Genomic DNA, 57,460 nt, shown 5'->3' on the forward strand with positions numbered 1-57,460 from the left:
GAGGCTTAACCTTACAACACCGAAGGTGTTTTGTGGGTGACTCATAGAAAACAATAATCAGCTTGTTCAGAGATTGGTTCTGATGGTTGTGCGAGCGCGTAAGCAACGTATAACGGTTGGAATGAAATAGAATTTGCCTGGCGGCGATAGCGCGGTGGTCCCACCTGACCCCATGCCGAACTCAGAAGTGAAACGCCGTAGCGCCGATGGTAGTGTGGGGCTTCCCCATGTGAGAGTAGGGAACTGCCAGGCATCAAATAAAACAAGAAGCCCAGTCGAAAGACTGGGCTTCTTGTTTTGTCTGCTGTGTGTCGGTGAGGGCTCTCTGGAGCAGGACAAATCCGCCGGGAGCGGATTTGCACGTTGCGACGCAACGGCCCGAGGGGGGCGGGCAGGACGCCTGCCATAAACTGCCGGGCATCAAACAAGTGGACAGTCGCTGTCGAAAGACAGGGGCTTTTTGCTATGCGTGTTTGGGAGCGACTGTTTATCAGTATCCGGAAGGCGGCTAACAGCCCGCATGATGGATACAGGTATAGGACGGCTTTTGGAGATGCGAAAGCTCATTTTCTACCCGTTATTATTCAATGGGTTAGTGTGAGAACTACCTACATTATGTTGATCGCGTTAGTTGAACTCGATAACGTGAGTCGCGAGAGCCACTATCATACTGGCGCGTTAGGGAAGGCCTGCGTAGACACGCAGGCAGAGTACTTCAGATTAGTGCAGAATCTGCGAGAGAAATGACTGCGTGCGTTCTGAGCGAGGGCTGGAGAAGAAGATATCCGGTGGCGCTTGTTCCACGATCTCACCCTGATCCATAAAGATCACTCGGTCAGCGACAGTTTTTGCGAACCCCATTTCGTGCGTTACGCAGAGCATCGTCATCCCGTCCTGAGCCAGCCCAAGCATGGTATCGAGAACCTCTTTTACCATTTCAGGATCCAATGCGGACGTCGGTTCGTCAAATAGCATAATCTTGGGCTTCATGCACAGCGAGCGCGCGATGGCCACACGCTGCTGCTGCCCTCCGGATAGCTGCCCTGGAAATTTATGCGCATGTGCGGCGATACGCACACGTTCCAGATAGTGCATTGCCAGTTCTTCCGCTTCTTTCTTCGGCATGTTGCGTACCCAGCATGGCGCCAGTGTGCAGTTTTGTAACACGGTTAAGTGGGGGAAAAGATTGAAGTGCTGGAAAACCATACCGACTTCCGTACGAATTTTCTCGATGTTGCGCAAGTCATTATTTAATTCAATCCCATCAACAACAATTCGCCCTTGCTGATGCTCTTCGAGATGATTAATACAGCGTATGGTGGTTGATTTCCCCGAGCCGGAAGGGCCACACAGCACAATGCGTTCCCCTTGTCTGACCTGCAAATTAATATCTTTAAGCACGTGAAATTGCCCGTACCACTTATTCACATTCTCTAAGGTAATCATGTGATCGGTTGATTGAGTGAATGCAGTCTGATTCATGGATGGCCTCAGTGTGACTTGTGTCCGGTGTTAAAACGATTTTCCAGATGTTGGCTATAGCGCGACATGCTGAAACAAAAAATCCAATAGACCATGGCAGCGAAGACATAGCCTTCTGTCGACATACCCAGCCAGGTGGGATCGACCGTTGCCTGTTGGATGCTGCTGAAGAGATCGAAAAGGCCGATGATGATCACCAGACTGGTGTCTTTAAAGAGAGAAATAATGGTATTCACCAGACCTGGGATAACCATTTTCAGCGCTTGCGGAAGGATGACCAGCCCCTGCATACGCCAGTAGCCTAAGCCCAGAGATTCAGCGGCTTCATACTGTCCTTTAGGTAGCGCCTGCAAGCCACCGCGGACTACCTCGGCGACATAGGCGGATTGGAATAAAATAACGCCGACTAGCGCCCTTAGCAGTTTGTCGATAGTCGTGCCTTCTGTTAAAAACAGCGGCAGCATTACGGAGGACATAAAAAGCACGGTGATGAGCGGTACGCCGCGCCAGAATTCGATGAACACGACGGAAAGCATGCGGACAATCGGTAGTGTGGAACGGCGGCCTAATGCGAGCAAGATACCAAGCGGTAACGCACCAGCGATACCCACGGCAGCGATGATCAGCGTTAACGTTAAGCCGCCCCACTGGTAGGTTTCCACTCGGCTGAGCCCGCCGAAACCGCCATAAAGCAACCACCAGGCGATGAGCGGATACACCACCGCCCAGACCGCAATATAGCGTCCGCGATAGGGGATACTTTTCAGGAACATCGGCAGAATGCTGAGTAACCCGATGGCGAGCGCAAAGTTGATGCGCCAGACTTCTGCCGCTGGATACAGGCCATACATGAAATGACCAAATCTGGCGTGAATGAAGACCCAGCAGGCCCCCTCACGCGTACAGTCATTGCGGGTTGTACCAATCCAGTTCGCCTGAAAGATCGCCCAGTTGAGCAGCGGCGGTATGGCAACCCACAAGAGCCAGAGGCAAAACAGCGTTAACAGGCTATTGCTGATACTTGAGAAGAGATTACGTCGTGCCCACTGCATCGCTTTGAACAGAGAAGACTGACGGCCTTGCGGATAATGGTTCATCGTCATGATGTCCTCTTAGCGTTCGACTAGCGCGATCTTGCGGTTATACAGATTCATCAGCAGCGAGATCAGCAGACTGATAATGAGGTAGACCGACATGGTAATGGCGATGGTCTCAATGGCCTGGCCGGTCTGGTTGAGCACCGTTCCTGCGAACAGCGACACCATATCGGGATAGCCAATCGCGGCAGCCAGCGAAGAGTTCTTCACAATATTCAGATACTGGCTGGTCAGTGGCGGAATTATGACGCGCAGCGCCTGTGGGAGGATGACTTTGCGCAGCGTAACGGGATTCGGTAATCCGAGAGAGCGTGCCGCCTCGTGCTGGCCGTGAGAAACCGATTGGATGCCTGAACGAATGATCTCGGCGATAAACGATGAGGTGTAGACCGACAGGGCGACGGTTAATGCCGCCAGTTCAGGGATAAGCACCATACCGCCACGGAAATTAAACCCTTTTAATTCCGGCATGTCCCAGTGAAAGGCTGCGCCAAAAATCAGATGGCTGAGCGCACACAGCCCAAGCAACAGGCCTAGCGCCAGCGGCCAGGTTCTGCGTGGCTGACCGGTTAACGCGTGATAGCGTTGGTTACGCCGGAAAACGCCCCATGTCACGACCAACGTAATAATGAGAGAAAGAAAAAACGCTGCTGCACCGGGTCCCAATTCAGGAGAAGGCAGGTAAAAGCCTCGGTTGCTGAGGAACGCGACATCAAACGCGCTGATTGACTGGCGCGGCCCCGGCAGATTCCGCAATACGGCAAAGTACCAGAAGAAGATCTGCAATAACGGCGGGATATTACGGAATATCTCAATATAAACGTTAGATATTTTCCGTAATAGCCAGTTATCGGACAACCGGGCAAGGCCAACGGTAAAGCCGAGAATCGACGCAAACACGATACACAATGCCGAAACCAGTAGCGTGTTGAATAGCCCAACAAGGAAAACACGGGCGTAGGTATCGCCTTGTTGATAGTCAATCAGGTGTTGGACGATACCAAAGCCAGCGCTTTTATTCAGGAAATCGAAGCCAGAGGTGATGCCCCTCTGTGCCAGATTGGTCACGGTGTTGTGCAACAGGTAGGTTGCGACAGCCAATACAGCGATAACAACGACAATTTGATACAGCCAGGCGCGCACCGCTGGATTAGTCAGTGATAAATCACCTTTTACGGTTGGGCGTTGTAGCATGCTGGAACCTCGATACGGGGTACTGAGGGGCGCAGCAATACACTGCGCCCGGTTTTTTCTGATAATTAACGTACCGCTGGCGCGTACTGGATCCCGCCTTTGTTCCACAGTTCGTTCAGGCCACGCTTAATTTTCAACTCGCTGCCCATACCGACATTACGTTCAAAGATTTCGCCGTAGTTACCGACCTGTTTGATGATTTTGAATGCCCAGTCGTTCGGTAATTTGAGATCTTTACCGTAGCTGCCTTCGTGACCAAGCAGGTGAGACATATCTGGCGTGGTGGGTTTTGCTGCCAGCTGGTCGACGTTTTTGGAGGTCACACCCATCTCTTCGGCATTCAGCATAGCGAACAGCGTCCAGCGTACGATCGAGAACCACTCTTCATCACCACGGCGTACCACTGGGCCCAGCGGCTCCTTGGAAATCACTTCTGGCAGAACGATGAATTCAGCGGGTTTGCTCAGCTTGATGCGCAGTGCATACAGCTGTGACTGGTCTGATGCCAGCGTATCGCAGCGGCCAGATTCCAGTGCTTTGGCACTTTCATCAGAGCGGTCGAACGTGACAGGGGTGTACTGCATTTTATGGGTCTTGAAGTAGTCTGCGACGTTCAGCTCGGTATCGGTGCCAGCCTGAATACAAACGGTTGCGCCATCCAGCTCTTTTGCACTGGTTAAGCCCGCTTTGTTGTGTGTCAGGAAGCCGATACCGTCGTAGTAGGTCACGCCGGTAAAGAGCATACCCATGCCGCCGTCGCGTGAGGAGGTCCAGGTCGTGTTGCGCGACAGCACGTCAACCTCGCCGGATTGCAGCGCAGTGAAGCGCTCTTTCGCCGTCAGCGGCGTATATTTAACTTTATTGGCATCGCCGAATACGGCGGCGGCAAGGCCGCGGCACACGTCAACATCAATGCCGGAGTATTTGCCGCTGGCGTCTGCATAAGAAAAACCGGGCAAGCCATCGCTGATACCGCATTGCACAAATCCTTTCTTCTGAATGGCGTCCAGCGTTGCACCAGCATGGGCTTGATTGATTGCGGCAAAGAGTGACGCGCCAGCAACCAGAGTAGAAATCACTATTCTTTTCATAATCATCCTAGCGTCTAAAGTTATTTGCTGTTTTTGAAGTACACAATTGTTTTTGACGTACACAATAAGGTGCACCATACCTGTCTGTCGGGATGCCGACGTGAGCAGAGCGAAGCAAATAAAATGCCAACTCTCTATTCGATTGATAATCAAGACGAAAAGGAATGGTTATTGATCTAAATGGGTAATTCTAAATAGGTATATCCGCACCGTGATAAATGCAAAGCGGACAATGCGCCCTTTTTTGGTGCGTCAAAATGGAGAGCGTGAGATGCCTTCAGCCACTCTGCGCGTTTATCAGGGGTGGAGTACAGCGAACAAGGCTGAATGTTAAGTCGGGGGGAGTGTCATCAGCCCAGCGGATGGCGTGGGCTGATGGGGGAGGTGTTAGTGCGTGATGTGGCGCTGATAATACTTTTCGAGCTTCACCTGTAGCTGGCTCAGCACGGTGCTGAACATCAGATAAATCAGCGCCGCTTCGACATACAGAATCAGAGGCTCATAGGTCACGGAAACGATGCGCTGAGCGGATAAAAACATCTCTGGCACGGTGATCACGGCAGCCAGCGACGTATCCTTGATTAAGGAAATAAACGTATTGGAAAGCGGCGGCAGCGACACGAAAACGGATTGCGGGAAGATAACCCAGCGAATCGCCTGCCTGCCATTCATGCCGAGAGAATAGGCGGCATTCCATTGGCCTTTCGGGACAGACAAAATTGCCCCGCGGACGATCTCTGAGCTGTAGGCACCCACGCTGATGGTGAAACCAATGAGCGCAGCGGGGAAAGCATCCAGGGTAATACCCGCGCTAGGCAGCCCATAAAAAATCAGGAAAAGCTGCACCAGTAACGGTGTTCCACGAATAACCCAAACGTAGAAATCACCCAGCCATTTCAGCGGCTTTGGGCCATAAAGGCGAACCAGCGCGATGAGAATGCCGAGGGCTAAGCCAAAGATGAAAGACAGAATCGCCAGAGGGACAGTAAATTTAAGTCCCGCAGAAAGCAGACTCCAAAAGGAGTCTGCCATGAGTTGTAGCCAAGGCGGCATGAAAACGAGCTCCGATAACGGTATGCGCTGATAACAGTGCGATTATTGAGAAACATCCTCCCCGAAGTATCGCACAGATATCGTTTTATAGGTGCCGTCTGCTTTGATTTCATCCAGAGCTTTATTCAATGCTTCCACCAGTGGTGCCTGATTTTTACGTACCAGAATCGCGGAAGGTTCGCCGTCTTTTGAGGTCGCGGCAATCTTCACGTTGGCATCTGGTTTCTGCTTTTTGAAATCCAGGAATGACAGATTATCGTTTAACGTGGCGTCAGCACGACCGCTGAGAACCAGATCCAGCGACTGGTTAAAACCGTCCGTCGGCACAATGTCCGCACCGTAGCTGGTGGCTTGCTTAGAGTAATTACTGGTCAGGCTCTGAGCTGCTTTTTTGCCTTTCAGATCGCTGAAATCTTTGAGGGTGGTGTTATCGCCACGGACAACCAGCACCGCCTTGGAATCGATATACGGCTTGGAGAAATCATACTTGGCCTGACGCTCTTTGGTAACGCCAACCTGATTGATGACCGCATCGTAGCGCTTGGCATCGATACCGGCGATTAACCCGTCCCAACGCCCTTCAATAAACTGGGCTTTCACGCCGAGTTTTTCTGCCACCGCGCGGCCAATATCCACATCGAAGCCAACCAACTGGCCTGATTTATCATGATAGGTGTAAGGCGCGTAGGTGCCTTCTGTGCCGATCTTGAGAACGCCTGCGGACTTGATGTCGCTAAGGTCATCGGCATGAGCGAATACGCTGGTAGCAAGCAGGGCGCTGGTCAGTAAAGCAAAACGTATTTTTTTCATTATGAATTCCTGTGAATAGAGTGCGGTCATGCGCTTATAACTTTTGTTAATAACGAATCTACGCGACAAAACATCTGTTTATAAATCACGTTGTGTGATTATTTATATCAGAAGTGAATATAGTACTTATGGTGTGCGTACTGTTGTCGCGAGTCTTACTTTTGTAGTGAATATAGTGCGTCTAACACGTTTTAACCATGCTGAGTTAAAGAACGATAGAAAAAGTCTATCGCTGCCGGGAATGCTGCCCAACTGTCACAATATGCTTCTATTCTCAAAAGGACATCATTGCTTTTGCCACTACCCAGCAGGAGACAACAATGAAGATCCGTATCGCCAGCTATAACGTTGAGAACCTGTTCCACCGCACTGCGATTCTCAATCTCCCCGATTCCAAGCAGATTGACGCCTTGTTGCAGCAGGTCAGGCAGCTTCAGCATCTTCTTGAACAGCCGCAATACGATGATGCCCTGAAAGATCAGGTGTTCCGCCTTTCTATCGCACTGCGCCCTTATATTGATATTCGTACCGATGCGGGATCGCTGGGGAGATGGAAAAAAGAGGAGGCCGGCACCGGATTTAGGATCAATAAAAGCTGCCGTGGTCGTGGGGATTGGATCGGCGAAATCGTGTTTAAGGCGCAAGAATTTAGCAGTCAGCAGCGTAAGAATACGGGCAAGATTATTACCCTGCTTAACGCCGACATTCTGTGCGCGGTTGAGGTCGAAAACATGGATGTCCTGCGTGATTTCAACAATCAGGTGCTGGGGGACGATAAATTCAGCCAGTTCGTGATGATCGACAGCCCGAATGATCCACGCGGCATTGATGTTGCCTGCCTGACGCGTTACCGGATTGCCCAGCTTCGCACGCATATTTTTGATGCTGGAAAACGCTTCGATCCGGTCTTTAGTCGTGACTGCCTCGAAGTGACGCTGGATGCCGGCCTCAAGCAGCCGATTTATATCCTGTGTAACCATTTCAAAAGCCAGAGCGGTCAAACGGAAGAAGAGCGGCAGCGCGGGGCGGAGAAGCGCCGAGATCAGGCCGAACGTGTCGCGGAGATTGTTCAACAGACTTACGATCTCAAGAAGGACTACGTGGTCATCCTCGGCGATTTGAACGAAGATTCATCAAACCCCTGGCACAGTTTGGCTCCGCTGTTTTCTCTGTCGGACTTACACCCGGTTATCGACCCTGAACGCCCAGAAAAAGAGCGCTACACCTACTATTTCTCTGGGGGAAAGAAGGGGGCGCGGTTAAATCAGCTGGACTATATTTTCCTGTCTGCTCCGCTGCATCAGGCGGTGGTGGAGTGGGGAATCGAGCGTCGGGGGATTTATAATATCGATAAGATTGCCGCCAAAGAGGGCGCTGAACCTGTTACGCCGCTACCCGAAGTCACATCATGGGACACGGCGGCGTCCGACCATGCCGCGCTCTGGGTGGACGTGGATATTACCTGATGGTCGCTTTAAGGCTATGATTGCGTAATAAAAGAGAGCAATCATAGCCGTATAAACCGAGGAAGATGATGAGTCATAAACAAGGATTGGAAAAGTATCCAGACGCGCTGCGCTGGTCATTTGGTGACAACCCCGCGCTGGCGGATGAATTGCTGCAACTGGTACTGGAAGGGCATAAAACGGCAACCTGTAGCTCGTATCACGCGTTCAAAAATGAGGAAACGCCGCAGGTCGGTGATTACAACATCGTTCTGGACGGTGCCGGACAGCCTTCCTGCGTGATTCGGACACGATCGTTAACGCTGGTGCGCTACTGCGATGTGACTGCCGAGATGGCGGCGAAAGAGGGCGAAGGAGACAAGAGCCTGGCTTTCTGGCGTGAAGGCCATCAGACATTCTTCGAACGAGAAGGCACCTTCGCCCCAGATATGCTGCTGGTGTTTGAAGAGTTTGAGCTGATTGAGGTGTTTTGATTCTGGATTAGCCACTGCTCAACCCGACAGTGTTTTTTCATGCTCAATGAGCCATTTTTTGCGCGCGATACCGCCGCCATAGCCTGTCATCGTGCCATCCTTGCCGATAATTCTGTGGCAGGGAATGACGACCGCTACCCGGTTTGCACCGTTCGCCGCAGCTACCGCTCGTACCGCATTAGGTTTCCCTATCAGCCCGGAAAGCGCCTGATAGTGCGAGGTTTTGCCATAAGGAACAGCACGTAGTTCCTGCCAAACGGTACGCTGAAAGTCACTGCCTGGAGTATCGAGCAAAAGAGTAAACTGTTGGCGTGTGCCTGAAAAATACTCGCTAATCTCTTTTTCTGTTTGCCGGGTATGATTATTTTCACCTGACATTATTCGAGCATTGAGCAAGCGCTGCAGATCGCGAAATTCGGTCTCCAGCATGCGGCGGTCAGTAAATTCCAGCAGGCAAACACCACGTTCGGTGGCACAAACAAACATCGGGCCGAGCGGCGTGGTAAAACGGTGAATCATAATCACCTGGCTTTGTTCGGTTGGGCTCACGCCAGTGAGACGTTTATAGGTGTAGCCAAAACCGCTTAATGATTCGTAGCCGCTATCAAATGCCACCTCGGTCGCATTACGCCCACCTTTTAGTTCCTGAAGTGCGACATTGACCCGCTGCATGCGTTGAAAAGCCTGAAAGGTAATACCGTGATTTTGCAGAAACCATCGCCGAACGCGCTCTGGACTGATGTCGTGTTTACGAAGCTCCGTGTCGCTGATACGTGTTTTAGGATTGGCGCGCACGAGTTCAAGCGCTTGTTCAATTAAAAGCGGTGCGCTATGCGCGTTTTCCGTTGGTCTGCACACTTTGCAAGGGCGAAACCCTGCATCCAGAGCAGATTTAACATCCTTATAAAACTCGACATTTTCACGTTTCGGTTTTCGTGCCCGACAGATAGAAATGCAAAATACACCTGTCGTTATCACACCAACAAAAAATACCCCCGTATAGCCTGAATCGCGCTCAAGTAGTGCCTGATACCAGACATCGCACTGGTCATTATCGAGAACTTTCATCAACAAAAACTCCTGCAAATGACTGTTGCGACTGGATCGTGAGCATTACGTTTTTAAACGTTGATTGAATGGCGGAATGAACAAAATTACCCATAGAGAGGCGATTAACACCGAGCGTCTTCAGCCTGTCGAAAGCCGGGAGGTCTGGCATGCACATGACGTTGAGTGGCAAATTAATCTCCCGAGAAATGATCGCAATATCATTTTCAGATGTTAGGCATGGAACAAAAAGGCCGTCTGCACCTGCCTCTTCATATAAGCGACCGCGTAATAGTGTTTCCTGTAGCGCCTGCCCATGACCAAGAAGAAAAGTATCAGTACGAATATTAAAGAACAATTGGTCATTCTCTATGGTTAACGCATGACGAATCTCTTTTAACGTTCTGGTAAATGCTACGGCATCATCAAGTTGTCTGACACCATTAACCACTCTGCTATCCTCAAGGTTTACGCCAACCACGCCGAGTGAGGCGAGACGCTTAAGATTAGCGGTGATCTCATTTGCTGTTCTACCAAACCCTGCTTCAATATCAACGCTTAATGGTAGGTGACTAACGGATTTGATACGCGTGACGATGTATAGCAATTCATCAAATGACATCGCTTCTCCGTCCTCGTAACCTAACATAGCGGCAATGGCTGCGCTTGAGGTTCCCAGGGCTTGATAGCCTGCATGCTGAGCGGCAATAGCACTGCTCGCATCCCAGACATTGGCGATGAGTAAGGGGGGGCTTTGATGATGAAGTTCAGTGAAGTTCATGATTATCTCCTTTACGATATATAGGACTCATCTTGAACACCCGACGACACTCTCACAACCGAAAATCAGACGACCATTTTTTGCAAATTAATCATGGCTGAATCATCTGCACCGACGCTTTCATGCGTCAACCCGCTCAGTGCGTCCACGCTAAGGCTGTTGCTACCCTGAAAAATGGCAAAGAAAAAGGCGCTTGACCCAAGAGGTAAAGCGCCTTTTTTCAAATGCTTAACTGATTAGTATCAGTTCATGCCGTATTTTTTCAATTTCTTACGCAGAGTACCGCGGTTGATGCCCATCATCAGGGCGGCGCGGGTTTGGTTACCGCGGGTGTATTGCATCACCATGTCCAACAGTGGCTGTTCAACTTCAGCCAATACCAGCTCATACAGGTCACTTACATCCTGACCGTTCAATTGAGCAAAATAGTTCTTCAGTGCCTGTTTAACCGAGTCGCGCAGGGGTTTTTGGGTTACCTGAGCCTGAGAGTTTACAGTGGAAACGGTCAGTACGTCAGAATTCACGCGTTGTTCGAACATAGTTCTGTCAGCTCTTTTTCTGTTTACGCAAGATTTTCAAAATATGCCTTCAACGCCTCCAGCTGCTCGCTGGCATCCTCAATGGCGTTGAATGTGCGCCTAAACTGGTCGTTTGGGGCATGCTCCTGGAGATACCAGGATACGTGCTTACGAGCGATACGAAATCCCTTGCCTGGACCATAAAAGTCGTGCAATTCCCGTATGTGCTCGATCAACAAGCGCTTAACCTCTGCCAACGGCATTGGTGCCAGCAACTCCCCTGTGTCCAGATAATGCTGGATTTCCCGAAAGATCCAGGGTCTTCCCTGAGCGGCTCGTCCTATCATCAGGGCGTCAGCCCCGGTGTAGTCCAGAACCGCTCTGGCTTTATGCGGGTCTGTAATGTCGCCATTCGCAACAATAGGAATGGTAACGGCCTGCTTAACTGCCCGAATGCTGTCGTACTCGGCGAAACCATTGAACAGGCACGCACGGGTGCGTCCGTGAATGGTTAACGCCTGAATGCCACAGTCTTCAGCCAGTTTGGCAATTTCTACACAGTTGCGGTGCTCTGGTGCCCAACCGGTACGGATCTTCAGTGTCACCGGCACGTCTACCGCTTTCACTACCGTAGAGAGGATCTGTTTGACCAAATCCGGATACTGCAATAACGCAGATCCTGCCATCTTGCGGTTCACCTTCTTCGCCGGGCAGCCCATATTGATGTCAATGATCTGCGCGCCGGAATCAGCGTTGATTCTCGCTGCCGCCGCCATCTCATCGGGGTCACAACCGGCAATCTGCACGGCTCTGATACCCGGTTCATCGCTATGAACCATTCGCAAACGCGACTTGTCTGAACGCCACACTTCCGGGTTGGAAGAAAGCATTTCAGACACGGTCATTCCAGCGCCCATCGCGTGACAGAGTGCTCTAAATGGGCGATCACTAATACCAGCCATTGGGGCTGCTATCAAACGATTGGTAAGCTGAAATTGTCCAATGTGCATAGACAAAAATTGACCATACTGTGCCTGCAAGGGCGCGTATATTACGCATTTTTTACGTCAGATGAAAGGCCAAACTTTGACCAATTTACGGCTATCGATCAATGAAAATGCAGTTCGTAGAAGCATATGAAAATATTATTCATATTTAACAGTATGTTATGTTTTTGCGCCGGTTTTTTGAACGATAAAATATTCATCTGCTTACAGAATTTTATCTGTAAGCGCGGTCATTTTTAGTGGAGATACAGCAGGCTATCAATGCTTTATCAGTGAAATACGTTGGTTAATGCGGGAAAAAAGGGCGCTGATTCATCAGAGGCTGGCCGACAGACGGTCTGACCAGCCTCGCGACGTGGCTTAATGGATGATGACGCGGCCATTAAGCGGCTGTATAGGGCGATTATTGGCGTGATGCATGACCGAGCGGAACTGGTTGATTTGTTCAGTAGAGGCGGTGACGGGGTGATCCAGTACAAGCCAGCGAATGCCTTCTGAGCAAGGTGGCGTGGTGAGCGACCCACTAAACCGATAGTAGTTTAATGACGTCGGTAACAGGCTCTGAATCGCGATTGGCGTGCGCACGTCCTCCGCCTGATTAACCTGAGCCGGAATCTGCTGCCATGTCGTGGCTAACGGGAGATTGGCCTCTCCTTCCTGAAACATCAACGCGATAACGGTAAGCGCGCCAGACGCGTCTTTATAGACAAAATGGCCTTCCAGCGGAAACTGCTTACCATCGATTTCATTCTCGCTCGGTGCGTGAAAGTGAAACTGTTGTAAGGTGAATGTCTCGTTATCCAGCAACAGCGTATTCCCTGCACTGACGTTAACCTGAACAGTATGCCCGTTGTTGATAATGTGCTGCGTCCCTGGCAGGAAAGCCAACTGTAAAGGGTCGTGCTGAGCGTTCAGCGCCTGACGGATATTGATGGGAGATTGGTTTTTACCGGTTTCACACAGCGAGAAATCTGGAGACAGCTTTCCCCAGTGTGCGGGATCGCCGTTGCCTTCGTAGCCCCAGTGCACCGGATCGGCCGCCAAGGTGGAAAAGCTGGCGGACAGCATCAATACGATAGAGAGTTTACCTTTCATTTTTCATCCCTTGAAAATAATGATACAGCATCGTTGAGCGCGGGGCGCAGGTGCGTCCGGTCACTTGCCGAGCCGAATAATACGCCAGTTTATGGTGAGCAATCGTGAGATATAACAAGAAGAAGGGTGCCCACCGTTGCATACGGTGGGCGGGACTCGCGGGATGGCGTTATTACGATGCGCGGCGTTGGCCGGTAATGCGGCACCATTCTTCGCGTTCAGCGACCGGATCGAGCGTGAACTTGTCTGCATACGCTTCTGCGACGCCTTCGGCCTGCGTCGCCAGCACGCCGGACAGGCCGAGGTGGCCGCCTGCTTTTGGCAAATCGCTAATCAGCGGTGCCAGTTCGCGCAGCGGGCCAGCAAGGATGTTGGCAACGACGACATCGGCAGACAGGTCGGCAGGCTGCTCTTTCGGCAGATAAAGCTCAAGACGCTCGGAAACGCCGTTGCGCTGTGCGTTATCCCGGCTGGCCTGAATCGCCTGCGGATCGATATCAATCCCGATGGCGCGTGCCGCACCCAGTTTCAGGGCGGCAATCGCCAAAATGCCGGAACCGCAGCCGAAATCGATAATGGTTTTCCCTTCCAGATCCAGCCCGTCGAGCCATTGCAGGCACAGCGCGGTCGTCGGGTGGGTGCCAGTGCCAAAGGCCAGGCCCGGATCGAGCATGACGTTGACGGCAGTCGGGTCAGGAATGTCACGCCAGCTTGGGCAAATCCACAGACGTTTGCCGAACTGCATTGGGTGGAAGTTATCCATCCACTCGCGTTCCCAGTCTTTGTCTTCCAACTGCTCGATTTTGTGTTTAAAACCCACGCCCAGCAGCGGCTCTTGCTCCAGCATCGCGATAACCGCGTTCATATCGGTTTCGGCATCGTACAGCGCAATCGCGTCGGTATCGCCCCACAGGCGGGTCTCGCCCGGCAGCGGCTCGAACACCGGAGTATCGTGCGTATCCTGAAACGTAACGGATACCGCACCGCTTTCCATCATGACGTCACCCAGTTGTTCTGCAACCTTTCCTGAGGTGTTTATTTTCAGTTGAATCCACGGCATAGCAGTCTCTATTACATTTAAAGTGAAGATGAAGCGGCAACCGGCGCTGGTGGATTATGACCAAAGCGGTTGCCAATAATAAACGCCATCAGGCTGAGTAACAGCGATGGCACAATCGGGTGATATCCAGCCAACTGAAGATTGAAGCTAGCCAGTAAGGTATAGCAAATCGCCCCGGTGAACATGGCGCTGAGCGCCCCTGCGGCATTCGCGCGTTCCCAATACAGGCCCAGTACCAGCGGCCACAGAAACACCGCTTCCAGCCCGCCAAACGCCAGCAGATTCAGCCAGATGATCATATCCGGTGGCCGTAAGGAGGCCAGCAGCACCAGCAGGCCCAACAGCAGGGTGGTCATGCTGGACAGGATTTTGATGCGGCGCTCGTTGTGGATCTGCTGCGGACGTACGCTGAGATAGAGATCTTTAATGATCGTGGCGGAGGCCTGAAGCAGATGCGCATTAATGTTGGACATGATAGCGGCCATTGGCGCGGCGAGAAAGATCCCAGCGGCCAGTGGCGGTAATACGGTGACCATCAACGCCGGTAACACCTGATCGGGGATCGTCAGATCTGGCATCACGGCGCGGCCCAGCGCACCGGCCAGATGCATGCCGAGCATCAGGATGCCGATGACGATCGTGCCGATGATAATCCCGCGGTGCAGCGCTTTGCTGTCGCGATAAGAGATACAGCGAACGGCGGTGTTCGGCAGGCCGATAACGCCGAAGCAGACCAGCACCCAGAATGAAGCCATAAACGGCATCGACAGAATACCGCCGCTGCCCTGCGGTGAAACCAGCATTGGGTCGATCTGTTGCAGCTTATCCACTGCGCTGTGTAATCCCCCAGCGGCATAGATCACGCCGACCAGCAGGATGACGGTGCCGATCAGCATCACGATGCCCTGCATGGCATCATTGAGCACGCTGGCGCGGAAGCCGCCAAACGTGGTGTACAGCGCGATGGTGACGCCGAAAATCAGCAGGCCGATGTCATAAGGAATGTTCGCTGCGGTTTCCAGCAGACGCGCGCCACCGATGAACTGGACGGCCATCGCACCGATAAACGCGACCAGCAGGCTGATGCTGGCAAACCATACCAGCAGCGGACTGTTGTAGCGGGCGTACAGCATGTCATTCAGCGTGATGGCGTTGTAGCGCCGCGCCAGAATGGCGAATTTTTTCCCCAGAATGCCCAGCGACAGCAGCATGGTGGGAAGTTGGATCATCGACAGCAGCACCCAGCCCAGCCCGTATTTATACGCGGCACCCGGCCCGCCGATAAACGAGCTGGCGCTGACGTAAGTACCGATGAGCGTCATCGCCAGTACAAACCCGCCCATTGAGCGGCCGCCGAGGAAATACTCGTTAAGAAAGTTACCCGCCTGACGGCGGCGGTACGCATAGACCGACAGCCCGAAGACCAGCAGCAGGTAGCCAATCAGCGGCAGTAAAATTTCAATTTGCATCGTCACTCTCCAGTGAGATATCGCGGAAAATGACGCGCACCATCAGCCAGCACAGCAGCGTAAACACGAGCGGCAGCAACAGGCAGGCCATCTCAAACCAGTGTGGAAGGCCAGTGATCCCTTGTGTGTTGTCTGGCAAATAGGCGGCAAGCACCCAGGCCAATAAATAAACCAGCGTCAGGCCAAACGCCCAGCGGGCCTCTTTGTGCGCCTGAGGAAAGCGTGTATCCATGTTCTGCTCCACCGTTAATGGGAGAATGGGCATCGTTATGAACGTCGTGATGACGAAAGCGGGAATTTTACGGCATGTGGGCCAATTGACTAGTAAGAATTACGCCATCAGCGTAAAAGCCAGCCGCAGGGGGGACTCATCGCGTGGTGAAAAAATCTGCGTCGTTATGGGGAAAAGGAGGTATTGCGTGCCAGATTGCCTTACCTGATTCAGTAACATCACCAGCAAATAACAGCGGAAATAAAATTTATCTCGCCACAAAATAATACTAAATGAGTATCTTGGCTTATTGATCTTGAGGTAATTGGCGAATGATGGATGCCACATCGCATAATTTTCTCAGGAGAACGTTTACTATAGGGCTATTATTTATCGTCTGCTATTCCAGCGAGGAATAGTTGCGATACGAAAGGAAAGTAATAATAGCGCCAACGATATTGGCGCTGTTGTGCATCAGGTAATTATCGTGTCGCAACTTCCTGCTGCCTGGATTATTTAGTCGTTACTATTATGTTAAAGATGAACCAAAGGAGTCGTTATGTCAGTTTCAGCAAGAAATCAGCTTTCGGGTGTTGTGTCTTCCATTGTTGAGGGTGCGGTAAACAATGAAGTGGCATTGACCCTGGAAAGTGGGGATAAGTTAACGACGGTGATTACACGAGCCAGCTGTCAGTCTATGGACCTTGCCGTTGGCAAGCCGGCCATTGCGTTGGTGAAAGCCCCTTGGGTCATTCTGGCATCCGCCGAATGTGGTTTGAATTTTTCTGCCCGCAATCAGTTTCACGGTAAGGTGAGTTCCGTCACGAAAGGTGCCGTTAACTCGACAGTACAGCTGGAGACTGCCGGTGGGTTGACGCTGACCTCAACTGTTACCAATGAAAGTCTGGAAGAGATGAATATTGATGTGGGCAGCGAATTAATCGCTCTGGTTAAAGCATCCAGTATTATTCTGGCTACCCGGAAATAATTGCCGACTTCTTTAGCGAATTAAACCGCTTCCAGCCGATAAACGACCGACCTATACGGGTTTATCGGCTTATTTTTTACCGTAAATGCTTTCTCCCTTTGATGTATCCCCGCGTAAAACATCCCTTATTTCGCTGTTCAAATGACCCACATCAACTATCGCTGGAAATGTGATCTGGATGATTGACCCTGAATTTTGTGTGTGGATAATGTCGATGTGTAAAAATATATATAACGATGCTCGTCATACTTCAAATTGCATGTACGTTGGCTGCGCTTAGTCACCCGAATCACTTACCTGAGTAAGCTCATCGGGATTCCTTCCCTTGCCGCCTGCCTGAAATTTGAATTATTTAGAGCGGATATTATTTAACTCTGGGATCATCATGGGAATTAACAGGCGTACTTTTTTGTCGTATCTGGCGGCACTGTCTGCTTTACCTCTTTTGCCTGCGTCCTTTGCACATGCGTTTGATCGTATTGCCGGACGGTTTGGTCAGATTCCCAACCCTTCTGATATTCAGCGTGTTATCAGCGCGGGGCCGCCTGCGGATCTGCTGCTGTTAGCACTGGCGCCAGAAAAGCTGCTTGGGTTTTCATCGTTTGATTTGTCGGGCGAATCGGGGGCGCTGTTTTCTGAAACCGTACGCCGATTGCCGCGTTTGGGCCGCCTATCGGGCCGAGCCAGTACGTTATCGCTGGAAAAACTGCTGACGCTGAACCCAGACATCATCATCGACTGCGGGAATGCTGATGAAACATATCGCTCTCTGGCGCAGAGAACCGCACAGCAAACCGGTGTGCCTTACGTGCTGGTGGATGGCGGCCTTCAGGATACGCCTTCGCAGCTCCGGCAGGTGGGGCAGTTACTGAATGTCGCAGAGCGGGCGGAGCAGCAGGCGCAGTTTGCCGAGGCGATTTTGCAGCGTGCGAATGCCTACCGCACCAATGCTCAAGCTGAGAAGCCGCGTTTTTATTTCGCTCGCGGGGCGATGGGGCTGGAAACCGGCCTGCGTGGTTCTCTCCACACCGAAGCGGTGGAGCTATTGGGTTTTGAGAACGTTGCTACCGCAGGGGAGCTAAAAACGCTGACTCAGGTGTCGATGGAGCACATTCTGCGGTGGAACCCGGAACTCATCATCACGCAGGATGTGCAGAGCTATCAGCACATTATGCATTCGGAGCAATGGCGGGGCGTGCATGCGGTTGCACAGCGGCGCGTGATCCTGATGTCCGGCTTGCCGTTTGGCTGGCTGGATGCACCGCCCGGTCTGAACCGGCTGCTGGGGCTGTGCCGCTTACAAAGCCATTTTGACCCTGCTGCTGCTCAGCAGCTCAAAAGTGATACCCGAATGTTTTTCCGCCTGTTTTGCCATACCGATCTGAATGATGCGCAGCTTGAGCAACTGCTGAGAGTGGTATGAAAAGCCATACCATTACTCTAGTTCTGGGGGTTTTACTGATCGGCAGCGCGCTGCTCGCGTTAGCGGTGGGGCACTATTCCCTCTCTGTGCATGAAATCCTGCAAATTATCGCTGCTCCGCAGGGAACAGCGTCGATCGAGCCACGTAAAGCGACGGTATTCTGGAACATTCGCGTGCCGCGCCTGCTGGCGGCGATGCTGATTGGCGCCGGGCTGGCTGCCGCCGGCGCAGCTTATCAGGGCATGTTCCGTAATCCTCTGGTTTCCCCCGATATTCTTGGTGTCTCTGCCGGTGCTGGCGTAGGGGCAACGCTCGGGATTTTCCTTGGCTTACCGATGCTGTTTATTCAGCTTCTGGCGTTTGTCGGTGGGCTAGGGGCGGTGACGCTGGTCTGCCTGATTGCCCGTATGGCGAAACGACACGATCCCGTATTGGCACTGGTGCTGGTGGGTATGGCGATCGGCGCATTAGGCGGTGCGGCGATCGCACTGATCAAGATCCTGGCCGATCCCTATACTCAGCTACCGTCTATTACTTTCTGGCTATTGGGTGGGCTCTCCGCCATCACCATTCAGGACTTAAACGTTGCCGCGATACTGATTGTGATTGGGTTGGCCCCGCTTATTTTACTGCGCTGGCGCATGAATCTGTTGAGCCTGCCGGATGAAGAAGCCCGCACGCTGGGAGTGAATATTCGTTGTACGCGGCTGTTATTCATTTTTGCGGCGACGTTAATTACCGCCAGCGCGGTGTCGATTGCTGGAATCATCGGGTGGATAGGGCTGGTGGTGCCGCACATCTGCCGTTTGATCGTCGGAGACAATTTCAATCGGCTATTGCCCGTTTCCATTGCCGTTGGGGCGCTGCTGCTGTTACTCACCGACACGCTGGCACGCACGCTGGCTGCGATTGAACTGCCGCTAGGCATTCTGACGTCGTCCATCGGTGCGCCCTTCTTCCTGCTCCTGCTGTTGAGGGGAGAAAGAGCATGACGGGCAGCAGCATCGCTACGCTTCAGGCGGTTAGCGTCGGATATGGTCGCACCGTTGTGAACCGCGACATCTCGTTTTCACTACCATCCGGGCAGATTACCTGTTTGCTGGGCACCAATGGCAGCGGCAAAACCACCCTGATGCGCACCCTGTTGGGCCTGATTCCTGCCTTTTCTGGTCAGATACACATCGGCGAAAAACCTATTGCCGCATGGTCTGCCAGAGCGCTCGCACAGGTCGCGGCCTATGTGCCTCAGGCGCATGACTCTCCCTTTTCCTTTCGCGTGCTGGATATGGTGCTGATGGGATGTCACCCCCGTTTGTCGCTCTTTTCCACGCCCGGAAAACGTGAGATCGCGAGTGCTGAAGCGGTGTTATCACAGCTAGGTATTTTGTCGCTGAGCCAGCGTTCATACGCGACGCTGAGCGGAGGGGAGCGCCAGCGCGTACTGATTGCCCGCGCATTAGTACAGCAGCCTGCGCTGATGGTGATGGACGAACCGGCGGCCAGTCTGGATTTTGGCAATCAGATTCGATTATTGGCACACATCAAGCGGCTTAAAGAAAGCGGCATCGCGGTGCTGATGTCCACACACCATCCTCAGCATGCGCGAGCCGTGGCGGATAACGTGGTTTTGCTACATCCCGGCGCGGGGACGGAACAGGGATCTCCGGACGCGCTGCTGACGCCAACGAGGCTGGCGGCGCTATACGGCGTACAAGAAGCGGATATTCACGCCCATTTCCGTACCTGATGCCCTGTGCGTGCAGGTAAACGGCATCGAATAAAAGAGAAATCAGGAAGAGAATATGATTATCGACGAGATTGATTTTTCCGCGCTTTATCAGGCGCATATGGCGCGGGCGGCCAGAACCGCCAAAACCCCGGAACACTGGGATAAGCGTGCAGAAAACATGGCAATAGAATGCGCGGGGCCACGCGATCCGTATCTGGATCGGTTCATCGCCAACATGGATTTTTCGGGGGCGACAACGCTGCTGGACGTTGGATGCGGGCCGGGGTCGGTGTGTCTGAATGTGGCGTCGCGTCTTGAACAGGTTTACGGCATTGATTACAGCGAGGGCATGCTGGACGTGGCACGCCGTCGGGCGGAGGCAATGGGGATAGGAAATGCGACATTTGCTCACCGTGCCTGGGAAGACGACTGGGCAGATCTGCCCGACTGCGACATTGTGGTGGCATCGCGATCGACGCTGGTTATGGATCTGGCGGCCGCGCTTTACAAGCTGAATCAGAAAGCCCGCCTGCGGGTGTACACCACCCACACGGTTTCCCCTACGTTTGTCGATCCACGGATTTCGGCGGCAATCGGGCGAACATCGACATCGTTACCGAACTATATCTATGCCGTGAATATCCTCTATCGCATGGGCATTCACGCCAGCGTGAGCTTTATTCGCGGGCAGAATTGCCAAAGGCATACCGAAACCTTCGAGCGTTTTGCGGACGGTGTGGCCTGGTCATTAGGCAAGTTGAGTGAGGAAGAAAAACAGCGCCTGAGAGCCTATTACGATGCGCATCAGGATGATGATATTCCGCTCGTTTCGCCGACGCGGGATTGGGCGTTTGTCTACTGGGATGTGGTTCCACATGCGGAGTTCGCGCGATGATTTATATCCCGGATGCGTACCTTGACCAGCTCTTGCAGGAAGATATTCAGTACGGTGATGTCACCACACGGGCGCTGGGAATAGGGCAAGGGGAAGGGGAGATCGCGTTTTTCCATCGTCAGGGTGGGTGCGTGAGCGGGATGCCGGTGGCGGAACGCCTGCTACAGCGGCTGGGGCTGCGGGTGACGCATTGCGTTCAGGAAGGGGAACGCGTGCAGCCCGGCGCGGCGATGCTTGCCGCAACGGGCAATGTCGCCGCGTTACATCAGGGATGGAAAGTCGCGCAGAACGTGCTGGAGTGGTGCTGTGGCGTCAGCGAGTATCTGCATCAAATGAAAGCAATTTATACTCGCGAGGTGCCATCTGGGCAGATTGCCTGTACACGCAAAATTATTCCGGGTACGAAGCTGCTCTCAGTCTTAGCCGTGCTGGCCGGGGGCGGAATTGTGCACCGTCTGGGCTGTGCAGAAACCGTGCTGCTATTCACGAACCATCGTCGCTTTTTGTCGAATCAGGACGATTGGGCCGCCCATGTTGCCCAACTACGCCACGCGGCACCGGAGAAAGCCATCATCGTGGAAGTGGATAGTCCCGATGAGGCGATGATGGCGCTCAGCGCCGGGCCCGATATTCTACAGCTTGATAAGTTTACGCCTGAACAGGTGATTGCCACGCTGTCTTACGCTGCCCGCCATGCGCCCGCATGTAAGGTGTCTGCGGCGGGAGGAATCAACTTGCAAACGGTTCAACGCTATGCCGAAACCGGTGTTGCTCTGCTCGTCACGTCTGCGCCTTACCACGCGCCCTCTGCCGATATCCGTGTCGTTTTAACGCCAAAACGCTAACGTCATCATCCTGAACGCCCGGATGACGGGAAGTGGCGATATCTATCGTTATATAAATTTTTATACAGCAATGTGTTTTTTTAAGGGAACAATGTCATGCAAATAAAAAAATTAAGTTGGTTGTTGTCAGCCAGTCTATTACCCGTCTCTTGCGTCTATGCCGCCTCTGGTGACGCGGTTGAGGGCACGAAGGAGAAAGACGTGATGACGGTGTGGAGCAGCCCGGTCGCGGCGACCAACGATATTGTGAATCAGGAGCAGATTAATCAGCTAAATCGACGCAATGTGGCGGAAGCGCTGAATACCGTGCCGGGAGTGACGTTACAAAAGTCAGGCGGGCGCAGTGAGCAACAGGTGAAAGTTCGCGGCTTTGATAGCCGACAGGTGCCGGTTTTCCTCGACGGCGTGCCGATTTATGTTCCCTATGACGGCAACCTGGATCTTGGCCGTTTTCAGGCTTCCGATCTGGCGGCGGTCGAGGTGTCTAAAGGGTATACCTCGCTGTTACAGGGCCCGAATCAAATGGGGGGCGCGATTAACCTCACTACCCTGCGGCCGAAAAAAGAGCTGGAAGCGAACGTGCGCTTGAATCAGGGCTGGGCGCGCGGGCGTGACAACGCGCATAACATGGATGCGTCGTTTGGCGGGAAAAGCGATTTGGGGTTCTTCCAGATTAGCGGCAGTCGTCAGAAGCAGCGGTTTACCGGGCTGCCTCACGGCGTTGATAACGCGATTGCCGGTAGCGAAGGTCAGCGGATGAATTCCGGCAATGATGACAAGCGCGGCATGCTTAAGGTCGGGTTTACGCCGCGGGAATCCGATGAATATACGTTTACCTACATCAATCAGGAAGGTGAAAAGAATACGCCGCCTTATGCAGGCAACAGCGGTCAGTCAGGACGCTATTGGCAGTGGCCGGACTACAACAAAGAAAGCTATTACTATCAGGGCACCACAAAGCTTAGTGACAGAATGACGCTGAAAAGCCGCTTCTATCACGATGAATTTGAAAATACCTTGCTGATGTATAAAACGCTGGCGGATTTCAAAAATAAGAGCGGTAACTATAGCCACTATGCGGATTTCAGTAACGGCGCGGGGCTGCAATTAGGGATTGATATGCGCGAGCTGGATTTGCTGTCGTTCGCCGTACACTGGAAAGATGATGTGCATCGCGAGAAAGGGGCGATTAATGCGCCATATGACCGCTATAAGGACCGTACCTGGTCGATGGCAAGCGAATACCAGTGGAATGTGTTCGATAAGCTGGACGCGGTATTTGGCCTGAGTTACGACTGGCGCGACAGCAAGCAGGGCATGAAGTATGAGAAAAACGGCGCGCTAACGAATTATGACCAAAACAATCAGGATGCCTTTAACTGGCAGATGATGACGAAGTACCGCTTCGATAATCGCGATGAGCTGCAATTATCGCTGTCTGAACGTAGCCGTTTTCCTACGTTGAAAGAGCGTTACACCACCTCTAAGCCAGCCAAAAATCAGGATGCGCTGGTTAATCCGAACCTCAAACCCGAACGTGCGCAAAACCTTGAGCTGAACTATCGCGGCGGCTTGACCGAAAGCTGGGGTTACGACGCCAGCGTGTACTACAACCGGGTATCGAATGCGATTCTGTCACATAACATTACGCCAAGCCTGATCCAAAATCGTAACAGCGGCCGGGTAGATTACTACGGCATGGATCTGGGTATTCACGGTGATGTCAAAGATTGGCTAACCGTCGGGGTTAACTATGGGCTGATTCATAGCGATGTGAAACGCCAGGAAATCGGCAACATTGTCGATCTGCCGAAGCATAAGGTGTTTGCCTGGGCAACGATCACGCCTGTCGAACCGGTCAGCATTACGGTGATGGAAGAAGCGCGTAGCTGGGGATTCAATAATTCAGATAATAACGATAAAACGCGCGGATTTGCGGTGACCAATGTGCGGGTGGATTATCGTCTGGGTGCTGGCTTTAGCGTGAATGCGTCGGTCAACAACCTGTTTGATACGGCCTACGCTTATCAGGAAGGTTATGTTGAGGAAGGACGTAATTATTGGTTGGGCGTTGCTTACCAGTATTAATCCCCGAGGGCATATATACCTTAAATAACAAAGGCCAGCATAAGCTGGCCTTTTGACTCGATTGCGCAGCGTTTACTGCAAGCCGAGTTTCTTCTCCAGATAGTGGATGTTCGTGCCACCTCTCTGGAAGTTTTCATCGCTCATGATCTTCATCTGAAGTTCGATGTTGGTTTTGATGCCATCGATAATCAGTTCAGCCAGCGCGTTCTTCATACGGGAAATCGCGATTTCGCGGGTTTCGCCGTAGGTGATCAGCTTGCCGATCATAGAATCGTAATACGGCGGTACGGTATAACCGGCGTAAATGTGCGATTCCCAACGGACACCAAAGCCGCCCGGCGCGTGGAAACGCGTGATTTTACCTGGGCTTGGCAGGAACGTGTTCGGATCTTCCGCGTTGATACGGCATTCCACTGCATGGCCGCGAACCTTGACGTCTTTCTGCTTGATGGACAGCGGCAGACCAGCAGCAATACGCAGCTGTTCTTTGATCAGATCCACGCCGGTAATCATCTCGGTGACCGGATGCTCCACCTGAATACGGGTGTTCATTTCAATGAAGTAGAACTCGCCGTTTTCGTATAGGAACTCAAACGTACCCGCACCGCGATAGTTGATATCGATACAGGCTTTGGCGCAGCGATCGCCGATATTGCGGCGCAGTTCGTCTGTGATGCCCGGTGCTGGCGCTTCTTCCACCACTTTCTGGTGGCGACGCTGCATGGAGCAGTCACGTTCGGCCAGATAAACGGCATGGCCCTGACCGTCAGCCAATACCTGAATTTCCACGTGACGTGGGTTTTCCAGGTATTTTTCCATGTAGACCATGTCGTTGTTGAAAGCCGCTTTGGCTTCCGCACGGGTCATGTTGATGGATTGTTCCAGCTCTTTGTCGCTGCGCACGACGCGCATACCACGACCGCCGCCGCCGCCAGAGGCTTTGATGATGACCGGATAGCCGATGCGTTTTGCATGAGCGCGGTTAGCGTCCATGTCACCGTCTAACGGGCCATCAGAGCCAGGTACGGTTGGAACACCCGCTTTTTTCATCGCGGTAATGGCTGACACTTTGTCACCCATCAGGCGAATGGTTTCTGCGCGTGGGCCGATGAAGATAAAGCCAGAGCGTTCAACCTGCTCGGCAAAATCCGCATTTTCGGACAGGAAACCGTAACCAGGGTGAATTGCGACGGCCCCAGTGATTTCCGCAGCGGAAATAATCGCTGGGATATTCAGATAGCTTTTTGTTGACGGCGCCGGGCCGATACACACGGTTTCGTCCGCCAGCAATACGTGTTTCAAATCGCGATCCGCACTGGAGTGAACGGCGACGGTTTTGATGCCCAGTTCTTTACAGGCACGCAAAATACGCAGCGCAATCTCTCCGCGGTTAGCGATAACGATTTTATCTAGCATGATAAGCCTCGTTATTCGATGACAACCAGTGGCTCGTCAAATTCAACCGGCTGACCGCTTTCGACCAGGATGGCTTTAACCACGCCTGATTTGTCGGCTTCGATCTGGTTCATCATTTTCATGGCTTCGACGATGCACAGGGTATCGCCAACATTGACGTGCTGACCCACTTCCACAAACGCTTTAGCGTCCGGGCTTGGGGTGCGATAGAAGGTTCCAACCATTGGAGAACGAACGATGTGTCCACTGATGGCAGCCGGTGCTGCTGCAGCTTCCACTGGCGCTGGTGCAACGGCGGCGGCCAGAGCAGGCTGTGGCTGCATCATTGGCGTAGCGTAGGCCTGTTGCATCATCGGGTAGTTAACCGCTGCTGGGGCACGACTGATACGTACTGATTCTTCACCTTCAGAAATTTCCAGTTCGGCGATGCCGGACTCTTCAACCAGTTCGATCAGTTTTTTGATTTTACGAATATCCATGGATGTGGTTCCGTACTCTTTTGTTTAATTGGAAGTTGACAGGCGTTTTACCGCCGTCTGTAAAGCATACTGATAGCCATCTGCCCCCAGGCCACATATCACGCCTACCGCAACATCAGAAAGATAGGAGTGATGACGAAAAGGCTCACGTGCGTGCACGTTGGACAGATGAATTTCGATAAACGGAATCGAGACCGCCAGCAGGGCATCACGCAGCGCAACGCTGGTGTGGGTGAATGCCGCTGGGTTAATCAGAATGAAGTCTGTGTTTCCTCTGGCCTGATGGATGGTATCGATCAGGACATGTTCCGCGTTGGATTGCAGATGGGAAAACTTCACGTTCAATGTCTGCGCCTGTGTTTCCAGTTCGCTGACAATGTCTGCTAGCGTCGTCTTACCGTATTTGTCGGGCTCTCGGGTTCCTAGCAGATTCAGGTTTGGACCGTTCAAGAGCAAAATGTGAAACTTTTCTGCCATTGTGCTGCTATCTCCCGCGATTGACCAAGATTGCCAAAACCGTGTCGCACAAAATAGCGCGAAGCTATTCGTTTGTCACCTTTCGTGATGCAAATTGTCCGGCCCGAGAAATTAAAGTCGTGCATTATAACCATATCGTGGCAATTCGCAGCTAAATACTGGTCTTATCTGCGGAGATATTCCTGCGCCAGACCGTGAGACAGCGTGAATCTTGCTGCGGCTCACACCCGGCTTTTCCCCTGCTAGCGCGGCGTTTAGCGCCACCATTGACGAAATTTCTTATAACGGAACAGCAGCAATATCAGCGCCGCGAGCGCATACAAAATGGGCTGTGGAGACAGCGTTTTAACTGACCAAAGATAGTGGATAGGCGCAAGGATGGCGACTAAATAGACGAAATTATGCAGTTTTTGCCATTGCGATCCCAACTTGCGCATCATTATCTGTGGCGAGGTCACCGCCAGCGCCAGCAAAATCAGCCAGCTTATGACACCCAGCGTCAAATAAGGACGGGATATCAGCTCCTTACCCAACAGCGCCAGATGATCCAGGCCCAGTTCCAGCAGCGCATAGCTCACCAGATGTAACGTCGCCCAGAAAAAGCACCACAGGCCGAGGAGGCGTCGGCAGCGAATAAGCAGTGGCTGTTTGCCATAGCGAGCCAGTGGCGTGACTAACAGCGTCGCCAGCAGCAATTTCAGCGCCATTCTGCCGGTAAAATGCTGGATATCCTTGGCTGGATCGGCGCTGAACCACCCTTGGTCAACCGACAATATCAGCCACAGCAGCGGCAGAAAACCAGCCAGATGGAGTAGCACTTTTAACCGGGTAATGTGTTGTAGCGTCAGTCTCATGCTGATGTGAATTCCTATCCTGACAAAGTGTTATTGGCGAGACGTTTTGTGTTATTAGCTAGGCGTTTTGTGTTATTAGCTAAAAGTTGTCGCGCAGATTCAAGCCGCGATACAGCGAAGCGACCTGTTCCGCATAGCCGTTGAACAGCAGCGTAGGTTGACGCTCAACGTTAAGCAGGCCGCCTGAACCGATGACGCGTTCTGTTGCCTGCGACCAGCGCGGGTGATCCACATGGGGGTTAACGTTGGCGTAGAAGCCATATTCGTCCGGAGCCGCCAGGTTCCACGTGCAGGGTGGTTTCTCACGAGTGAACCGAATATGTACGATGGATTTGATGTTTTTGAAGCCGTATTTCCACGGCGTGACTAACCGGATAGGGGCGCCGTTCTGCGGCGGCAACGTTTTGCCGTAAACCCCGACGGCCAGCAGCGCCAAAGGGTTCATGGCTTCATCCAGCCGCAGTCCTTCTACATAGGGATAATCTAACCCGCCGCCCATGAAGCGATCTTTTTGTCCCGGCATCTGTTCCGGGTCGTAAAGCGTCTGAAACGCCACGTAGCGGGCGTTGCTGGTGGGTTCGGCGAATTTTATCAGCTTGGCCAACTCAAAACCGACCCACGGAATCACCATCGACCACGCCTCAACGCAGCGAAAACGGTAGATCCGTTCTTCCAGTGGAAAGCGTTTGAGTAAATCGTCGATATCCAGCGTGAGGGGTTTGGCGACATCGCCGTCTATCTTGACGGTCCAGCCTTCGGTTTTTAACCCGCCCGCATTGGCTGCCGGATCGGCTTTATCGAGCCCGAACTCATAGAAGTTGTTATACCCCGTGACCTTATCTTCCGGCGTGAGCGGTAAATCGAGCTTCCAGTCTGTAGGTTGGCTAAACGTGAGCGGTTTACCCGGCGGCGCTTTGGGTTTATCAGCACCTTTAAACCAGGCCAGCAGATCAGCCTGCGCAGAAAACGGCAGGGCAAGTGCCGCAGCGGAAATACCCAGCGCTTTGAGTACGCGTCGGCGCTGATAGAAGAGGGATTCCGGGGTAACGTCGGCTTCCGTGAACTTGCGATGTTTGTGCATGTGAACTCCCGCCAGTCATTATTATTGTTGACGCAAAGTGGCGTTTTTACTGCTTACCGTTCACTTAGTTATAGATGACTTGCGGTGGAAACCGCGACAGGAGAGATGAAATACTTTTTTGCAGGGTGTAACAGCGCTCAAGATTACTGATAATGCGTTGGGCGATGATAATGGATAGATCGTAAAGACGCTGTGAATACATCCATGTACGCTCGAGCCGCGACATCCCTGTCGCGGACGCTTTACTCTTCTATTCCATTATCACCGTTTTCGTTCCGCAAATTAATACGTCAACGAACGGTGTTAGCTGATTTTTACCAGCGTACGGCCAGTGACTTTATTTTCCAGCAGCGCAGCAGCGGTGGCTGGGACGTCTTCTAATCCGATTTCCTGTGTGACCTGCTGATAGAACGACTCAGGCAGGATGGTAGCCAGACGCTCCCATGCCTGCTGACGGCGAGCCAGCGGTGCCATAACGGAATCCACGCCTTGCAGGCGAACATTGCGTAAAATAAAAGGCATTACGGTAGTCGGCAGCGCAACACCGCCAGCCAGACCGCATGCGGCGACTGTCGCGTTGTAATCCATCTGTGCCAGCAGCGTCGCCAGTACGTTATCGCCGACGGTATCCACCGCGCCAGCCCAGCGTTGTTTCTCCAGCGGGCGAGGGCTTCCGCTGAATTCGCTGCGATCCAGTACCTGCTTCGCTCCGAGTTTCTTCAGGTAATCGGTGTTGTCGGCACGACCGCTCACGGCGGTGACCTGATAGCCTAGCTCTGCAAGCAGGGCGACAGCCGTACTGCCGACGCCGCCGCTGGCACCGGTCACAATAATGTCGCCGCTTTCCGGTGTGATGCCACCGTCTTCCAGCGCCATGACGCACAGCATCGCGGTGAAGCCCGCGGTGCCAAGGATCATGGCGTTACGCGCATCCAGCGATGCGGGTAGGGGAACCAGCCAGTCGCTCTTCACGCGTGCCTGTTGCGCCAGTCCGCCCCAGTGGTTTTCACCCACGCCCCAACCGGTCAGGATGACGGGCTGGCCGACGGTAAACCGATCGCTGTCGCTGTGACGTACGGTTCCTGCGAAGTCGATTCCAGGAACCATCGGGAAATTACGGATAATTTTGCCTTTGCCGGTAATGGCAAGTGCATCCTTATAGTTAATACCGGACCAGTTGATATCGACAGTTACATCCCCGGTGGGAAGCTGCTCGGCGTCAATCTCGCGAATCTGAGCGTGGGTCAGTCCGTCTGACTGTTCAAGAACTAAAGCCTGCATGGGCTATCTCCTGTAGCAGGATTAATGTGGGGAAGTCATTAACGACTATATACCCGTCATACTTCAAGCTGCATGTGCGTTGGTGTCGTTCAGTCACCCGAATCACTTACTTGAGTAAGCTCATCGGGATGCCCTCGCTCGCCGCGTTACGAGGCGCATAAATGAGCCTCGCCCTAGCGGGCCAACGCTTTGCGTTGTTCAAAACGCTAGCGTTTTGTCCTGGAACTCGAATTATTTAGGGTATAGTTATTACAGGTACTATTTGTTAATAAAGTACCGTTTGTTAATGAAGGTACTATGTTGCTGGCCTATGCGAACTGATAAAAAACAACAAACTCGCAGAAATAACAATTATTTGGAATAGGACGCAGGGATGGGATTTACGACCAGATTCTCGATACTCGTGGTATTGCTGACGGTTCTCGCCATTTTTCTTATGCTTTTCAGTAGTATATTTAGCCTCTGTTATTATAGCCAGTTGCGAACCGAGCAGCAGCTGCGTGAGGTTACGGCCAGTATCGATCAGGCGTTATTAGTGCAATCGCCCGAAAATATCCAATATTGGCTGCCGAGTATGATGAAAACGGCAGGCATTGTTGTGCTGGATATTCAGGATAACGATTCGACCCTCTATTCAATACAGCTGCCTGAGGCCGGCTGGGAACGTACGCACCTCTATCATGAGGTCGAATTCCCGCTGATGCACCATCTGAACATGACGATCGCCATCAGGTATGTCGATCCGCTGATTGGTTTACCGCGCTTTGTGGTGTCGATGCTATCGGTGTTATTGGCTGCGGGTCTGATGCTCCTGATGCTGTATTTCTCCATCCGCTGGCTGCGCCGTCAGGCCGCCGGTCAGGAAGAGTTGGAAGAACGAGCACAGCGTATTCTCAAGGGTGAGCGTGAATCGGTTATGCAGGGGTCGGTACGTGAATGGCCGGTCAATACCAGCGGGGCGCTCGATCAACTGCTGTCTGATTTAGTGGAGGCACGGGAGGAACGCGGGCGGGTTGATACCCTAATTCGCGCTTTCGCCGCGCAGGACGCCGAAACCGGGCTGAGTAATCGTCTGTTTTTTGATAATCAGCTGACCACGCAGTTGGAAGATGGTGAAGAAGTGGGGACGCACGGCGTTGTCATGATGATCCGCGTACCCGATTTTGAAACCTTGCAGGAAACGCATGGCTATACCAGTGCACTTCAGGAATACCGTTTCACGCTGGTCAACCTGCTATCGACGTTTGTCATGCGCTATCCCTCTGCGCTGCTGGCGCGCTATTTCAGCAGCGATTTCACCGTATTACTCCCCCATAGCACGCTAAAAGAAGCCACTGCGATTGCCACGCAGTTGGTGAAGGCCATCGATATTCTCCCTGCCTGCCCGTTGATCGATCGGGAAGAGGTGCTCCACATTGGTATCTGTGCCTATCGTGGTGGGCAAAGTGCTGAACAGGTGATGGAAAGTGTGGAAGACGCGACGCGCAATGCGGTGTTGCAGGGCGGTAACAGCTGGTGCGTGTTTGACAGGCAGGTGCCAGACAAAGGGCGCGGCAGCGTGAAATGGCGCACCTTGCTGGAACAGACGTTGGCGCGCGGCGGTCCGCGGCTGTATCAGAAGCCCGCGGTCACGAAAGAGGGCGTGGTGCATCATCGTGAAATGATGAGCCGGATCTACGACGGAGAACAGGAACTGCTCGCCGCGGAGTATATGCCGCTGGTTCAACAACTGGGGCTGGCGGCCAGCTATGATCGGCAGTTGGTGGCGCGCATTATTGATTTATCAGCGAGCTGGCCGGGCGAAACACTGGCTTTGCCGGTAAGTGTGGACTCACTTTTGCAGAAGCCTTTCCTGCGCTGGCTGAAAGAAGTCTTACTCCAATGTCCGAAAACGCAGCGGCAGCGCATTTTATTTGAACTTGCAGAGGCTGATGTTTGTCAATATATCGGCCGCCTGCGCCCGGTTCTTAATGTGATCCTGGGATTAGGCTGTCGCCTGGCAGTCACGCAGGCGGGTTTAACGCTGGTTAGTACGACGTATATCAAGTCACTCCCCGTGGAGATCATCAAGCTTCATCCCGGTTTGGTGCGTAGTCTTGAACGCCGCCCGGAAAATCAGCTGTTTGTACAAAGCCTGACCGAAGCCTGTAAAGGCACGCAAACGCGGGTGTTTGCCGCTGGCGTGCGCACCAAAGAGGAGTGGCGAATGCTGTTGGGCAAGGGTGTCTATGGTGGGCAAGGGGATTTTTTTGCCGCATCAGTCCTTGTAACGGATGAGCTGAAAAAATATTCATCGCGGCATCGTGTTTAATATAAACGTCCTGTGCAAATTGACGTAGAATGAGGCGGTTGTTAAATCGGTTAGTGTGTGCTTACGATAGCGGCAATCCGATTAAATGTTAGATTTTATGTCCTGTGTTAGCGCAATTCTGTCGGGTGGACAGTGGTAAGATGCCTTGCCGCCTGAGGAGAAAGCATTTTGTGCCTTCTCCCTGACGCCGACGTGCGCAACGCAGACTCATTTTTCACCGAAGCAGAGCCTTTTCGTGCCTTGTCGCTGCTTCGTGTGGTTGGTAAAGTAGGCGGATTTATTTTTCGCCCCCAGCTTGCAGGATTATCCTTTAGTTATGTTTAAGAAATTTCGTGGCATGTTTTCCAACGACTTGTCCATCGACCTGGGTACCGCCAATACCCTGATTTACGTTAAAGGGCAGGGCATCATACTGAATGAACCCTCTGTGGTTGCGATTCGTCAGGATCGCGCCGGTTCCCAAAAAAGCGTGGCGGCGGTAGGCCACGACGCTAAACAGATGCTGGGCAGAACGCCTGGGAATATCGTGGCGATTCGCCCGATGAAAGACGGTGTTATCGCCGATTTCCAGGTCACGGAAAAAATGTTGCAGCACTTCATCAAGCAAGTGCATAGCGATAGCTTTATGCGTCCGAGCCCGCGCGTGCTGGTGTGTGTTCCGGTAGGAGCAACACAGGTTGAACGTCGTGCCATTCGCGAATCTGCACTCGGTGCGGGTGCCCGTGAAGTGTTCCTGATCGAAGAGCCGATGGCGGCTGCGATCGGTGCTGGCATGCCGGTATCCGAAGCGACAGGTTCCATGGTCGTAGATATCGGTGGTGGTACCACGGAAGTGGCGGTGATCTCGCTGAACGGCGTGGTGTACTCCTCTTCTGTCCGTATTGGTGGTGACCGCTTCGATGAAGCGATTATCAACTACGTTCGCCGTAACTATGGCTCACTGATCGGTGAAGCAACGGCAGAACGTATCAAGCATGAAATCGGCTCCGCTTATCCGGGCGACGAAGTGCTTGAGATTGAAGTGCGTGGCCGTAACCTTGCTGAAGGTGTGCCGCGTGGATTCACGCTGAACTCCAACGAAATTCTGGAAGCGCTGCAAGAGCCGTTGACGGGTATCGTCAGCGCGGTCATGGCGGCGTTGGAGCAGTGCCCACCGGAACTGGCCTCCGATATTTCCGAGCGCGGTATGGTGTTAACCGGCGGCGGCGCGCTGCTGCGTAACCTGGATCGCTTGCTGATGGAAGAAACCGGTATTCCGGTCGTGGTGGCTGAAGATCCACTGACCTGTGTTGCCCGTGGCGGCGGCAAGGCGCTGGAAATGATCGACATGCACGGTGGCGATTTGTTCAGCGAGGAGTAATCCTGTCTGGAAAAGGGGGGACCGGATGGATGAACGCCTGCGTTTTTCATCTCTCGTGGTTACCCCTTTTTTATTTGCCTGATCGAATGAAATCCGCCCTACGGGGTGCCGCTTTGTGACGTTAAAAATCGCCAGGAGCGATTTGAGGTTGCTGTCGAGGAATACGCAAATTTTATGAAGCCGCTTTTTAGCAGGGGACCTTCCCTGCAATTACGACTTTTTCTTGCTGTCGTTACCGCGATTGTCGTGATCGTTGCGGACAGTCGGCTCGGTTCGTTCGTCAAAATCAGAACGTACATGGATACCGCCGTCAGCCCATTTTATTTTCTGGCGAATGGGCCCCGTCAGGTTCTGGACAATATGTCTGCCTCACTGGCAACCCGCGAGCAATTAGGCCTTGAAAATACCGCACTGCGTCAGGAACTGTTGATGAAAAACAGCGACCTGTTGCTGCTAGGCCAGCTCAAGCAGGAAAATGCGCGGTTACGTGAATTGCTCGGCTCGCCGCTGCGTCAGGATGAGCAGAAGATGGTAACGCAGGTGATGTCTGCCGGAACCGACCCTTACAGCGATCAGGTGGTGATTGATAAAGGTCAGGCGAACGGCGTGTATGAAGGGCAACCGGTCATCAGCGATAAAGGCGTGGTGGGTCAGGTTGTGGCGGTGGGGCAGTTTACCAGCCGGGTTTTGTTGATTTGTGATGTTTCCCACGCGCTGCCCATTCAGGTGCTGCGCAATGATATCCGCGTGATTGCTGCCGGTAATGGCTGCGCCGACGATCTGCAACTGGAGCACCTGCCTAACAATACCGATATTCGAGTCGGTGACGTGTTGGTCACATCGGGTCTGGGTGGACGTTTCCCTGAAGGGTATCCGGTAGCGGTTGTGTCATCGGTCAAAGCAGATACACAGCGGGCCTATACGATTATTCAGGCTCGCCCGACGGCAGGGCTACAGCGTCTGCGCTATCTGTTGTTGCTGTGGGGTGTGGAGAATAACTCCAATACGTCGCTGCCGCCGGCGGAGGTCCATCGGGTTGCCAATGAGCGACTGATGCAGATGATGCCGCAGGTTTTACCGTCGCCTGACGACATGGGGCCGCCGCTTCCTCCTGATGCCGCTGCGCCCACCGTCGAGCCGCAGAGAGGCCGTCAATGAACCGTTATCGCAGGCATGGCAACTGGATTATCTGGCTTTCTTTTCTGATCGCTATGGTTTTGCAGATTATGCCGTGGCCGGATGAAATCTACATGTTTCGCCCCTCCTGGCTGACGCTGTTCCTTATTTATTGGGTGATGGCATTGCCACATCGGGTCAATGTCGGCACAGGATTTATATTAGGTCTGATTATGGACCTGATTCTTGGGTCTACACTGGGAGTACGGGCGCTGGCGTTGAGCATTATTGCTTATCTGGTCGCCTTTAAATTCCAGCTGTTCCGAAATATGGCGTTATGGCAGCAGGCATTAATCGTCATGCTATTGTCGCTGCTGATGGACCTCACGGTATTCTGGGCAGAATTTTTAGTTATTAATGTCTCTTTCCGACCAGAAACATTCTGGAATAGCGTCGTAGATGGCGTACTCTGGCCGTGGCTGTTCCTGCTGATGCGTAAAATTCGCCGTCAGTTTACTGTGCAATAAGGTGATTCATGACCCAGCTTTATCTGGCCTCCGCTTCTCCCCGCCGTCGTGAACTGCTCACGCAGCTCGATATTCCTTTTGCTGTACTGAACGTCGCGGTGGAAGAACAGCGGTTACCGGAGGAGGCAGCGGAAGTCTATGTCCGGCGTCTGGCGCATGAGAAAGCGACCGCGGGTGTCGCGGCCGCCCCGCTCGATTTGCCGGTTCTGGGGGCGGACACCATCGTGGTACTGAACGGTCAGGTATTGGAAAAACCGCGGGATGAAGCCCATGCGGCAGAGATGCTGAGCCAGCTGTCCGGGAAACCGCATCAGGTGATGACGGCCGTCGCGCTGGCAGACAAAGACGATATATTGAGCTGTCTGGTGATCACCGACGTCGTCTTCCGTCCGCTCTCGCAGCAGGATATCGAACGGTATATCGCCAGCGGCGAACCGATGGATAAAGCCGGTGCTTACGGTATTCAGGGCAAAGGGGGATGCTTTGTCCGGTCGCTTAACGGGAGCTATTACGCGGTGGTTGGACTGCCGCTGGTAGAAACCCATGAGCTATTCAGTAATTTTGCTGCGTTGCGGAGTGCAAGAGGAAAACATGACTGCTGAGTTACTGGTAAACGTTACACCCTCAGAAACGCGCGTTGCCTATATCGACGGCGGTATTCTGCAGGAAATCCATATTGAGCGTGATGCGAAGCGCGGTATTGTTGGCAACATTTATAAAGGCCGCGTGAGCCGCGTTCTGCCGGGCATGCAGGCAGCGTTCGTGGATATCGGTCTGGATAAAGCGGCATTCCTGCACGCGTCCGATATTATGCCGCACACCGAGTGTGTTGCCGGTGACGAACAGAAGAATTTTCACGTCCGTGATATCGCCGAGCTGGTGCGTCAGGGACAGGATCTTATGGTGCAGGTGGTCAAAGATCCACTGGGAACCAAAGGCGCGCGTCTGACGACCGATATCACGCTGCCGTCGCGCTATCTGGTGTTTATGCCCGGTGCATCGCACGTTGGCGTGTCACAGCGGATTGAGAGTGAAGCGGAACGTGAGCGCTTAAAGAAGACGGTCGCCGAGTATTGTGACGATGACGGTGGTTTTATCATTCGTACCGCAGCGGAAGGGATCGGTGAAGAAGAGCTCTCACAGGATGCGGCGTTCCTGAAGCGCCTGTGGGGCAAGGTGATGGAGCGCAAAAAGCGCAACCAGACCAAATGTAAGCTCTACGGCGAAGTCGCGCTCGCCCAGCGAATTTTGCGTGATTTCGCCGGTGCGGCGTTGGATCGCATTCGGATTGACTCCCGGCTGACGTATGAAGCACTGCTGGAATTTACCTCCGAATATATCCCGGAGATGACCCGCAAACTCGAACACTATGCGGGTAAACAGCCAATTTTTGACCTGTTTGATGTGGAAAATGAGATCCAGCGCTCGCTGGACAGAAAGGTTGAACTGAAGTCCGGCGGCTATTTGATCATCGATCAGACTGAAGCGATGACGACCATCGACATCAACACGGGGGCGTTTGTCGGCCACCGTAATCTGGATGAGACCATTTTCAATACCAACACGGAGGCTACGCAGGCGATCGCGCGGCAGCTGCGTCTGCGTAACCTCGGCGGCATTATCATTATCGACTTCATCGATATGAATAACGAAGATCACCGTCGGCGGGTACTGCATTCACTGGAGCAGGCGCTCAGTAAAGATCGGGTCAAAACCAGTATTAACGGCTTCTCTCAACTAGGATTAGTGGAGATGACGCGTAAACGTACGCGTGAGAGTATCGAACACGTACTCTGCCATGAATGCCCGACCTGCCACGGTCGCGGCACCGTGAAGACGGTAGAAAGCGTCTGCTATGAAATCATGCGTGAAATTGTGCGTGTCCACCACGCGTATGACACCGATCGTTTCCTGGTTTATGCCTCACCGGCTGTCGGGGAAGCGCTGAGAAGCGAAGAATCACACGCGTTAGCTGAGGTTGAAATTTTCGTCGGCAAGCAGGTCAAAGTACAAATCGAACCCCTGTATAGCCAGGAGCAGTTTGACGTCGTAATGATGTAAATTCGTGCGCTCGTCGTCGGCGACGAAAGAAGGAGATATTAGTGAGGCGACTGCCCGGAATTGTAGTCATCGCGGGTGCCACTCTTGTCGTGATGGTTGCGCTGTTAGTCAGCGGCTTAAGACTGGTGCTGCCGCAGCTCGATCACTTCCGGCCACAGCTGGTGGCCTGGGCGCAGTCTGCGGTGGGTGTTCCGTTAGAAATCGGCTCGATGACGGGGCGGTGGGAGTCCTTTGGCCCCACGCTGGAGATTGAAAAGCTTCGCACGTCCCTGCCGGAATCGGACTGGCAGGTTGATCGCATTACGCTGGCGTTGGATGTGTGGCAGTCGCTGTTGCACGGGCGCTGGCAGTTTCGCGATCTCACGTTTCACCAGTTAAAGCTTGATATCAATAGCCAATTTACCGGGCAGCAGCAGGACAGCAAACTGATGGAGTCAGGAAAAGTCAGCGACCTTTTCCTGCGCCAGTTTGACCACTTTGACCTGCGTGATAGCCACATTACCTTTCTTACCCCTTCCGGCTCCCGTGCGGAGCTGAGCATTCCGCAACTGACCTGGCTGAATTCCGACAAACGTCATCGTGCGGAAGGTTTGATCAGCCTGTCGAGTTTTAACGGTCAGCACGGCGTGGTGCAAATGCGCATGGACTTGCATGATGAGCAGGGGCTGCTCAGCAACGGCACGTTCTACCTGCAAGCTGACAATATCGATATGAAGCCCTGGCTCAGCCGCTGGATGAAAAACACGACCGGGCTGGAAAGCGCCGATTTTAGCCTGGCGGCCTGGCTGAACGTTCGTGAAGGCGACATCCACAGCGGTGATGTGTTCCTTAATCAGGGTACGGCTAACTGGGGTGAAGGTCGCGATGCACATCGCCTGAATGTCGATGACATGACGCTGCATGTCAGCCGTCAGGAAAATGGCTGGCAGGTGGATGTTCCTGAATTGAATCTGGCAACGGATGGCGTCGCCTGGCCGAAAGGTCGGCTCTCCGCCCTCTGGCTGCCAAAAAATGAACACATGTTAGGGCCCGATCGGCAGGAAGAGCTGCGCATTCGAGCCAGTAATCTGGCGCTGGAGCGGGTAAGTACGCTGCTCCCGTTGCTGTCCAGCACAACGCCAGCGTTGAAAGAGCGCTGGGCAGAGCTGCAACCGACGGGCACATTGAATACCGTTGCTGTTGATATCCCTCTGCAACAGCCGGAGAGAAGCCGCTTTCAGGCTAACTGGCAGGACGTGAGCTGGAAGCAGTGGAAATTGCTGCCGGGGGTCGATCATTTCTCTGGTTCTGCCCGCGGCAGCGCCGAGCGTGGTCAGGTCAGCGTAGCGTTAAAGCAGAGCACGCTGCCCTATGTTGATATGTTCCGTGCGCCGCTGGAAATCAAGCAGGCCAGCGGCACGATTGACTGGCGTAATGACGCTCAGGGGCTGGCGCTCTGGAGCCACGGGCTGGACGTGCAGGCGAAATCGCTATGGGCTAACGGCGATTTCCGTTATGAGCAGCCTGCTAAACAGGAACCGAAGCTGGATATTCTGGCGGGTATCCGGCTGACCGACGCAGCGGACGCCTGGCGCTATTATCCTGAACAGTTTATGGGCACCGAGCTGGTGGACTATCTGAGCGGCGCGCTGAAGGGCGGCCGTGTTGATAACGCGACGCTGATCTTTGCCGGTAATCCGCAGCATTTCCCGTATACGCATAATGAAGGTCAGTTTGAAGTCTGGGTTCCGGTTAAAGAGGCGACCTTCGAGTTTCAACCGGGCTGGCCTGCGCTGACGCCGCTGGATATCAATCTGGATTTCGCCAACAACGGCCTGTGGATGTTTGCGCCGCAAATCTGGCTGGGTAAGGTGGAAGGCAAGAATATTAGTGCGGTCATTCCTGATTATGAAAAAGAGATGTTGCTCATTGATGGCGAACTGGACGGTCCGGGGCCTGAAGTGGGGAACTATTTTCATCAGACGCCGCTGAAATCCTCGCTGGGTACGGCGCTGGATGAGCTGAAAATTGGCGGACCGGTGAAAGGCACGCTGCATCTGGATATTCCGCTTGCCGGTGACGATGTTCGCGCCAGTGGCGATATCGCGCTGAACAATAACAGTCTCTACATCAAGCCGCTGGATACCACGATTAAGAATCTCACTGGTAAGTTTCGCTATGAAAACGGCAACTTACGCAGTGACACGCTCCAGGCTAACTGGATGAATCAGCCGATGACGGTCAATTTCACGACGGAAGAGCAAGCGAAGGCTTTTCTGGTGAATGTTGGTTTGCAAGGCGACTGGCAGCCTGCGCTTTTGCCCGGTTTACCGACATCGGCAAGCAAAGACGTGTCCGGTTCGGCAGGCTGGAAAAGTACGGTCGCCGTCAACCTGCCGCATTCCGGTAAAACAACCTACGATGTTGATGTACAGGCCGATCTAAATAAAGTAAGTAGTCACTTACCTAACCCGTTAAGTAAACCTGCTGGTGAGAACCTGCCGCTGGAGGTAAAAGCCAACGGTGACCTGAATGGCTTCACGATGCACGGACGGTTGGGCAAGGATAACCACTTCAATAGCCAATGGCTGCTGAAAGGCGACACCGTGACGCTGGCACGAGCAAGCTGGCAGAACGGGACAACGGCGGCACCTGCATTACCAGAAGATTCCTCGCTGGTGCTCGATCTTCCGCCGTTGGATGCGGAAAGCTGGCTGGGGCTCCTGCCATCGCTGCGTGCCTCGACATCGGCGGAAGGCAGAAAGGCACACAGTTCCCTTCGTTTCCCGGAAGCGGTGACGTTGCGGACACCTGAGCTACAGCTGCTAGGGCAGCAGTGGCACGATCTGGAAATCACACGCAAAAATACGCTGGGTGGCAGTGAAGTACAGGCAAAAGGGCGTGAAATTGACGGAATGGTTGAGATACCCAATCGCGGCATATGGCGCAGCGATATCAATTATCTCTACTACAATCCTCAGTGGAAAGGGAATGAAGCGACCAACCCGGTGGCGTTAGCAGAGAAAAAATCGCCGCTGAACGACCCGAGCATTAGCTTTGAAGACTGGCCGTCGCTGGCGGTTAACTGTCGCCAGTGCTGGATTATCGGGCAGAATATGGGAAGTATTCAGGGAACGCTGCTGCCAGAAAAGGAAAAATTAACGCTGACGGACGGCATTATTGATACGGGTAAAGCCCGTCTGACGGTGAACGGTTCCTGGCAGGAAAATGCGGAAGGCGTACGGACCGCACTAAAAGGCCGCCTGACGGGAGAAAGTCTGGAGCAGAACGCTAACTGGTTCGGCGTTGATTCACCGCTCAAGGCCGGTTCTTTCGATGTGGATTACGATTTGTACTGGCGTGGAACACCTTGGGCACCGGATATTGCCAGCCTGAGCGGAATATTGCACACGCGCATTGGTAAGGGTGAAATTGCCGAAGTTGGCGCGGGCCAGGCGGGTCAACTGCTGCGTTTATTGAGCTTCGATGCGCTGATGCGTAAGCTGCGGTTTGATTTTAGTGATACGTTTGGTCGTGGATTTTACTTCGATTCGATTCGTAGCACCGCATGGATTAAAGACGGTGTGTTGCATACTGATGATATGCTGATCGACGGGCTGGAGGCAGATATCGCGATGAAAGGCGATCTCGACCTCGCTCAGCGACAGGTCAATATGGAAGCGGTTATTGCCCCGGAAATTTCCGCGACGGTGGGCGTGGCGACCGCATTTGCCGTCAACCCGGTTGTGGGAGCCGCCGTGTTTGCTGCCAGTAAAGTGCTGGCACCGCTATGGAACAAGATTTCGCTGATTCGTTACCAGATTTCCGGTAGCGTCGATCAGCCAAAGATTCAGGAAGTGCTGCGTGAGCCGAACAAAAAGAAAGGCGAATAATGCCGTTAGGGCAGCGCAGTGTACTCAACCGATTATCTGATAAAGAGTGAAAAACTATGAGCCTTTCGTTTGTCAGTGAGCAGTTACTCACCGCCAACAAATTGAATCTTGACGATCTCGCTGCTGTGCTGGGGTCGCTTAATGAGCGTCGTCTGGACTATGCCGATCTCTATTTCCAGTCCAGCTATCATGAATCCTGGGTACTGGAAGACCGTATCATTAAAGACGGTTCTTACAATATCGATCAGGGCGTGGGTATTCGTGCGATTGACGGAGAAAAGACCGGGTTCGCTTATGCCGATCAGATCACGCTGAACGCATTGCGTCAGAGTGCGCAGGCTGCACGCAGCATTGTGCGGGAACAGGGCACAGGGACTGCGCATACGTTGGGTGCGGTATCGCATAATGCGCTTTATCCAACGTTGAATCCGTTGGATAGCCTGACGCGTGAGGACAAAATTGCGCTGTTGCAACGTGCCGACACGGTCGCGCGTGCCACAGATGCGCGGGTGCAGGAAGTGTCAGCCAGCCTGACCGGCGTGTATGAGCTGGTGCTGGTGGCGGCAACAGACGGCACGCTGGCGGCGGATGTGCGTCCGCTGGTTCGCCTGTCGATCAGCGTGCTGGTCGAATCTGGGGGCAAACGTGAACGCGGCTCCAGCGGCGGCGGCCTGCGTGGCGGCTATGACTACTTCTGGGAAGTGGCTGACGGCGAAGCGCGTGTCGACGCCTGGGCAAAAGAAGCCGTGCGTATGGCGCTGGTAAACCTGTCGGCGGTGGCTGCACCCGCAGGGCCGATGCCTGTGGTACTGGGTGCAGGCTGGCCGGGCGTGCTGTTGCATGAAGCAGTAGGTCACGGTCTGGAAGGTGATTTTAACCGTCGCGGTACGTCAGTGTTCAGCGGACAGATGGGGAAACTCGTCGCGTCAGAACTGTGTACGGTGGTGGATGATGGCACATTGAGCGGACGCCGTGGTTCTCTTTCAATGGACGATGAAGGCGTTCCGGGGCAGTACAACGTACTGATCGAAAACGGTATTCTGAAAGGCTACATGCAAGACAAGCTGAATGCTCGTCTGATGGGCGTTGCGCCGACGGGCAACGGTCGCCGTGAGTCTTATGCGCACTTGCCAATGCCGCGTATGACGAACACCTACATGCTGGCTGGGAAATCAACGCCGGAAGAGATTATCTCCAGCGTTGAATACGGCCTGTATGCGCCAAACTTTGGTGGCGGTCAGGTCGATATCACCTCTGGCAAGTTCGTCTTCTCGACGTCCGAAGCGTATCTGATCGAAAAAGGCCGTATCACCACGCCAGTCAAAGGTGCAACGCTGATTGGCTCCGGTATTGAAGCAATGCAGCAGATCTCGATGGTCGGCAACGATCTGGCGTTGGATAAAGGCGTCGGCGTGTGCGGTAAAGAAGGGCAAAGCCTGCCCGTCGGTGTTGGTCAGCCTACGCTGAAGCTGGAAAGCCTGACCGTTGGCGGCACCGCGTAATTTGCACTGAATCCTGAGTTCCTTTAAGACCGCGCGTTATTAGCGCGGTTTTTTTTCCTCGCTATGATTCTGCCGGTAGCCCTGATACGTCAGGGCGACGTTTTTGAAGTATTCCGTCATGTAGTTAATGCAGACTTGTACTTTTAGCGGCAGATTGTCTTTGCGGGTGTAGAGCGCGTAGACCGGGCGCGGATCGGAGTGGTAGCGGTTAAACAGGATCTCGATTTCGCCGCGATTGATTTCATCCACGACCCACATGAGCGGCACGTACGCGATACCCGCGCCAGCCTTGAGCCAGCGCACCAGCGTTTGCGGATCGTTAGTGACAAAGCGTCCTTGTGGCGTGACGCGGGTTGAAATGCCTTCCGGGGCGATCAGTTCAAATTCGCTGTCGGGTCGCACGCTGTATTCCAGCCAGGAAAAATTCACCATATCTGCCGGTTTATCCGGCGTGCCGTGCTGTGCCAGATAGCTTTTGGCGGCACAGACGACCATGGGCATCGAGCCTAAGCGTTTCGAGAACAGGCTGGAATCCTGTAACGCCCCGACGCGGATAACGATATCCAGCCCATCGGCAATCAGGTCGGGAGCGGGAATTCCTGTGACCAGATTGACGGACAGGCCGGGATATTCCTTCAGCATCGCGGCAGTCATGGTGGACAATACATTCTGCGCCATCGTGGAAGAACTGCCGATGCGCAGCGTGCCGATTGGGGTATTGTTGAAGGCGTAAAGCTGCTCATGGACCTCATGAGCCTCATGCAGCATGCGGCGACAGCCGTGATAGTAAATTTTCCCCGCTTCCGTCAGCCCAATGCTACGCGTACTGCGGTTCAGCAGCTTAATCTGTAGTTCATCTTCAAGCTTGGTGACGGTCTGGCTGACGGCGGATACGCTCATCTGCAACTGGCGGGCAGCCGCGGTAAAAGAACCAAATTCCACCACGCGGGCAAACACCGACATACTCTTTAGTCTTTCCATTATTCACTCTGGCTTAAAAGTGATTTAGATCACACTATGTAGATAAGGTGATAATAAGCATCCATAATATAGCCTATCCGGTGATGCCGGGTGGAACATTGTCCGCCATCGTTCAAGCGGCAAGCGTTGCTTGAAGGTGAACGCGAGCAGACATCGCCCTTGCGGTCGTCCATGATTACTCACCGCCCAGAGCTAGCCAATGATTGTGTTTATTTATCCAATGTAGATCGTGCGCTGATTTCCCATCGCTAGTCAGCCTCTGCTGGCATCGCTATTCATCAGTTTAACGCTATTTAATTCGCTGGTTACAGCCTGCGGGATGAAGCGCTTTTGTCTATGCTGAACGTCAGCATCAGACGACATCATTTACCATCCGGTAGCGGACCTGCGCGCTACCGCTACCTAACAGAAAAAAGGAAAAGAGGATGAGTTCACTCCCGGTTATGGTGCTGTTCGGGTTGTCATTTCCCCCCGTATTTTTTGTCTTGCTGGTGTCATTGACCCTGTTTTTTGTCGTGAACCGCCTGCTGCAACCGACGGGTATCTATGACTTCGTCTGGCATCCGGCGCTGTTTAACAGTGCACTGTTCTGCTGTTTGTTCTATTTACTCTTCCGTTACGGTCTGTGAGGCGTCTGTGAAAGCTTTCTTTTTAACGTTGTTTAGGCAGCAGGCCGTGCTGATCAAAAAACTGAGCCGCGTGGTCATTACGCTGGTGATTGTGCTGTGTGCGATTGTCGCCATTTTCCGTGTCTGGGCGTTTTATACCGAATCACCCTGGACGCGTGATGCCAAATTTACGGCGGATGTTGTCGCAATCGCGCCGGACGTCAGTGGGTTGTTGAGCGACGTTCGCGTCACGGACAATCAGCTGGTGAACAAAGGTGATGTGCTGTTTGTCATCGACCAGCCGCGCTACCATCAGGCCGTGGCGCAGGCGGAAGCCGATGTTGCCTACTATCAGGCGCTGGTGACGGAAAAACGCCGGGAGTCAGGGCGTCGTGCGCGCCTCGGCGTCAGTGCGATGTCGCAGGAAAATATCGATCAGTCCAGTAATGCCCTGGAAACCGCTACGCACCAGCTTGCTAAAGCGCAGGCGGTGTTGTCACTGGCGCAGCTGGAGCTGGAACGCACCGTGGTACGCGCCCCTGCCGACGGCTGGGTGACCAACCTGCATGTGCAGAGCGGTGAGTTCATCGAACGCGGTAATACGGCGGTGGCGTTGGTGAAGAAGGATTCGTTCTACCTGCTGGCGTACATGGAGGAAACCAAGCTTGAAGGGGTTCGCCGCGGCTACCGTGCAGAAATCACCCCGCTGGGCAGTGAAAAGATATTTTACGGTACGGTCGATAGTGTGGCGGCTGGTGTGAATAACAGCAGCAGCAGCGCGAACAATAAAGGCCTGGCTAACGTGGATTCCAATCTGGAGTGGGTGCGTCTGGCGCAGCGTGTGCCGGTAAAAATTCGCCTCGATAGTCAAATGGGCGACCTCTATCCGGCTGGCACGACGGCAACTGTGGTGATTACCGGTGAGCAGGTCAACAATGACAAAAAGCCGTCGCCGCTTATCCGTCTCCTTTATCGCCTGCGTGAGTTTGGTTAAGTGAGGCGATGATGAAAACGCCGTCGCTGACAGGCCCCGTGTTCTTTACGACACCGAAGTTTGCGCGCTTGCGCTTTGCTTTTAAACTGAGCTTTGCGATTGTGCTGTCCCTGTTTCTGGGGTTCCACCTTCAGTTGGAAACCCCGCGTTGGTCGGTGCTGACAGCGGCGATTGTTGCTGCCGGCCCAGCATTTGCCGCAGGCGGTGAGCCATTTTCCGGCGCAATTCGCCATCGTGGCATGCTGCGCGTCGTTGGCACGTTTATCGGCTGTATCGGTGCACTTATCATCATTATCGCCACTGTTCGCGCACCGGTGGTGATGCTGATGCTGTGCTGTATTTGGGCTGGCCTCTGTACCTGGGTTTCCTCGCTGGTTAAAGTCGAAAACGCTTATGTGTTCGGGCTGGCGGGCTATACCGCGTTGATTATTATCGTGTCGACGCAGGGAACGCCGCTGCTGACGCCGCAGTTTGCCGTGGAGCGCTGTAGCGAGATTGTGCTGGGCATCGTCTGTGCCATTCTGGCGGATTTACTGTTCTCGCCGCGTTCGATCAAACAGGATGTTGACCGCAGTATTGGTGAGCTGCTGGTGGATCAATATCGGCTACTGCAACTCAGCATGAGCGGTGTGGAGAAAGAAGCCATCGATGCGGCATGGCACGCGCTGGTACGTAAAACGACGGCGCTAAACGGCATGCACAGCAGCCTGATGCTGGAATCCTCGCGCTGGCAGAACAGTAATCGCCGCTTAACGTCGCTGCATACGCAATCGCTCACGATGATTACACAGGCGTGTGAAACCTACCTGATGTTGCAGGATGCTCCAACTCCCGTAAAAAGCAGCCTGAAACTGGTGTTGGAGCAGCCCGTTGAGTCATTCCGCGATGTCCATTGCCGTGTGAAAGCATTGCGCCACCTGATTGCTGCTGACAGTCGCGATGTGCCGCCTACATTGGTTAGCTGGGTGGGGGCTGCGACGCGCTATCTGCTGTTGGCGAAAGGGGTGCAGACCAACGGGCGTATCACGACGATTGAAGCCGACGTGCTGAACAGCGATGTGGAAATTAAAGCGCCGTCAGCCGAAACCCATCATGCCATGATCAACGGTTTACGCACCGGCGTGGCGACTGCGCTGGGCTGCCTGTTCTGGCTGAGCACCGGCTGGACCTCTGGCAGCGTATGTATGGTGATGATTGCGGTGGTGACGTCACTTGCCATGCGTTTGCCCAATCCACAGATGATGGCGAAGGATTTTCTTTTCGGGACGATCTACGCGCTGCCGCTGGGTGCGTTGATGTTCATGTTTATTATGCCGTCAACGCAGCAAAGTATGCTGCTGCTGTGCCTGAGCCTGGGAGCGATGGCTTTCTTTCTCGGAATTGAAGTACAAAAGCGTCGGCTTGGTTCGCTGGGCGCATTAGCCAGTACGATCAATATCCTGGTGCTGGATAACCCGATGACGTTCCACATCAGCCAGTTTCTGGACAGTGCGATCGGCCAGATCATCGGCTGTTTTCTGGCGTTGATGGTGATCCTGCTGATCCGGGATAACACCAAGGCGCACACGGGGAGAACGTTGCTCAACCGCTTTGTGTATGGCGCGGTCTCAGCGCTGACGACCAACACGGCGCGCCGCAAGGAAAACCACCTGCCTGCGCTGTATCAACAGCTGTTCCTGCTGCTGAACCGCTTCCCTGACGATATTGCCAAGTATCGCCTCGCACTGTGGCTGATCATCATGCACCAGCGCCTGAGAACGCTGGATATTCCGCAAAATGCGGCGCTCTCTGCCTTTCATCGCCAGATTCGTGCGACGGCAGAACAGGTGATTTTGGCTCGACGTGATAGCACGCGTAGTCGCTATTTCACGCAGTTGTTAGATGAACTTGAACGTTATCAGCAGATGCTGATGGAACAGCAACTTCCCCCGAGCGTGACGGCACCTGTAGGACGATTGACCGGGATCCTGCGTGATTATCAGCATGCGCTGAGCAACTAATCTCAGTGGACGAGGCGGAGCGATAACACTCACGATTAATCCGAGAGTGCTGCAGGCCGCGTCCATCACTTCTATACTGAATTATCCATAGCTTCCCTCATCACGTCATGAGATATGACCCTTTTCAGGAGGTAACACGATGTCAGGACAAAATTTGCAGGATCATGAACTGTTTAAAACGGGCTACTTTGCTGCGGGGAAATGGCAGCAGAGCGGAACCACCTTCGAGGTGGTGAATCCCGCGACGGGTGAGTCTATTGCCAGCGTGGCGAAAGCGGGAAAGAAAGAGACGCAGGCGGCGATTGACGCCGCCTATGCCGCTTTTCCTGCCTGGAAGCGTAAAACCGCGAAGGAACGTTCTGAAATTCTGTATCGCTGGTACGAACTGATTCTGGAAAATAAACGCTATCTGGCGGAGTTGATGACCGCCGAGCAGGGCAAGCCCGTTCAGGAAGCCGAAGGCGAAGTTGTCTACGCGGCGAATTTCATTCAGTGGTTTGCTGAGCAGGGAAAACGGGCGAACGGTGAGATTATTCCACCCGCTAAGCCTGGATCGAAAATTTATGCCACGAGTGAACCCGTTGGGGTTGTTGTTGCCATTACACCGTGGAATTTCCCGCTGGCGATGCTGACGCGTAAGCTGGGGCCGGCGCTGGCGGCGGGGTGTACCGGCGTGATCAAGCCTGCGAACAACACGCCGCTGTCTGCGTTCGCGCTGTTGGCGCTGGCGCAGCAGGCAGGTGTGCCGGACGGTGTACTTAACGGCGTGGCGGGCGATACGCAGGCGATCAGTGATACCGTCATGGCGAGCGATAAGGTGCGTAAAATTTCCTTCACTGGTTCGACGGAAGTCGGGAAAACGCTGGTGCGCAACGCGGCTGACACCATGAAGAAAGTGTCGATGGAACTGGGCGGTAACGCGCCTTATATCGTGTTTGACGATGCGGATATTCAGGCTGCGGTGAAAGGTGCAATCGCTAACCGTTTCCGTAACGCAGGTCAGGTTTGCGTCAGCGCCAATCGGTTTTATATTCAGGACGGCGTCTACGATGAGTTTGTCTCTCTGCTCGCGGAAGAAGTGAAAAAATTGAAGGTCGGTAACGGCATGGATGGCGACGTTGTACTGGGTCCGCTGATTGATGATGCCGCCGTCGAGAAAGTGGAAAAGCACGTCAATGACGCGGTGGAAAAAGGTGGCAAGACGCTTGTTGGTGGTAAACGGCACAAGCTCGGCCACAGCTTCTTTGAGCCAACGGTGATTGTTGATGCCAACGAAGAGATGCTGCTTGCGCAGGAAGAAACGTTTGGTCCAGTCGCTCCCTGCTTCCGTTTCAAAACGGAAGAAGAGGTGATTGAACGCGCCAACAATACGCCATTTGGTCTGGCGGCTTACTTCTACAGCCAGAATTTACAGCGTGTGTTCCGCGTGGCAGAAGCGTTGGAGAGCGGTATGGTTGGTATTAACGAGTGCGCGGTTTCAACCGAATTGGCGCCGTTTGGCGGTGTGAAAGAATCGGGATTAGGTCGTGAGGGCTCGGTTCTGGGTCTGGACGAGTTTCTGGAAGTGAAAACCTGGCATCTTGGCGGGTTGTAACCTGAGATGATGTCGCGATCTGAATGGATCGTGAGCTTGACGAGCTACCGATAATATACGGGATGAGTGAGCGAACCTTCTCATCCCGTTATCGTTGTTAGTCTGTGGTTTCAGCCAGTTCGCGCAGATATTGGAAGATCTGGCGTGCTGATTTCGGCGGTTTGTTTGCCGCTTTCTCTTTCTGGGCATTGCGCACCAGAGAACGCAGCTGCTGACGGTCAGCGTGGGGATATAGCGCCAGAATATCGGGGACCACATCGTCTCCCTCTTCAATCAGACGGTCGCGCAGCTGTTCCAGCTTGTGGAATAACGCCACCTGCTGATTATGACGGTTGTTCAGCTTATCCAGCGCGGTTTGGATCGGCTCGGGATCGCGGGCGCGCAGCATTTTACCAATCAGCTGTAGCTGACGGCGACGGCCTTCTTTCTTGATCCGCTGCGCCAGTTCCACCGCCGCACGCAGATCGTCATCCAACGGGATCTTCTCCAGGGCATTCTTGCCCAGGTCGACCAGTTCCGCACCAAGATCTTTCAGCGCTTCGGCATCGCGCTTTATTTCACTTTTGCTGACCCAGATAATTTCATCATCTTCGTCGTCTTCTTGGTTATCTGGGACGTCATTCAGCCAGTCTTCGTACTTTTGCTTCATGGTTGGCTCCTAAAAAGTGTCCAGGAGCAATTCGTAACGCTACGCGTAGCGGCTCCGGGATGGTGAACAGCGTGCCCACCAGCAAAAAAGAGGCTGATACTAACAGGTTTGGGCTTTGTGCGAAATTGTCCGTAGATCCTGTTAGACTAGAAAGCATTATGCTACACCATTTTATGCTCGTCATACTTCACGTTACCTACGTGTTGGCTGCGCGAAGTATATAGAGTATACGCCCCTTTTGTGCTCGTTGCGGGGATGATGATGGTGAGCTTTCTTCCACTCATTATGGCAGAACAATGACGATAACTACTCAGGTTGCAGAGCAGCGTAAAGCGCTGGAGCTCGCGGTGGCTCAGGCGCTGGAACTGGCGCGTGCCGGTTCTGATGCGGCAGAAGTCGCGGTGACAAAAACGACAGGCATTAGCGTCAGTACCCGCTATGGTGACGTTGAAAATGTTGAATTCAATAGCGATGGCGCGTTGGGCATCACGGTTTATCATCAGCAGCGTAAAGGCAGCGCATCGTCTACCGATCTCAGCCCGGATGCGATAGCGCGCACTGTACAGGCCGCGCTGGATATTGCGCGCTATACCTCTGTCGATCCTTTTGCTGGTCCGGCGGATCGGGATCTTTTGGCGTTTGACGCGCCGGATCTGGATCTGTTCCATCCGACCGAGCTGGATGCGGATCGCGGCATCGAGTTAGCCGCTCGCGCAGAACAGGCCGCATTACAGGCTGATAAGCGTATCACCAACACTGAAGGTGGCAGCTTTAACAGCCACTATGGCGTTAAGGTGTTCGGCAATAGCCACGGCCTGCTGAAAAGCTACTGTTCCAGCCGTCATTCCATGTCCAGCTGTGTGATTGCCGAAGTGAATGGCGATATGGAGCGGGATTATGCCTACACCGTCGGCCGTGCGCTGGATGATTTGCGCAGCCCGGAATGGGTCGGCGAAGAGTGCGCGCGCCGCACGTTATCCCGTCTGTCACCGCGTAAGCTGCCAACCATGCAGGCACCGGTGATGTTTTCTGCGGAAGTGGCGACCGGCCTGTTTGGCCATTTGGTTGGTGCGATCAGTGGCGGCAGTGTTTATCGTAAATCGACCTTCCTGCTGGATAAACTGGGTCAGCAGATTCTGCCGGAGTGGCTGACGATTGAGGAACAGCCGCACTTGCTCAAAGGGCTGGCTTCTACGCCGTTCGACAGCGAAGGCGTACGGACGCAGGCGCGTGAAATTGTGAAAGCAGGGGTGTTGCAGACCTGGCTGATGACGAGCTATTCCGCACGTAAATTGGGGATGAAGAGCACCGGTCATGCGGGTGGTATTCATAACTGGCGTATTGCCGGACAAGGCCTGGATTTCAACGGCGTGCTGAAACAGATGGGCAAAGGCCTGTTGGTGACCGAATTGATGGGGCAGGGTGTGAGCGGTGTGACGGGGGATTATTCCCGTGGGGCATCCGGCTTCTGGGTCGAAAACGGCGAAATTCAGTATCCGGTCAGCGAGATTACGATTGCGGGCAACCTGAAAGACATGCTGCGCAATATTGTGACGGTGGGGAGTGATATCGAAACCCGAAGCAATATCCAGTGTGGTTCTGTGCTGCTGCCTGACATGAAGATCGCTGGGGAATAAATCGGTTTTTCTTTGAGTAACCGTCGCCGTCGGCAGTGTCCGACGGCTGTTACTCTATGCCGATAGTGGGCATCATACTCGCTAATTTAGCGGTGGTACTCGCCTGCGGCTTCAGGCTGATAGAGTAGTTCTAGTACTTCAATTCGCGTTTCTTCACCGTTTGGCAACTGCCAGGTGATCGAATTTCCCACATGCATTCCCAATAGTGCCGCGCCCAGCGGAGCCATCACCGACAGCGGTTCTTGACTGTCCTTCACCGCGGCCGGATAAACCAGCGTGCGGATGTGCTCTTCGTTGGTATTCAGATCGCGGAAACGCACCCGACTATTCATGGTGACGACATGTGAGGGAATCGATGCCGAAGGCAGAATTTCCGCCCGATCCAGCTCCTCATTCAACGCCTGTGCGATATCGCTGTCCGCAAAGGCGGGCTGCTCCAATAACATATCCAGACGTTCTGCATCCAATTCACTGATTGTCAGGTTAGGCTTCGTCATACTCCTCTCCAGTTGGTATTTTTAGATGATATAAAAATAACCCCCCGCGCCCAAAGGAGCAGGGGGTATAAGAAAATATTATGATTTATGTAGGTAGATAGTAGGAGGTTCGGAAGAGAAAGTGAAGCACTAAGGCTGGCAGATAGCCTGCTAAGGAAATCCTAGTCTTCGTCGAACCCGGCTTCGAACAGCCCGATGACGGCGGCAAGTGCCTGTTCTTCATCTGGGCCAGTGGCTTCTACTTCGATGAGTCGCCCTTTGGCGGAGTCCAGCATCAGCATGGCAATCACGCTACTGGCTTCGGCTTCGGTGCCGCTGTCATTGCGCAGTATGACTTCCGCATCAAAGCTCTGCACCAGTTCGAACAACTTCATGGCTGGGCGAGCGTGCATACCCAGCTTGTTTTTGATTTCAACCGTTTGCCGGACTGTCATGGGTTACCTGGCTGTACTGGGTTGCCGACGATTACGAAGGTTTACGCTTTTCCAGCGTACGATGGCGTGACTGGACGTTCTTACCGCGTGAGCGGAAGTAGTCTGCCAACTGCTCGGCGACGTAGACGGAACGGTGTTTACCGCCGGTACAGCCAATAGCGACAGTCAGATAGCTGCGATTATTGGTTTCCAGCATCGGTAGCCACAGTTCCAGATAGCTGCGGGTCTGGTAGATGAAATTGTGGACTTCGGTATGCCTGTCGAGGAAGGACGCAACGGGCTTATCCAGACCGGTCATCGGGCGCAGTTTCGGATCCCAGTGCGGGTTCGGCAAGAAACGTACGTCAAAGACGTAATCCGCATCGATGGGGATACCGTGCTTGAAGCCGAACGATTCAAACACCATCGTAAGTTCACGCTCCCGCTTGCCGAGCAGACGGGTACGCAGCATCTCGGCCAGCTCATGTACCGACATCTCGGAGGTATCGATAATCAGGTCAGCGCGTGAACGCAGCGGCTCCAGCAGATCGCTTTCTTCATCAATGGCGCTTTCCAGCGACAGATTCTTGCTGGAGAGCGGATGCAGGCGACGGGTATCGCTATAGCGGCGGATCAACGTATTACGATCGGCATCCAGAAACAGCAATTGAGGCGAGAAGCTGGGTGGCAGTTGCTCCATGGCATGCTCGAAGATCTCTGGCGATTCCGGCATATTGCGCACGTCAATACTGACTGCTGCGGAAATGTTACGTGCCGCAAGCGTATTAGCCAGCTCCGGCAGTAGAACCACAGGCAGGTTATCTACGCAGTAGAACCCCATATCTTCCAGTGCGCGCAGGGCGACAGATTTCCCTGAACCTGAGCGACCACTGACAATCATCAGCACCATCTGACGACTCCCCTCTGGCAACGTGATGGCGAATTCTCATTGCCACTGTTTTTATAAAAAAGTGATGTATAGCTAAAAAAATGACGGCTTCGCGCAGGGATTGCAAGCATTCTCTGAACCCAACGCGGATCGCCCGTCATCGTGAGCATGACGGCCATCCGACTTAACCGGCTTCCGTCATAATCTGGTACAGCTCTTCATCGCTTTGCGCCGCACGCAGGCGTCGGCAAACCGTTTTATCCGCCAGCCGCTTGGCAACAAGCGACAGGGTATGCAAATGGGTTTTACATTGTTCCGCCGGAACCAGCAAGGCAAAAAGCAGATCAACGGCCTGATTATCAATAGCATCGAAAGCGATCGGTTGCTCTAACTGGATGAAAACACCGATGGCGCCCAGCGCATTATCGTCTTCCAGCTTGCCGTGAGGAATGGCAATGCCGCCGCCGATTCCCGTGCTGCCCATCCGCTCCCGGGTCAGGATGGCATCAAAGATAATCTGCGAAGGAATGTTAAGCTGCCTGGCGGCCAGCTCGCTGATAATTTCCAATGCCCGTTTCTTACTCTGGCAGTGGACGGTGCTTCGGGTGCACTCAGGACGTAATACGGTGCTGAGTTGCAATACGGGATCGTGGTTCATTTTATTTTCACTTAACGACGCTTTCACTTCTGGTGATCCCGACCCATCCGATGGATGGGTCGAGTTTGTTCCTTTGCCAAACGGCAAAGGAGAAAATTAGTGCTGCTTGAGTTTATCTTTATGCTTATTGAGCTGTCTTGCCAGTTTATCAATCAATAAATCTATCGCGGCGTACATATCTTCCGCTTCTGAGGTTGCATGCAGCTCGCCACCATTAACGTGGAGCGTGGCCTCGGCAATTTGCTGAACTTTTTCCACTCTCAATACCACATTGACCTGATTAATCCGGTCAAAATACTGCTCTAATTTGGCAAACTTGCCATTCACAAAATCACGCAGCGGTTCAGTGATCTCGATGTGGTGTCCGGTAATGTTGAGCTGCATAGTGTCTTCCTTCTCTGTTGAGATCAAATCAGTTGTTTACGCTGATTTGATGGTGGGATAGATAAAGACTCTCGGTATTTTGCCACGGTACGGCGTGCCACGATGATGCCCTGATCGGAGAGCTGTGCCGTAAGCTTGCTGTCGCTTAGTGGTTTGACGGGGTTTTCCGCCGCAATAAGCTTCTTCACCAGCGCGCGAATTGCCGTTGACGAGGCTTCTCCGCCGCTATCGGTATTCACATGGCTGGAGAAGAAATATTTTAGTTCAAAAATGCCGCGCGGACTGTGCAGGAACTTCTGTGTCGTCACGCGTGAGATGGTGGACTCATGCATATCCACCGCCTGGGCGATATCTGCCAGTACCATGGGCTTCATGAATTCTTCACCCTGCTCGAAGAAATCCTGCTGCTGTTCGACTATGCAGCGGGTCACTTTCAGCAGCGTGTCGTTACGACTTTCCAGGCTTTTGATGAGCCAGCGCGCCTCTTGCAGATTACTGCGGATAAATTGCCCGTCGCTGTCGTTGCGTGCGCTGTTGCCCAGTGCCGCATACTGCTGGTTAATCTGTAGGCGGGGAACGCTGTCGGTGTTGAGTTCTACAGCCCAGATGCCCTGGACTTTGCGCACAAGCACGTCAGGAATCACATATTCAGATTCGCCGGTGTTGATCGACTGCCCTGGCCGTGGATCGAGCGATTGGATCAGCGCCAGCGCTTCTTTCAGCACGTCTTCTTTCAGACGCGTGACGCGGATCAGACTACGGAAATCATGGTTGGCTAACAGATCGAGATGATCGCTGACGATCAGGCGGGCTTCGACCAGACGCGGCGTGCTGTCAGCAAACTGGGAAAGCTGCACCAGCAGGCAGTCGCGCAGATCGCGAGCGGCGACGCCAACGGGATCAAAGCGCTGCACGCGTTTGAGTACGGCTTCGACTTCTTCCAACGTCACATCGTCGTCGCCGATGCTGTCGAGAATGTCCTCCAGCGGCACAGTCAGGTAGCCGGTGTTGTCCACGGCATCGACGATAGAGGTCGCGATAGCTGCGTCGGTGTCTGAAAACGGTGTGAGTTCGACCTGCCACATCAGGTAATCCTGAAGCGTTTGCGTGGTTTCGCCTTGATAAATTGGCAGTTCTTCATCGCGATAGTCGGTGCCGGTGCCTGACGGTGTGCCTGCGGAGTAAATCTCATCCCAGGTGGCGTCTAGCGGCAATTCTTCCGGCATGTCCTTCTGTTCCAGAGCTTCACCGGTATCCAGTGAATCGCTGTCTGCCTTTTCAAATGACTCGATTTCGTCGTGTTGATCCGTTTGTTCGAGCAACGGATTGCTTTCCAGCGCCTGTTGAATTTCCTGTTGCAATTCAAGCGTGGACAGTTGCAACAGGCGGATGGCCTGTTGGAGCTGTGGGGTCATGGCCAGTTGCTGGCTAAGCCTGAGTTGCAAACCTTGCTTCATAAATCGCGCTAACGTCCCATAAGTACTGCAAAGATAAAATATTACCCTATCAGAGTCGGAAGCCTTCGCCCAGATAGACGCGTTTCACCTGCTCATCGGCCAGAATATCGGTCGGTGAACCGTGGGCGATCAGGTTGCCCTGACTCACGATGTAGGCTCGTTCACAGACATCAAGCGTTTCGCGGACGTTATGATCGGTAATCAGCACGCCGAGCCCGCTGTCACGCAGATGCTCAATGATTTTTTTAATATCCAGTACGGAGATCGGGTCTACGCCCGCAAACGGTTCATCCAGCAGGATGAACTTCGGATTCGCCGCCAGCGCACGCGCAATCTCTACGCGGCGTCTTTCCCCACCGGACAGCGATTGTCCCAGACTATCGCGCAAATGAATAATATGGAATTCTTCCATTAGCTCATTGGCACGATCTTCCTGCTGCTCGGTCGTCAGATCTTTACGGATCTGTAACACCGCCATCAGGTTGTCATAGACGCTTAAGCGACGAAAAATAGAGGCTTCCTGCGGCAGGTAGCCGATACCGCGCAGAGCGCGTTCGTGCAGGGGAAGCAGGCTGATGTCGTCGTCGTCAATAACAATGCGTCCTTCATCACGTGGGACGATACCCACGACCATGTAGAACGTTGTTGTTTTGCCGGCGCCGTTCGGCCCGAGCAGGCCGACGATTTCACCGGAATTGACGGTGAGGCTGACGTTTTCGACGACCTTACGGCCTTTGTACGCCTTGGCCAGATTTTCTGCGGTTAATGTTGCCATAACTTATTCAGTGACCCGTGGTTGCGGTTGCTGAGAACGAGAAGGCTGGCTCTTGTTCTCTTTCTCCTGAAGCTGAGAGGGGACCAACACCGTCGTCACGCGCTTTCCTTTTTCGCTGGTCGCTTCCATCTGCTGCTGTTTCACCAGATAGGTGATGCGATCGCCTTTTACATTGCTATCCTGCTGTTCCAGATAGGCATTGCCTGTCAGCACCAGAAAGTCTTTGGCCAGTTCGTAGCGGATTTTCTGCGCGTGACCTTTTACCGGTTTGCCGTTGTCCTGCATCTGGTAGAACGTCACGGGGTTACCGTAGCCTTCCACCACTTCACTGCCTTGCGTGCCCTGTGGGCGCGTCACGACGACCTTGTCGGCTTTCACTTCAATCGTCCCTTGCTTCACGACAACATTGCCGGTGAACGTCACCGTGTTGCCCTGCATGTCCAGAGACTGCTGTGCTGAATCAATGTGAATAGGTTGGTTGCTATCGCCAGTGACGGCAAAGGCGGAAACGCTGACGGCGAACAGCGAGCTGGCGATCAGGGTGTTACGCATCAGATTATTGGTTTTGGATTTCATAAGAGGTTTTTACCTTTTCGATCAACTCGGCCGTTTTGTTACGCAGATTTCCGCGCATTTTCATTCCGCTTGAGGTAAAGCTGGTGCCGTACAGGGTGACCTCATCATCGGACGAAACGTCCTGCGTCACCAGATTCACCTGGGCATTATTCGTTGTGATGCGCTGAAGCTGTGCGTCTTTCGTCAGGCTATTCACCTCGACGTGGCCGTACAGATAGAGCATCTTGTCTTTTGTCAGCTTGGCGCGGTCGGCGCGTACTGACCAGGTTGCCGTCCCCTGTTCGTTGAACAGCGTGGCAACGGGAGCGGTAAACCAACTCAACTGCTCGTCGTTGAAATACTCCGCTTTTTCCGAAATCAGTCTATAACTCAGCTTACCCGCAGGGCTGTATACCTGAGTGTTGGTTTTCTCGCTGGTATAGACCGGTACGGCGGGGTCGTTTGCATCCGGTGCCGCTACCGTGTCGTCATCCGCAATATTCCAGCCGATAAGGATAAGCACCAACAGGGCCAGAAAAGCGGTGAGCCAACGCTTGGTTTTACTCATATTGACAACCCTTTGGCATGCTCCAGCTTGTCCTGCGAGAACAGAATCAAATCACACAACTCACGCACTGCGCCACGCCCTCCCGCAATGCGGGTGACATAATCTGCGCGTGGTAACAACAGCGGGTGGGCGTCAGCCACGGCGACGCTCAACCCGACCTGCGCCATCACCGGCCAGTCGATCATATCGTCGCCGATATACGCGACCTGACTTGCCGTTACTGATAGTTTATCCAACAGATCGTTGAAGGCCAAAACCTTATCCGATTGCCCCTGATAAAGATGGTTGATGCCCAGTGTTTTACACCGATCTTCCAGCAGTTTTGCTGAACGACCGGTAATGATGGCGACCTCAATATCGGACGTCAGCAAGCAGCGAATACCATAGCCGTCGCGGACGTTAAAGGCTTTCAGCTCTTCGCCGTGATTACCCATATAAATCAGACCATCGGACATCACGCCGTCAACGTCGCAGATTAACAGGCGAACCTCACGGGCTTTATCCAGTACCTGTTGATCGACAGGCCCATAGCAGGTATCGGTTTGCGCCCTGACTTCACTCATTCACTATTATCCTTTCTTTTTAAACCACGCCAGCCCGCAGCATATCGTGCATATGGACGATCCCGACCAGACGATCGTT

55 protein-coding genes and 1 rRNA gene (1 of these 56 cut by a window edge) are annotated in these 57,460 nt (G+C 53.4%); 23 read left to right on the forward strand and 33 right to left on the reverse strand.

Features of this window, described 5'->3' with window-relative positions; translation table 11 throughout:
* The first annotated feature begins 136 nt into the window (after positions 1–136).
* Positions 137–252: ribosomal RNA gene (gene rrf, locus R9X49_RS12010) — 5S ribosomal RNA — on the forward strand.
* A 468-nt stretch (positions 253–720) separates the two neighbouring features.
* On the opposite strand, the gene R9X49_RS12015 is transcribed toward rrf, so the two are convergent.
* From R9X49_RS12015 to R9X49_RS12040, 6 genes are all read right to left on the reverse strand, one after another.
* Entirely contained in the window at positions 721–1,482 is a 762-nt protein-coding gene (locus tag R9X49_RS12015; RefSeq protein WP_319848648.1) for an amino acid ABC transporter ATP-binding protein, read from the reverse strand.
* A gap of 8 nt (positions 1,483–1,490) precedes the next feature.
* On the reverse strand, positions 1,491–2,585 hold the full coding sequence (locus R9X49_RS12020) for an amino acid ABC transporter permease (RefSeq protein WP_319848649.1): 1,095 nt from the start codon (positions 2,583–2,585) through the stop codon (positions 1,491–1,493).
* 9 nt (positions 2,586–2,594) lie between these two features.
* Positions 2,595–3,773 carry an amino acid ABC transporter permease gene (locus R9X49_RS12025; RefSeq protein WP_319848650.1) on the reverse strand — a complete coding sequence of 393 codons (1,179 nt, stop codon included), beginning with the start codon at positions 3,771–3,773 and terminating at the stop codon, positions 2,595–2,597.
* 65 nt (positions 3,774–3,838) lie between these two features.
* Positions 3,839–4,864: an amino acid ABC transporter substrate-binding protein gene (locus tag R9X49_RS12030; RefSeq protein WP_005975324.1), complete on the reverse strand. Its 1,026-nt coding sequence runs from the start codon at positions 4,862–4,864 to the stop codon at positions 3,839–3,841.
* A 387-nt stretch (positions 4,865–5,251) separates the two neighbouring features.
* Positions 5,252–5,917, reverse strand: a complete 666-nt coding sequence (locus R9X49_RS12035) for an amino acid ABC transporter permease (protein WP_039498201.1) — start codon at positions 5,915–5,917, stop codon at positions 5,252–5,254.
* Between the two features lie 42 nt (positions 5,918–5,959).
* Complete coding sequence (locus R9X49_RS12040; RefSeq protein WP_180791993.1) at positions 5,960–6,727, reverse strand: amino acid ABC transporter substrate-binding protein; 768 nt, start codon at positions 6,725–6,727, stop codon at positions 5,960–5,962.
* A 320-nt stretch (positions 6,728–7,047) separates the two neighbouring features.
* On the opposite strand from R9X49_RS12040, the gene R9X49_RS12045 reads away from it, so the two are divergent.
* Together R9X49_RS12045 and R9X49_RS12050 are read left to right on the forward strand one after the other, a co-directional pair.
* Positions 7,048–8,193 carry an endonuclease/exonuclease/phosphatase family protein gene (locus R9X49_RS12045; protein ID WP_319848652.1) on the forward strand — a complete coding sequence of 382 codons (1,146 nt, stop codon included), beginning with the start codon at positions 7,048–7,050 and terminating at the stop codon, positions 8,191–8,193.
* 68 nt (positions 8,194–8,261) lie between these two features.
* Complete coding sequence (locus tag R9X49_RS12050) at positions 8,262–8,666, forward strand: ASCH domain-containing protein (protein WP_319848653.1); 405 nt, start codon at positions 8,262–8,264, stop codon at positions 8,664–8,666.
* A gap of 18 nt (positions 8,667–8,684) precedes the next feature.
* Here R9X49_RS12050 and R9X49_RS12055 read toward each other — a convergent pair whose 3' ends face one another.
* The 8 genes from R9X49_RS12055 to R9X49_RS12090 form a co-directional block, all read right to left on the reverse strand.
* Positions 8,685–9,734, reverse strand: a complete 1,050-nt coding sequence (locus R9X49_RS12055; RefSeq protein WP_319848654.1) for a methylated-DNA--[protein]-cysteine S-methyltransferase — start codon at positions 9,732–9,734, stop codon at positions 8,685–8,687.
* Positions 9,718–10,494: an isocitrate lyase/phosphoenolpyruvate mutase family protein gene (locus tag R9X49_RS12060; RefSeq protein WP_319848655.1), complete on the reverse strand. Its 777-nt coding sequence runs from the start codon at positions 10,492–10,494 to the stop codon at positions 9,718–9,720. Before R9X49_RS12060 ends, R9X49_RS12055 begins: the two co-directional genes overlap by 17 nt.
* A gap of 242 nt (positions 10,495–10,736) precedes the next feature.
* Complete coding sequence (gene fis, locus R9X49_RS12065; protein ID WP_005975342.1) at positions 10,737–11,033, reverse strand: DNA-binding transcriptional regulator Fis; 297 nt, start codon at positions 11,031–11,033, stop codon at positions 10,737–10,739.
* Between the two features lie 23 nt (positions 11,034–11,056).
* A complete protein-coding gene (dusB, locus tag R9X49_RS12070) occupies positions 11,057–12,022 on the reverse strand; it encodes a tRNA dihydrouridine synthase DusB (protein ID WP_319848656.1) in 966 nt (321 codons plus the stop codon).
* 357 nt (positions 12,023–12,379) lie between these two features.
* Complete coding sequence (locus R9X49_RS12075) at positions 12,380–13,114, reverse strand: carbonic anhydrase (protein ID WP_319848657.1); 735 nt, start codon at positions 13,112–13,114, stop codon at positions 12,380–12,382.
* Between the two features lie 172 nt (positions 13,115–13,286).
* On the reverse strand, positions 13,287–14,174 hold the full coding sequence (gene prmA / locus R9X49_RS12080; RefSeq protein ID WP_319848658.1) for a 50S ribosomal protein L11 methyltransferase: 888 nt from the start codon (positions 14,172–14,174) through the stop codon (positions 13,287–13,289).
* A 17-nt stretch (positions 14,175–14,191) separates the two neighbouring features.
* Positions 14,192–15,643 (reverse strand): sodium/pantothenate symporter, encoded by a 1,452-nt coding sequence (gene panF / locus R9X49_RS12085; RefSeq protein WP_271875712.1) that lies wholly within the window; start codon positions 15,641–15,643, stop codon positions 14,192–14,194.
* Positions 15,633–15,875: a YhdT family protein gene (locus tag R9X49_RS12090; protein ID WP_039482401.1), complete on the reverse strand. Its 243-nt coding sequence runs from the start codon at positions 15,873–15,875 to the stop codon at positions 15,633–15,635. Before R9X49_RS12090 ends, panF begins: the two co-directional genes overlap by 11 nt.
* Before the next feature lie 538 nt (positions 15,876–16,413).
* Between R9X49_RS12090 and R9X49_RS12095 the strand changes: the two genes are divergently transcribed.
* The 7 genes from R9X49_RS12095 (at position 16,414) to R9X49_RS12125 (ending at position 23,822) form a co-directional block, all read left to right on the forward strand.
* A complete protein-coding gene (locus R9X49_RS12095) occupies positions 16,414–16,842 on the forward strand; it encodes a TOBE domain-containing protein (RefSeq protein ID WP_319848659.1) in 429 nt (142 codons plus the stop codon).
* 385 nt (positions 16,843–17,227) lie between these two features.
* Positions 17,228–18,265: an ABC transporter substrate-binding protein gene (locus R9X49_RS12100; protein ID WP_319848660.1), complete on the forward strand. Its 1,038-nt coding sequence runs from the start codon at positions 17,228–17,230 to the stop codon at positions 18,263–18,265.
* Positions 18,262–19,257: an iron ABC transporter permease gene (locus R9X49_RS12105; protein ID WP_319848661.1), complete on the forward strand. Its 996-nt coding sequence runs from the start codon at positions 18,262–18,264 to the stop codon at positions 19,255–19,257. Before R9X49_RS12100 ends, R9X49_RS12105 begins: the two co-directional genes overlap by 4 nt.
* Positions 19,254–20,012 (forward strand): ABC transporter ATP-binding protein, encoded by a 759-nt coding sequence (locus R9X49_RS12110; protein ID WP_319848662.1) that lies wholly within the window; start codon positions 19,254–19,256, stop codon positions 20,010–20,012. Before R9X49_RS12105 ends, R9X49_RS12110 begins: the two co-directional genes overlap by 4 nt.
* Before the next feature lie 55 nt (positions 20,013–20,067).
* Positions 20,068–20,889 carry a class I SAM-dependent methyltransferase gene (locus tag R9X49_RS12115; RefSeq protein ID WP_319848663.1) on the forward strand — a complete coding sequence of 274 codons (822 nt, stop codon included), beginning with the start codon at positions 20,068–20,070 and terminating at the stop codon, positions 20,887–20,889.
* Complete coding sequence (modD, locus tag R9X49_RS12120; RefSeq protein ID WP_319848664.1) at positions 20,886–21,734, forward strand: ModD protein; 849 nt, start codon at positions 20,886–20,888, stop codon at positions 21,732–21,734. Before R9X49_RS12115 ends, modD begins: the two co-directional genes overlap by 4 nt.
* A gap of 96 nt (positions 21,735–21,830) precedes the next feature.
* Entirely contained in the window at positions 21,831–23,822 is a 1,992-nt protein-coding gene (locus R9X49_RS12125) for a TonB-dependent receptor (RefSeq protein ID WP_319848665.1), read from the forward strand.
* Between the two features lie 72 nt (positions 23,823–23,894).
* Here the strand turns inward: R9X49_RS12125 and accC are convergent, their stop codons facing one another.
* The 6 genes from accC to R9X49_RS12155 form a co-directional block, all read right to left on the reverse strand.
* The gene (gene accC, locus R9X49_RS12130) at positions 23,895–25,238 is read right to left on the reverse strand and encodes an acetyl-CoA carboxylase biotin carboxylase subunit (RefSeq protein WP_319848666.1); all 1,344 of its coding nucleotides are present in this window, start codon (positions 25,236–25,238) and stop codon (positions 23,895–23,897) included.
* An 11-nt stretch (positions 25,239–25,249) separates the two neighbouring features.
* The gene (gene accB, locus R9X49_RS12135; RefSeq protein ID WP_010681551.1) at positions 25,250–25,717 is read right to left on the reverse strand and encodes an acetyl-CoA carboxylase biotin carboxyl carrier protein; all 468 of its coding nucleotides are present in this window, start codon (positions 25,715–25,717) and stop codon (positions 25,250–25,252) included.
* Positions 25,718–25,741: 24 nt separating this feature from the next.
* Complete coding sequence (gene aroQ / locus R9X49_RS12140) at positions 25,742–26,194, reverse strand: type II 3-dehydroquinate dehydratase (RefSeq protein WP_180743609.1); 453 nt, start codon at positions 26,192–26,194, stop codon at positions 25,742–25,744.
* A 254-nt stretch (positions 26,195–26,448) separates the two neighbouring features.
* Positions 26,449–27,048, reverse strand: coding sequence for a protein-methionine-sulfoxide reductase heme-binding subunit MsrQ (msrQ, locus tag R9X49_RS12145; protein ID WP_012772971.1), 600 nt, complete (start codon positions 27,046–27,048; stop codon positions 26,449–26,451).
* A gap of 79 nt (positions 27,049–27,127) precedes the next feature.
* Complete coding sequence (msrP, locus tag R9X49_RS12150; RefSeq protein WP_319848667.1) at positions 27,128–28,129, reverse strand: protein-methionine-sulfoxide reductase catalytic subunit MsrP; 1,002 nt, start codon at positions 28,127–28,129, stop codon at positions 27,128–27,130.
* A 303-nt stretch (positions 28,130–28,432) separates the two neighbouring features.
* Complete coding sequence (locus R9X49_RS12155) at positions 28,433–29,410, reverse strand: MDR family oxidoreductase (RefSeq protein ID WP_319848668.1); 978 nt, start codon at positions 29,408–29,410, stop codon at positions 28,433–28,435.
* Positions 29,411–29,783: 373 nt separating this feature from the next.
* Here R9X49_RS12155 and csrD point away from each other — a divergent pair, with 373 nt between their 5' ends.
* From csrD to tldD, 8 genes are all read left to right on the forward strand, one after another.
* Positions 29,784–31,721, forward strand: coding sequence for an RNase E specificity factor CsrD (gene csrD / locus R9X49_RS12160; protein WP_319848669.1), 1,938 nt, complete (start codon positions 29,784–29,786; stop codon positions 31,719–31,721).
* A 316-nt stretch (positions 31,722–32,037) separates the two neighbouring features.
* Positions 32,038–33,081 carry a rod shape-determining protein MreB gene (mreB, locus tag R9X49_RS12165; RefSeq protein ID WP_010300322.1) on the forward strand — a complete coding sequence of 348 codons (1,044 nt, stop codon included), beginning with the start codon at positions 32,038–32,040 and terminating at the stop codon, positions 33,079–33,081.
* 174 nt (positions 33,082–33,255) lie between these two features.
* The gene (gene mreC, locus R9X49_RS12170) at positions 33,256–34,239 is read left to right on the forward strand and encodes a rod shape-determining protein MreC (RefSeq protein ID WP_319848670.1); all 984 of its coding nucleotides are present in this window, start codon (positions 33,256–33,258) and stop codon (positions 34,237–34,239) included.
* Positions 34,236–34,724 carry a rod shape-determining protein MreD gene (gene mreD, locus R9X49_RS12175; protein WP_012772977.1) on the forward strand — a complete coding sequence of 163 codons (489 nt, stop codon included), beginning with the start codon at positions 34,236–34,238 and terminating at the stop codon, positions 34,722–34,724. The genes mreC and mreD overlap by 4 nt, the downstream gene beginning before the upstream one ends.
* A gap of 8 nt (positions 34,725–34,732) precedes the next feature.
* Positions 34,733–35,326, forward strand: a complete 594-nt coding sequence (locus R9X49_RS12180) for a nucleoside triphosphate pyrophosphatase (protein ID WP_319848672.1) — start codon at positions 34,733–34,735, stop codon at positions 35,324–35,326.
* Positions 35,316–36,785, forward strand: coding sequence for a ribonuclease G (rng, locus tag R9X49_RS12185; RefSeq protein WP_319848673.1), 1,470 nt, complete (start codon positions 35,316–35,318; stop codon positions 36,783–36,785). The genes R9X49_RS12180 and rng overlap by 11 nt, the downstream gene beginning before the upstream one ends.
* Positions 36,786–36,826: 41 nt before the next feature.
* Complete coding sequence (gene yhdP / locus R9X49_RS12190; protein WP_319848674.1) at positions 36,827–40,657, forward strand: AsmA2 domain-containing protein YhdP; 3,831 nt, start codon at positions 36,827–36,829, stop codon at positions 40,655–40,657.
* Between the two features lie 56 nt (positions 40,658–40,713).
* Positions 40,714–42,159: a metalloprotease TldD gene (gene tldD, locus R9X49_RS12195; protein WP_319848675.1), complete on the forward strand. Its 1,446-nt coding sequence runs from the start codon at positions 40,714–40,716 to the stop codon at positions 42,157–42,159.
* Between the two features lie 39 nt (positions 42,160–42,198).
* Here tldD and aaeR read toward each other — a convergent pair whose 3' ends face one another.
* Positions 42,199–43,140 (reverse strand): HTH-type transcriptional activator AaeR, encoded by a 942-nt coding sequence (aaeR, locus tag R9X49_RS12200; protein ID WP_319848676.1) that lies wholly within the window; start codon positions 43,138–43,140, stop codon positions 42,199–42,201.
* A 425-nt stretch (positions 43,141–43,565) separates the two neighbouring features.
* Between aaeR and aaeX the strand changes: the two genes are divergently transcribed.
* The 4 genes from aaeX to R9X49_RS12220 all read left to right on the forward strand — a co-directional run bounded on the left by aaeX (position 43,566) and on the right by R9X49_RS12220 (position 48,336).
* Entirely contained in the window at positions 43,566–43,769 is a 204-nt protein-coding gene (gene aaeX / locus R9X49_RS12205; RefSeq protein ID WP_005975424.1) for a p-hydroxybenzoic acid efflux pump operon protein AaeX, read from the forward strand.
* Positions 43,770–43,776: 7 nt separating this feature from the next.
* A complete protein-coding gene (aaeA, locus tag R9X49_RS12210) occupies positions 43,777–44,742 on the forward strand; it encodes a p-hydroxybenzoic acid efflux pump subunit AaeA (RefSeq protein ID WP_319848677.1) in 966 nt (321 codons plus the stop codon).
* An 11-nt stretch (positions 44,743–44,753) separates the two neighbouring features.
* A complete protein-coding gene (aaeB, locus tag R9X49_RS12215) occupies positions 44,754–46,742 on the forward strand; it encodes a p-hydroxybenzoic acid efflux pump subunit AaeB (RefSeq protein ID WP_319849096.1) in 1,989 nt (662 codons plus the stop codon).
* Between the two features lie 139 nt (positions 46,743–46,881).
* Complete coding sequence (locus tag R9X49_RS12220; protein WP_319848678.1) at positions 46,882–48,336, forward strand: NAD-dependent succinate-semialdehyde dehydrogenase; 1,455 nt, start codon at positions 46,882–46,884, stop codon at positions 48,334–48,336.
* A gap of 97 nt (positions 48,337–48,433) precedes the next feature.
* On the opposite strand, the gene yjgA is transcribed toward R9X49_RS12220, so the two are convergent.
* Complete coding sequence (gene yjgA / locus R9X49_RS12225; protein ID WP_012772989.1) at positions 48,434–48,985, reverse strand: ribosome biogenesis factor YjgA; 552 nt, start codon at positions 48,983–48,985, stop codon at positions 48,434–48,436.
* Positions 48,986–49,281: 296 nt separating this feature from the next.
* Here yjgA and pmbA point away from each other — a divergent pair, with 296 nt between their 5' ends.
* On the forward strand, positions 49,282–50,622 hold the full coding sequence (gene pmbA / locus R9X49_RS12230) for a metalloprotease PmbA (protein WP_319848679.1): 1,341 nt from the start codon (positions 49,282–49,284) through the stop codon (positions 50,620–50,622).
* An 86-nt stretch (positions 50,623–50,708) separates the two neighbouring features.
* Here the strand turns inward: pmbA and rnk are convergent, their stop codons facing one another.
* From rnk to kdsD, 11 genes are all read right to left on the reverse strand, one after another.
* Positions 50,709–51,119, reverse strand: a complete 411-nt coding sequence (rnk, locus tag R9X49_RS12235) for a nucleoside diphosphate kinase regulator (protein WP_182100472.1) — start codon at positions 51,117–51,119, stop codon at positions 50,709–50,711.
* 161 nt (positions 51,120–51,280) lie between these two features.
* A complete protein-coding gene (gene npr, locus R9X49_RS12240) occupies positions 51,281–51,553 on the reverse strand; it encodes a PTS phosphocarrier protein NPr (protein WP_010296626.1) in 273 nt (90 codons plus the stop codon).
* Positions 51,554–51,584: 31 nt separating this feature from the next.
* On the reverse strand, positions 51,585–52,442 hold the full coding sequence (gene rapZ, locus R9X49_RS12245) for an RNase adapter RapZ (RefSeq protein WP_010296630.1): 858 nt from the start codon (positions 52,440–52,442) through the stop codon (positions 51,585–51,587).
* Between the two features lie 163 nt (positions 52,443–52,605).
* Positions 52,606–53,079 (reverse strand): PTS IIA-like nitrogen regulatory protein PtsN, encoded by a 474-nt coding sequence (gene ptsN, locus R9X49_RS12250; RefSeq protein WP_039279069.1) that lies wholly within the window; start codon positions 53,077–53,079, stop codon positions 52,606–52,608.
* A gap of 96 nt (positions 53,080–53,175) precedes the next feature.
* Complete coding sequence (gene hpf, locus R9X49_RS12255) at positions 53,176–53,463, reverse strand: ribosome hibernation promoting factor (protein ID WP_011091920.1); 288 nt, start codon at positions 53,461–53,463, stop codon at positions 53,176–53,178.
* Between the two features lie 23 nt (positions 53,464–53,486).
* Complete coding sequence (rpoN, locus tag R9X49_RS12260; RefSeq protein WP_319848680.1) at positions 53,487–54,920, reverse strand: RNA polymerase factor sigma-54; 1,434 nt, start codon at positions 54,918–54,920, stop codon at positions 53,487–53,489.
* Between the two features lie 49 nt (positions 54,921–54,969).
* Positions 54,970–55,695: an LPS export ABC transporter ATP-binding protein gene (gene lptB, locus R9X49_RS12265; RefSeq protein WP_010296638.1), complete on the reverse strand. Its 726-nt coding sequence runs from the start codon at positions 55,693–55,695 to the stop codon at positions 54,970–54,972.
* Between the two features lie 3 nt (positions 55,696–55,698).
* The gene (gene lptA, locus R9X49_RS12270) at positions 55,699–56,271 is read right to left on the reverse strand and encodes a lipopolysaccharide ABC transporter substrate-binding protein LptA (protein ID WP_319848681.1); all 573 of its coding nucleotides are present in this window, start codon (positions 56,269–56,271) and stop codon (positions 55,699–55,701) included.
* On the reverse strand, positions 56,252–56,818 hold the full coding sequence (gene lptC, locus R9X49_RS12275) for an LPS export ABC transporter periplasmic protein LptC (RefSeq protein ID WP_012772998.1): 567 nt from the start codon (positions 56,816–56,818) through the stop codon (positions 56,252–56,254). The genes lptA and lptC overlap by 20 nt, the downstream gene beginning before the upstream one ends.
* Positions 56,815–57,381, reverse strand: coding sequence for a 3-deoxy-manno-octulosonate-8-phosphatase KdsC (gene kdsC / locus R9X49_RS12280; protein ID WP_319848682.1), 567 nt, complete (start codon positions 57,379–57,381; stop codon positions 56,815–56,817). Before kdsC ends, lptC begins: the two co-directional genes overlap by 4 nt.
* 19 nt (positions 57,382–57,400) lie before the next feature.
* Positions 57,401–57,460: the end of an arabinose-5-phosphate isomerase KdsD gene (kdsD, locus tag R9X49_RS12285; RefSeq protein ID WP_319848683.1), read on the reverse strand. 996 nt of this gene lie beyond the right edge of the window; only the last 60 of its 1,056 coding nucleotides appear in the window; the start codon falls outside the window, past its right edge — the gene reads right to left on this strand; the stop codon is at positions 57,401–57,403.

The organism is Pectobacterium carotovorum (assembly GCF_033898505.1).
In the GTDB taxonomy this organism is placed as follows: domain Bacteria; phylum Pseudomonadota; class Gammaproteobacteria; order Enterobacterales; family Enterobacteriaceae; genus Pectobacterium; species Pectobacterium carotovorum_J.

Bases quoted from the DNA above. Each gene is read 5' to 3' on its own strand.
- prmA (WP_319848658.1), bottom strand. From the start codon at position 14,174: ATGCCGTGGATTCAACTGAAAATAAACACCTCAGGAAAGGTTGCAGAA.
- tldD (WP_319848675.1), top strand. From the start codon at position 40,714: ATGAGCCTTTCGTTTGTCAGTGAGCAGTTACTCACCGCCAACAAATTG.
- mreD (WP_012772977.1), top strand. From the start codon at position 34,236: ATGAACCGTTATCGCAGGCATGGCAACTGGATTATCTGGCTTTCTTTT.
- R9X49_RS12095 (WP_319848659.1), top strand. From the start codon at position 16,414: ATGTCAGTTTCAGCAAGAAATCAGCTTTCGGGTGTTGTGTCTTCCATT.
- msrQ (WP_012772971.1), bottom strand. From the start codon at position 27,048: ATGAGACTGACGCTACAACACATTACCCGGTTAAAAGTGCTACTCCAT.
- R9X49_RS12125 (WP_319848665.1), top strand. From the start codon at position 21,831: ATGCAAATAAAAAAATTAAGTTGGTTGTTGTCAGCCAGTCTATTACCC.
- hpf (WP_011091920.1), bottom strand. From the start codon at position 53,463: ATGCAGCTCAACATTACCGGACACCACATCGAGATCACTGAACCGCTG.
- aaeB (WP_319849096.1), top strand. From the start codon at position 44,754: ATGAAAACGCCGTCGCTGACAGGCCCCGTGTTCTTTACGACACCGAAG.
- R9X49_RS12015 (WP_319848648.1), bottom strand. From the start codon at position 1,482: ATGAATCAGACTGCATTCACTCAATCAACCGATCACATGATTACCTTA.
- aroQ (WP_180743609.1), bottom strand. From the start codon at position 26,194: ATGGCAGAAAAGTTTCACATTTTGCTCTTGAACGGTCCAAACCTGAAT.
- lptA (WP_319848681.1), bottom strand. From the start codon at position 56,271: ATGAAATCCAAAACCAATAATCTGATGCGTAACACCCTGATCGCCAGC.
- R9X49_RS12020 (WP_319848649.1), bottom strand. From the start codon at position 2,585: ATGACGATGAACCATTATCCGCAAGGCCGTCAGTCTTCTCTGTTCAAA.
- R9X49_RS12110 (WP_319848662.1), top strand. From the start codon at position 19,254: ATGACGGGCAGCAGCATCGCTACGCTTCAGGCGGTTAGCGTCGGATAT.
- R9X49_RS12050 (WP_319848653.1), top strand. From the start codon at position 8,262: ATGAGTCATAAACAAGGATTGGAAAAGTATCCAGACGCGCTGCGCTGG.
- kdsC (WP_319848682.1), bottom strand. From the start codon at position 57,381: ATGAGTGAAGTCAGGGCGCAAACCGATACCTGCTATGGGCCTGTCGAT.
- fis (WP_005975342.1), bottom strand. From the start codon at position 11,033: ATGTTCGAACAACGCGTGAATTCTGACGTACTGACCGTTTCCACTGTA.
- pmbA (WP_319848679.1), top strand. From the start codon at position 49,282: ATGACGATAACTACTCAGGTTGCAGAGCAGCGTAAAGCGCTGGAGCTC.
- rpoN (WP_319848680.1), bottom strand. From the start codon at position 54,920: ATGAAGCAAGGTTTGCAACTCAGGCTTAGCCAGCAACTGGCCATGACC.
- modD (WP_319848664.1), top strand. From the start codon at position 20,886: ATGATTTATATCCCGGATGCGTACCTTGACCAGCTCTTGCAGGAAGAT.
- csrD (WP_319848669.1), top strand. From the start codon at position 29,784: ATGGGATTTACGACCAGATTCTCGATACTCGTGGTATTGCTGACGGTT.
- R9X49_RS12090 (WP_039482401.1), bottom strand. From the start codon at position 15,875: ATGGATACACGCTTTCCTCAGGCGCACAAAGAGGCCCGCTGGGCGTTT.
- rapZ (WP_010296630.1), bottom strand. From the start codon at position 52,442: ATGGTGCTGATGATTGTCAGTGGTCGCTCAGGTTCAGGGAAATCTGTC.
- rng (WP_319848673.1), top strand. From the start codon at position 35,316: ATGACTGCTGAGTTACTGGTAAACGTTACACCCTCAGAAACGCGCGTT.
- aaeR (WP_319848676.1), bottom strand. From the start codon at position 43,140: ATGGAAAGACTAAAGAGTATGTCGGTGTTTGCCCGCGTGGTGGAATTT.
- R9X49_RS12100 (WP_319848660.1), top strand. From the start codon at position 17,228: ATGGGAATTAACAGGCGTACTTTTTTGTCGTATCTGGCGGCACTGTCT.
- R9X49_RS12075 (WP_319848657.1), bottom strand. From the start codon at position 13,114: ATGAAAGGTAAACTCTCTATCGTATTGATGCTGTCCGCCAGCTTTTCC.
- R9X49_RS12030 (WP_005975324.1), bottom strand. From the start codon at position 4,864: ATGAAAAGAATAGTGATTTCTACTCTGGTTGCTGGCGCGTCACTCTTT.
- accC (WP_319848666.1), bottom strand. From the start codon at position 25,238: ATGCTAGATAAAATCGTTATCGCTAACCGCGGAGAGATTGCGCTGCGT.
- panF (WP_271875712.1), bottom strand. From the start codon at position 15,643: ATGCAAATTGAAATTTTACTGCCGCTGATTGGCTACCTGCTGCTGGTC.
- msrP (WP_319848667.1), bottom strand. From the start codon at position 28,129: ATGCACAAACATCGCAAGTTCACGGAAGCCGACGTTACCCCGGAATCC.
- R9X49_RS12055 (WP_319848654.1), bottom strand. From the start codon at position 9,734: ATGAAAGTTCTCGATAATGACCAGTGCGATGTCTGGTATCAGGCACTA.
- R9X49_RS12115 (WP_319848663.1), top strand. From the start codon at position 20,068: ATGATTATCGACGAGATTGATTTTTCCGCGCTTTATCAGGCGCATATG.
- R9X49_RS12220 (WP_319848678.1), top strand. From the start codon at position 46,882: ATGTCAGGACAAAATTTGCAGGATCATGAACTGTTTAAAACGGGCTAC.
- ptsN (WP_039279069.1), bottom strand. From the start codon at position 53,079: ATGAACCACGATCCCGTATTGCAACTCAGCACCGTATTACGTCCTGAG.
- R9X49_RS12035 (WP_039498201.1), bottom strand. From the start codon at position 5,917: ATGCCGCCTTGGCTACAACTCATGGCAGACTCCTTTTGGAGTCTGCTT.
- rnk (WP_182100472.1), bottom strand. From the start codon at position 51,119: ATGACGAAGCCTAACCTGACAATCAGTGAATTGGATGCAGAACGTCTG.
- lptC (WP_012772998.1), bottom strand. From the start codon at position 56,818: ATGAGTAAAACCAAGCGTTGGCTCACCGCTTTTCTGGCCCTGTTGGTG.
- yjgA (WP_012772989.1), bottom strand. From the start codon at position 48,985: ATGAAGCAAAAGTACGAAGACTGGCTGAATGACGTCCCAGATAACCAA.
- R9X49_RS12155 (WP_319848668.1), bottom strand. From the start codon at position 29,410: ATGCAGGCTTTAGTTCTTGAACAGTCAGACGGACTGACCCACGCTCAG.
- R9X49_RS12045 (WP_319848652.1), top strand. From the start codon at position 7,048: ATGAAGATCCGTATCGCCAGCTATAACGTTGAGAACCTGTTCCACCGC.
- R9X49_RS12025 (WP_319848650.1), bottom strand. From the start codon at position 3,773: ATGCTACAACGCCCAACCGTAAAAGGTGATTTATCACTGACTAATCCA.
- R9X49_RS12180 (WP_319848672.1), top strand. From the start codon at position 34,733: ATGACCCAGCTTTATCTGGCCTCCGCTTCTCCCCGCCGTCGTGAACTG.
- mreC (WP_319848670.1), top strand. From the start codon at position 33,256: ATGAAGCCGCTTTTTAGCAGGGGACCTTCCCTGCAATTACGACTTTTT.
- mreB (WP_010300322.1), top strand. From the start codon at position 32,038: ATGTTTAAGAAATTTCGTGGCATGTTTTCCAACGACTTGTCCATCGAC.
- R9X49_RS12060 (WP_319848655.1), bottom strand. From the start codon at position 10,494: ATGAACTTCACTGAACTTCATCATCAAAGCCCCCCCTTACTCATCGCC.
- accB (WP_010681551.1), bottom strand. From the start codon at position 25,717: ATGGATATTCGTAAAATCAAAAAACTGATCGAACTGGTTGAAGAGTCC.
- R9X49_RS12040 (WP_180791993.1), bottom strand. From the start codon at position 6,727: ATGAAAAAAATACGTTTTGCTTTACTGACCAGCGCCCTGCTTGCTACC.
- npr (WP_010296626.1), bottom strand. From the start codon at position 51,553: ATGACAGTCCGGCAAACGGTTGAAATCAAAAACAAGCTGGGTATGCAC.
- lptB (WP_010296638.1), bottom strand. From the start codon at position 55,695: ATGGCAACATTAACCGCAGAAAATCTGGCCAAGGCGTACAAAGGCCGT.
- aaeX (WP_005975424.1), top strand. From the start codon at position 43,566: ATGAGTTCACTCCCGGTTATGGTGCTGTTCGGGTTGTCATTTCCCCCC.
- dusB (WP_319848656.1), bottom strand. From the start codon at position 12,022: ATGCACATTGGACAATTTCAGCTTACCAATCGTTTGATAGCAGCCCCA.
- R9X49_RS12105 (WP_319848661.1), top strand. From the start codon at position 18,262: ATGAAAAGCCATACCATTACTCTAGTTCTGGGGGTTTTACTGATCGGC.